Annotated in this window: 37 protein-coding genes and 1 pseudogene (2 of these 38 only partly in view); 13 read left to right on the forward strand and 25 right to left on the reverse strand. The window is 64.4% G+C overall.

Features of this window, described 5'->3' with window-relative positions; all coding sequences use genetic code 11:
- The 4 genes from BJN45_RS11620 to BJN45_RS11635 all read right to left on the reverse strand — a co-directional run.
- A protein-coding gene (locus tag BJN45_RS11620; protein WP_076095418.1) for an arginine/lysine/ornithine decarboxylase crosses the window boundary here: on the reverse strand, positions 1-2,086 show its 5' portion. It extends 143 nt beyond the left edge of the window; only the first 2,086 of its 2,229 coding nucleotides appear in the window; the start codon lies at positions 2,084-2,086; its stop codon lies beyond the left edge, outside the window.
- 70 nt (positions 2,087-2,156) lie between these two features.
- A complete protein-coding gene (dcd, locus tag BJN45_RS11625; RefSeq protein ID WP_076095420.1) occupies positions 2,157-2,723 on the reverse strand; it encodes a dCTP deaminase in 567 nt (188 codons plus the stop codon).
- Between the two features lie 73 nt (positions 2,724-2,796).
- Positions 2,797-3,888 carry an iron-sulfur cluster carrier protein ApbC gene (gene apbC / locus BJN45_RS11630; RefSeq protein ID WP_076095421.1) on the reverse strand — a complete coding sequence of 364 codons (1,092 nt, stop codon included), beginning with the start codon at positions 3,886-3,888 and terminating at the stop codon, positions 2,797-2,799.
- Positions 3,889-3,962: 74 nt separating this feature from the next.
- Entirely contained in the window at positions 3,963-4,646 is a 684-nt protein-coding gene (locus BJN45_RS11635) for a response regulator transcription factor (RefSeq protein ID WP_076095423.1), read from the reverse strand.
- Positions 4,647-4,815: 169 nt separating this feature from the next.
- Between BJN45_RS11635 and metG the strand changes: the two genes are divergently transcribed.
- Both metG and BJN45_RS11645 read left to right on the forward strand, forming a co-directional pair.
- Positions 4,816-6,894, forward strand: coding sequence for a methionine--tRNA ligase (metG, locus tag BJN45_RS11640; RefSeq protein WP_076095424.1), 2,079 nt, complete (start codon positions 4,816-4,818; stop codon positions 6,892-6,894).
- Positions 6,895-7,294: 400 nt separating this feature from the next.
- Positions 7,295-7,561 carry a hypothetical protein gene (locus tag BJN45_RS11645; protein ID WP_076095426.1) on the forward strand — a complete coding sequence of 89 codons (267 nt, stop codon included), beginning with the start codon at positions 7,295-7,297 and terminating at the stop codon, positions 7,559-7,561.
- Here BJN45_RS11645 and BJN45_RS11650 read toward each other — a convergent pair.
- The gene (locus tag BJN45_RS11650) at positions 7,558-7,749 is read right to left on the reverse strand and encodes a CopG family transcriptional regulator (protein ID WP_076095428.1); all 192 of its coding nucleotides are present in this window, start codon (positions 7,747-7,749) and stop codon (positions 7,558-7,560) included. The genes BJN45_RS11645 and BJN45_RS11650 overlap by 4 nt on opposite strands.
- A gap of 105 nt (positions 7,750-7,854) precedes the next feature.
- On the opposite strand from BJN45_RS11650, the gene BJN45_RS11655 reads away from it, so the two are divergent.
- Positions 7,855-9,546 (forward strand): SulP family inorganic anion transporter, encoded by a 1,692-nt coding sequence (locus BJN45_RS11655; protein WP_076095429.1) that lies wholly within the window; start codon positions 7,855-7,857, stop codon positions 9,544-9,546.
- Between the two features lie 8 nt (positions 9,547-9,554).
- Positions 9,555-9,896 carry a zinc ribbon domain-containing protein YjdM gene (locus BJN45_RS11660; protein ID WP_076095431.1) on the forward strand — a complete coding sequence of 114 codons (342 nt, stop codon included), beginning with the start codon at positions 9,555-9,557 and terminating at the stop codon, positions 9,894-9,896.
- On the opposite strand, the gene BJN45_RS11665 is transcribed toward BJN45_RS11660, so the two are convergent.
- The 6 genes from BJN45_RS11665 to BJN45_RS11690 are packed head-to-tail and all read right to left on the reverse strand — an operon-like array spanning position 9,897 to position 19,033.
- On the reverse strand, positions 9,897-10,091 hold the full coding sequence (locus BJN45_RS11665; RefSeq protein WP_076095433.1) for a hypothetical protein: 195 nt from the start codon (positions 10,089-10,091) through the stop codon (positions 9,897-9,899).
- Between the two features lie 10 nt (positions 10,092-10,101).
- Positions 10,102-11,553: a complex I subunit 4 family protein gene (locus tag BJN45_RS11670; RefSeq protein WP_076095434.1), complete on the reverse strand. Its 1,452-nt coding sequence runs from the start codon at positions 11,551-11,553 to the stop codon at positions 10,102-10,104.
- Positions 11,550-13,043: a complex I subunit 4 family protein gene (locus BJN45_RS11675; protein WP_076095437.1), complete on the reverse strand. Its 1,494-nt coding sequence runs from the start codon at positions 13,041-13,043 to the stop codon at positions 11,550-11,552. Before BJN45_RS11675 ends, BJN45_RS11670 begins: the two co-directional genes overlap by 4 nt.
- Positions 13,043-14,566, reverse strand: a complete 1,524-nt coding sequence (locus BJN45_RS11680; RefSeq protein WP_083651251.1) for a proton-conducting transporter membrane subunit — start codon at positions 14,564-14,566, stop codon at positions 13,043-13,045. The genes BJN45_RS11675 and BJN45_RS11680 overlap by 1 nt, the downstream gene beginning before the upstream one ends.
- Positions 14,563-17,580: a DUF2309 domain-containing protein gene (locus BJN45_RS11685; protein WP_076095438.1), complete on the reverse strand. Its 3,018-nt coding sequence runs from the start codon at positions 17,578-17,580 to the stop codon at positions 14,563-14,565. The genes BJN45_RS11680 and BJN45_RS11685 overlap by 4 nt, the downstream gene beginning before the upstream one ends.
- A 1-nt stretch (position 17,581) precedes the next feature.
- A complete protein-coding gene (locus BJN45_RS11690; RefSeq protein WP_076095441.1) occupies positions 17,582-19,033 on the reverse strand; it encodes a complex I subunit 4 family protein in 1,452 nt (483 codons plus the stop codon).
- A 173-nt stretch (positions 19,034-19,206) separates the two neighbouring features.
- Between BJN45_RS11690 and BJN45_RS11695 the strand changes: the two genes are divergently transcribed.
- Positions 19,207-19,791 carry a response regulator gene (locus tag BJN45_RS11695; protein WP_076095442.1) on the forward strand — a complete coding sequence of 195 codons (585 nt, stop codon included), beginning with the start codon at positions 19,207-19,209 and terminating at the stop codon, positions 19,789-19,791.
- A 104-nt stretch (positions 19,792-19,895) separates the two neighbouring features.
- On the forward strand, positions 19,896-21,413 hold the full coding sequence (locus BJN45_RS11700) for a methyl-accepting chemotaxis protein (RefSeq protein WP_076095444.1): 1,518 nt from the start codon (positions 19,896-19,898) through the stop codon (positions 21,411-21,413).
- Positions 21,414-21,448: 35 nt separating this feature from the next.
- Here BJN45_RS11700 and dnaE read toward each other — a convergent pair whose 3' ends face one another.
- Together dnaE and BJN45_RS11710 are read right to left on the reverse strand one after the other, a co-directional pair.
- Positions 21,449-24,892, reverse strand: coding sequence for a DNA polymerase III subunit alpha (gene dnaE / locus BJN45_RS11705; protein ID WP_170873083.1), 3,444 nt, complete (start codon positions 24,890-24,892; stop codon positions 21,449-21,451).
- 25 nt (positions 24,893-24,917) lie between these two features.
- Positions 24,918-26,072: a benzoate/H(+) symporter BenE family transporter gene (locus tag BJN45_RS11710; protein ID WP_076095448.1), complete on the reverse strand. Its 1,155-nt coding sequence runs from the start codon at positions 26,070-26,072 to the stop codon at positions 24,918-24,920.
- A 115-nt stretch (positions 26,073-26,187) separates the two neighbouring features.
- On the opposite strand from BJN45_RS11710, the gene BJN45_RS11715 reads away from it, so the two are divergent.
- Entirely contained in the window at positions 26,188-26,979 is a 792-nt protein-coding gene (locus BJN45_RS11715) for an enoyl-CoA hydratase (RefSeq protein WP_076095450.1), read from the forward strand.
- Here BJN45_RS11715 and BJN45_RS11720 read toward each other — a convergent pair whose 3' ends face one another.
- The gene (locus BJN45_RS11720; protein WP_076095452.1) at positions 26,980-29,538 is read right to left on the reverse strand and encodes a putative bifunctional diguanylate cyclase/phosphodiesterase; all 2,559 of its coding nucleotides are present in this window, start codon (positions 29,536-29,538) and stop codon (positions 26,980-26,982) included. It abuts the gene before it with no gap.
- Positions 29,539-29,654: 116 nt separating this feature from the next.
- On the opposite strand from BJN45_RS11720, the gene BJN45_RS11725 reads away from it, so the two are divergent.
- Both BJN45_RS11725 and BJN45_RS11730 read left to right on the forward strand, forming a co-directional pair.
- Positions 29,655-30,797, forward strand: coding sequence for an exo-alpha-sialidase (locus BJN45_RS11725; RefSeq protein WP_076095454.1), 1,143 nt, complete (start codon positions 29,655-29,657; stop codon positions 30,795-30,797).
- Positions 30,794-31,342: a hypothetical protein gene (locus BJN45_RS11730; protein ID WP_076095456.1), complete on the forward strand. Its 549-nt coding sequence runs from the start codon at positions 30,794-30,796 to the stop codon at positions 31,340-31,342. The genes BJN45_RS11725 and BJN45_RS11730 overlap by 4 nt, the downstream gene beginning before the upstream one ends.
- Here the strand turns inward: BJN45_RS11730 and BJN45_RS11735 are convergent.
- Entirely contained in the window at positions 31,320-32,123 is an 804-nt protein-coding gene (locus tag BJN45_RS11735) for a response regulator (protein WP_170873084.1), read from the reverse strand. The genes BJN45_RS11730 and BJN45_RS11735 overlap by 23 nt on opposite strands.
- 161 nt (positions 32,124-32,284) lie before the next feature.
- Between BJN45_RS11735 and BJN45_RS11740 the strand changes: the two genes are divergently transcribed.
- Entirely contained in the window at positions 32,285-33,232 is a 948-nt protein-coding gene (locus tag BJN45_RS11740; RefSeq protein ID WP_076095458.1) for a LysR family transcriptional regulator, read from the forward strand.
- A gap of 7 nt (positions 33,233-33,239) precedes the next feature.
- On the opposite strand, the gene BJN45_RS11745 is transcribed toward BJN45_RS11740, so the two are convergent.
- The 5 genes from BJN45_RS11745 to BJN45_RS11765 all read right to left on the reverse strand — a co-directional run bounded on the left by BJN45_RS11745 (position 33,240) and on the right by BJN45_RS11765 (position 42,547).
- Entirely contained in the window at positions 33,240-35,627 is a 2,388-nt protein-coding gene (locus BJN45_RS11745; protein ID WP_076095459.1) for an ATP-binding protein, read from the reverse strand.
- 6 nt (positions 35,628-35,633) lie between these two features.
- Positions 35,634-36,968, reverse strand: a complete 1,335-nt coding sequence (locus tag BJN45_RS11750) for an ABC transporter substrate-binding protein (RefSeq protein WP_170873085.1) — start codon at positions 36,966-36,968, stop codon at positions 35,634-35,636.
- 1 nt (position 36,969) lies between these two features.
- On the reverse strand, positions 36,970-39,651 hold the full coding sequence (locus BJN45_RS11755; RefSeq protein ID WP_076095463.1) for a PD-(D/E)XK nuclease family protein: 2,682 nt from the start codon (positions 39,649-39,651) through the stop codon (positions 36,970-36,972).
- Positions 39,651-41,834, reverse strand: a complete 2,184-nt coding sequence (locus BJN45_RS11760) for a patatin-like phospholipase family protein (protein ID WP_076095465.1) — start codon at positions 41,832-41,834, stop codon at positions 39,651-39,653. The genes BJN45_RS11755 and BJN45_RS11760 overlap by 1 nt, the downstream gene beginning before the upstream one ends.
- Before the next feature lie 62 nt (positions 41,835-41,896).
- Positions 41,897-42,547 carry an OmpA family protein gene (locus BJN45_RS11765; RefSeq protein WP_076095467.1) on the reverse strand — a complete coding sequence of 217 codons (651 nt, stop codon included), beginning with the start codon at positions 42,545-42,547 and terminating at the stop codon, positions 41,897-41,899.
- 164 nt (positions 42,548-42,711) lie between these two features.
- On the opposite strand from BJN45_RS11765, the gene BJN45_RS11770 reads away from it, so the two are divergent.
- Genes BJN45_RS11770 through BJN45_RS11780 form a run of 3 tightly spaced genes read left to right on the forward strand, consistent with a single transcriptional unit; the run spans position 42,712 to position 50,112 of the window.
- Positions 42,712-44,778: a site-specific recombinase gene (locus tag BJN45_RS11770; RefSeq protein WP_083651254.1), complete on the forward strand. Its 2,067-nt coding sequence runs from the start codon at positions 42,712-42,714 to the stop codon at positions 44,776-44,778.
- Positions 44,778-46,454, forward strand: a complete 1,677-nt coding sequence (locus BJN45_RS11775; protein ID WP_076095469.1) for an autotransporter assembly complex protein TamA — start codon at positions 44,778-44,780, stop codon at positions 46,452-46,454. Before BJN45_RS11770 ends, BJN45_RS11775 begins: the two co-directional genes overlap by 1 nt.
- 1 nt (position 46,455) lies before the next feature.
- Complete coding sequence (locus tag BJN45_RS11780) at positions 46,456-50,112, forward strand: translocation/assembly module TamB domain-containing protein (RefSeq protein ID WP_076095471.1); 3,657 nt, start codon at positions 46,456-46,458, stop codon at positions 50,110-50,112.
- Here the strand turns inward: BJN45_RS11780 and BJN45_RS11785 are convergent.
- The 5 genes and pseudogenes from BJN45_RS11785 to BJN45_RS11805 all read right to left on the reverse strand — a co-directional run.
- Positions 50,063-51,280 carry a cation:proton antiporter gene (locus tag BJN45_RS11785; protein WP_076095473.1) on the reverse strand — a complete coding sequence of 406 codons (1,218 nt, stop codon included), beginning with the start codon at positions 51,278-51,280 and terminating at the stop codon, positions 50,063-50,065. The genes BJN45_RS11780 and BJN45_RS11785 overlap by 50 nt on opposite strands.
- On the reverse strand, positions 51,277-54,369 hold the full coding sequence (locus tag BJN45_RS11790; RefSeq protein ID WP_076095475.1) for an efflux RND transporter permease subunit: 3,093 nt from the start codon (positions 54,367-54,369) through the stop codon (positions 51,277-51,279). Before BJN45_RS11790 ends, BJN45_RS11785 begins: the two co-directional genes overlap by 4 nt.
- Positions 54,366-55,502: an efflux RND transporter periplasmic adaptor subunit gene (locus tag BJN45_RS11795; RefSeq protein WP_076095478.1), complete on the reverse strand. Its 1,137-nt coding sequence runs from the start codon at positions 55,500-55,502 to the stop codon at positions 54,366-54,368. Before BJN45_RS11795 ends, BJN45_RS11790 begins: the two co-directional genes overlap by 4 nt.
- Before the next feature lie 71 nt (positions 55,503-55,573).
- Positions 55,574-57,187 (reverse strand): annotated as a pseudogene (locus BJN45_RS11800) (acyl CoA:acetate/3-ketoacid CoA transferase); the annotation flags it as partial.
- Between the two features lie 84 nt (positions 57,188-57,271).
- On the reverse strand, positions 57,272-57,671 hold the 3' portion of the coding sequence (locus tag BJN45_RS11805; protein WP_083651294.1) for a CBS domain-containing protein. It continues 185 nt past the right edge of the window; only the last 400 of its 585 coding nucleotides appear in the window; its start codon lies beyond the right edge, outside the window; the stop codon is at positions 57,272-57,274.

A 57,671-nucleotide genomic window follows, 5' to 3' on the forward strand; every position in this document is an offset into this window, starting at 1 on the left:
GAATCAGCAGCGGAATACCCGGCGGATACGGGGTCAGCAGCACCGCGGTGACCCGGCCTTCCAGCGCATCGACCGAGACGCGCTCGATCTCGCGGTGCGCCATGCGGGCAAAAGCATCGGCTGGACGCATCGCCGGCACCATGTTCGACAGGTACATCTCGGTGGTCAGGCGGGCCACGTCGTTTTTCTTGTACACCCCATGAATCTGCGTACACAGGTCGCGCAGGCCCATGCGCTCGTAACGCGGATTTTTCTGCACGAATTCGGGCAGCACCTTCCACAGCGGATGATTCTTGGCGTAATCGTCCTTGAACTGCTGCAGCGCGGTGACCAGCGTGTTCCAGCGGCCCTTGGTGATGCCGATGGTGAACATGATGAAGAAGCTGTACAGGCCGCACTTCTCGACGATGACGCCGTGCTCGGCCAGGTACTTGGTGACGATGGCGGCGGGGATGCCGATGTCGTCGGAAAAATCGCCGTCGACGTCGAGGCCCGGGGTAATGATCGTCGCCTTGATCGGGTCGAGCATGTTGAAACCATCGGCGAGATTGCCGAAACCGTGCCAGCGCTCGCCCGGCTTGAGCATCCATGCCTCGCGCTCCTCGATGCCTTCTTCCGACAGGTCATCCGGGCCCCAGACCTTGAACCACCAGTCGGCGCCCCACTCCTGCTCGACCTTACGCATGGCGCGGCGGAAATCCAGCGCTTCGCCGATCGATTCCTCGACCAGCGCGGTGCCGCCCGGCTCTTCCATCATCGCCGCGGCGACGTCGCAGGAGGCGATGATGGAATACTGCGGCGAAGTCGAGGTATGCATCAGGTAGGCCTCGTTGAAGATGTCGCGGTCGAGCTTCTGGTTCTCGGCATCCTGGACCAGAATCTGCGACGCCTGGCTCAAGCCGGCCAGCAGCTTGTGCGTCGATTGCGTCGAAAACACCATCGATTCTTTGCAGCGCGGGCGGTCGGCGCCGATTGCATGGTAGTCACCGTAGAAATCGTGGAAAGCAGCGTGCGGCAGCCAGGCTTCGTCGAAATGCAGCGTGTCGATCTTGCCATCGAGTTCGGCCTTGATGTCCTCGACGTTGTAGAGCACGCCGTCGTAGGTCGACTGGGTGATGGTCAGCACGCGCGGCTTGGCGCTCTTGTCGGCGATGAAGGGGTTGGCGGCGATCTTGGCCTGGATGCTCTCCCAGGAAAACTCGCTCTTCGGGATCGGCCCGATGATGCCGAAATTGTTGCGGGTCGGCATCAGGAACACCGGGATCGCGCCGGTCATCATGATCGCGTGCAGGATGGACTTGTGGCAGTTGCGGTCGACGACGACGATGTCGCCCGGGGCGACGGTCGAATGCCAGACGATTTTGTTCGACGTCGAGGTACCGTTGGTGACGAAATACAGGTGGTCGGAATTGAAGATTCGTGCAGCGTTGCGTTCCGAGGCGGCGACCGGGCCGGTGTGATCGAGCAACTGGCCGAGCTCTTCCACCGCATTGCACACGTCGGCGCGCAGCATGTTCTCGCCGAAGAACTGGTGGAACATCTGGCCGACCGGCGACTTCAGGAAGGCGACGCCACCCGAGTGGCCGGGGCAGTGCCAGGAGTAGGAACCGTCGGCGGCGTAATGGACCAGCGCCCGGAAGAACGGCGGCGGCAGCGAATCGAGGTAGGCGTTGGCTTCGCGCTTGATGTTGCGGGCGATGAATTCCGGCGTGTCCTCGTGCATGTGGATGAAGCCGTGCAGCTCGCGCAGGATGTCGTTGGGAATGTGACGACTGGTACGCGTTTCACCATGCAGGAAGATCGGGATTTCGGCATTCTTGTGGCGAATCTCGCCAACGAAGGCGCGCAGTTCGGCCAGCGTCTCTTCCGGTTCAAGCGCCAGCTCCTCGTCGTCGATCGACAGGATGAAGGCGGATGCCCGCGACTGTTGCTGGGCGAACGAGGTCAGGTCGCCGTAGCTGGTGACGCCCAGCACTTCCAGTCCCTCTTTTTGCATGGCGTCGGCCAAGGCGCGAATCCCCAGACCCGAAGCATTTTCGGAGCGGAAGTCTTCGTCGATGATGATGACCGGAAAATGGAAGCGCATGGTGTATCCCCAAAAGCGGCGACCCGCCGCAGCGGGTCGAAGAATAAGCTGTTTACGTTACAGGCAGTGGTCAGATCTTGGGCAGGGTGACGCCTTCCTGCCCCTGGTACTTGCCGCCACGATCCTTGTACGAGGTTTCGCAGACCTCGTCGGACTCGAAAAACAGGACCTGCGCACAACCCTCGCCGGCGTAGATCTTGGCCGGCAACGGCGTCGTGTTGGAAAACTCGAGGGTCACGTGACCTTCCCATTCCGGCTCGAACGGGGTCACATTGACGATGATGCCGCAGCGGGCGTAGGTCGATTTGCCGAGGCAGACGGTCAGCACCGAGCGCGGAATGCGGAAATATTCCATGGTCCGGGCCAGCGCGAACGAGTTTGGCGGAATGATGCAGACGTCGGATTCGATCTCGACGAAGGACTTGGGATCGAAATTCTTCGGGTCGACCACAGTCGAGTTGATGTTGGTGAACACCTTGAATTCGCGGGCGCAGCGGATGTCGTAGCCGTAACTGGAAGTACCGTAGGAAACGATCTTCTGGCCGTTGGCCTCGCGCACCAGCTCCGGCGAGAACGGCTCGATCATGCCGTGCTCCTGGGCCATGCGGCGTATCCACTTGTCTGATTTGATGGTCATTTTTCCCTGCTGCGGTCGACAAAAACAAAGGCGGGATTTTACCCGCCTTTGTTGCCCTGCATGTCGACAAAAATCAGGTGTTCTGCACGACGATGTTCGGGAACTTCGACGTCATGTCCTTGGCCTTGTCGGCAATCTTGATCGCAACCCGGCGGGCGATCGTACGGTAGATTTCTGCCGCCTTCGAATCCGGCACCCCAACCACGGTCGGCTTGCCGCCGTCGGCCATCTGGCGGATGGCCATTTCCAGCGGCAGGCTGCCGAGGAATTCGACATCGTAGTCCTTGCACATCTGCTCGCCGCCACCTTCGCCGAAGATATGCTCGGCGTGGCCGCAGTTCGAACAGACGTGGATGCTCATGTTCTCGACGATGCCGAGGATGGGGATGTTCACCTTCTCGAACATCTTCAGGCCCTTGCGCGCGTCGATCAGCGCGATATCCTGCGGCGTCGTGACAACGACAGCCCCGGTCACCGGCACCTTCTGCGCCAGCGACAACTGCGTATCGCCAGTACCCGGCGGCATGTCGACGATCAGGTAATCGACATCGCGCCAGTTGGTCTGCGTCAGCATCTGGTCGAGCGCCTGGGTGACCATCGGGCCGCGCCAGACCATCGGCGTCTCGACATCGATCATGAAACCGATCGACATCGCCTGCAGGCCGTAGGCTTCGAGCGGCTCCATGCTCTTGCCGTCGGCCGATTCCGGCTGCTTGCCGGCCAGACCCAGCATCTGCGGCTGCGACGGACCGTAGATGTCGGCATCCAGCAAGCCAACCGTAGCCCCTTCCTGGGCCAGCGCCAGCGCCAGATTGACGGCAGTCGTGCTCTTACCGACGCCACCCTTGCCGGAAGCGACGGCGATGATGTTCTTGACCCCCGGCAACAGCTTGACACCCATCTGCACCGAATGCGCAATGATCTTGCTGTAGACGTTGGCCGACACGTTGCCGACGCCCGGCACAGTCCGGACAGCCGCGATCACCAGCTTGCGCAGGGTATCGATCTGGCTTTTCGCCGGGTAACCGAGTTCGATGTCGAAGGAGACGTCGTCGCCATCGATCCTGATGTTGCGCACCGTCTTGCCGGCAACGAAGCTTTTGCCGGTATTGGGGTCGACCGTTTCGGCCAGGACATTCTTGACTTGCTGTTCAGTAAGACTCATGAGGGCTCCGGATGGGCTAGGGGCACGAAATACCCGACTGATTTTGTACAGTATATCCCAAGCCGGCGGAAGAATCAGCCCGAAACCGTATCCAGACGGTAGCCCTGACCGTACACCGAGGTCAGCATCAGGCCACTCTCGCCGGCCAGACCAAGCTTCTTGCGCAGACGGCTGGCGTGGGTATCGACGGTACGCGTATCAACATCGGATTCGCGCGCCCACACGGAAGCCAGCAACTCCTCGCGCGCCAGCACCCGACCGACATTCTTCAGGAAAACCACGGCCAGATCGAATTCGCGCTGCGTCAGGTCGATCTCCTGGCCAGCCAGGCGGATGCGCCGCCCTTCGAGATCCAGTTCGATATTGCCGAAACGCGCGACCTCCGGCATCCGCGACTTGCGCCGACGCAGCAAGGCATCGACGCGGGCGAGGAATTCCATGTAGCGCACCGGCTTCGGCACGTAGTCGTCAGCGCCCATGCGCAGGATATCTGAGGCAAACTCTTCCTCGGTGCGCGCCGTGCACACGACGACCGGCACATCCCAGCCCTGAGTCTCGCGGATCTTGGCGACCAGCACATCGCCGCCGAGGTCCGGCAACACCCAGTCGACGACGTAAAAATCGAAGCTGCGCGTGTTCAACGCCTCAAGAAATGACTTCCCGTCGGCGAATACTTCAACCTGATAGCCTTCGCTTTTCAGCAGGGCTTTCAGCACTTCGGCCTGGCTGCGGCTGTCTTCGATAACGGCAAAATTCATAGATCCTCCTGGAAGTGTGAATTCTGCCCACCCCGGCCTTCCAGATCAACCGACAAAGGCCCGTTTTTACCACTCTCTGACAAACGTTCACCTTTCACAACACTGTCGCGCCCGGATGCTTTTTCGTTCACCGCGGTAGAATTGCGTTTTTGCTTACCGAACACTGCCCATGTCGCGCAAGATCCTCGTCACTTCCGCCCTGCCCTACGCCAACGGCGCCATCCACCTCGGTCATCTGGTCGAATACATCCAGACCGACATCTGGGTGCGTTTCCAGAAGATGTCCGGCAACGAGTGCTGGTACGTCTGCGCCGACGACACGCACGGCACGCCGATCATGTTGCGCGCCGAGAAGGAAGGCATCACGCCGGAACAATTGATCGCCCGGGTGCACGGCGAACACGCCCGCGACTTCGGCGGCTTTGGCGTCGGTTTCGACAATTACTACAGCACCCATTCGCCGGAAACCCGCGAATGCGCCAACGACATCTACCTCAAGCTCAAGGCCGCCGGGCTGATCGAGGTCCGCACCATCGAGCAGTTCTATGACCCGGTCAAGGCCATGTTCCTGCCCGACCGCTTCATCAAGGGCGAATGCCCGAAGTGCCACGCCAAGGACCAATACGGCGACAACTGCGAGGTCTGCGGCGCCGCCTACGCACCGACCGACCTGATCGAACCGTTTTCGGCGGTCTCCGGCGCCCGGCCGGAAATGCGCAATTCCGACCACTATTTCTTCAAACTCTCCGACCCGCGCTGCGAAGCCTTCCTGCGCGAGTACACGAGCAGCGGCGTGCTGCAGAACGAAGCCGCCAACAAGATGCAGGAATGGCTGGGCGCACCGGGCGAAAACAAGCTGACCGACTGGGACATCTCGCGCGACGCCCCCTACTTCGGTTTCGAGATCCCGGATGCGCCGGGCAAGTATTTCTACGTCTGGCTCGACGCGCCGATCGGCTACATGGGTTCGTTCAGGAACCTGTGCGCGCAGAAGGGCCTCGATTTCGACGAATTCTTCAAAACAGACTCGACGACCGAGCTGTACCACTTCATCGGCAAGGACATCCTCTACTTCCACGCGCTGTTCTGGCCGGCCGAACTGCAGCACGCCGGCTACCGCACGCCGACGAAGATCTTCGCCCACGGCTTTCTCACGGTCGACGGCGCCAAGATGTCGAAATCGCGCGGCACCTTCATTACCGCCGAAAGCTTCCTGAACAGCGGCCTGAATCCGGAATGGCTGCGCTATTACTTCGCCGCCAAGCTGTCGAACACGATGGAAGACATCGATCTCAACTTCGAGGACTTCTGCGCCCGCGTCAACAGCGACCTGGTCGGCAAGTACGTCAATATCGCCAGCCGCTCGGCCGGCTTCATCGCCAAGCGCTTCGCCGGGCAACTGGCCCCGGCCGACGAAAACCTGCCGGCCATCCAGGCCATCATGGCAGCCGCGCCGCGCATCGCCGAACTCTACGAGGCGCGCGAATTCAGCAAGGCAGTGCGCGAGATCATGGCCCTGACCGACGCCGCCAACCAGTATGTCGACAGCGTCAAGCCGTGGGAACTGGCCAAGCAGGCCGACCGTGAAAGCGAACTGCACGCTGCCTGCAGCAACGCACTCAACCTGTTCCGCCTGCTCACCGCGCTACTCAAGCCGATCCTGCCGGTGCTTGCCGGCAAGGTCGAAAGCTTCCTCAACATCGCCCCACTGACCTGGACCGACACTGGCTGCCTGCTCGCCGGCGGCCACGCCATCAAGACCTACGAGCACCTGATGACCCGCGTCGATCCGAAACTGATCGAGAAGCTGATCGACGCCAACAAGGCATCGCTGGCACCGGAATCTGCGGTCGACGCCGTGAAAACGGCAAAAACCGCGGTCGCCGCCGCAGAGCCGGCCACCGATGCGGCGCTGTGCACGATCGACGACTTCATGAAGGTCGATCTGCGCATCGCCAGGATCGTCAATGCCGAGCACGTCGATGGTGCCGACAAGCTGGTACGCCTGACGCTGGATATCGGCGATGAAAAGACGCGCAACGTCTTCGCCGGTATCAAGGCGGCCTACGACCCGGCACAGTTGATTGGCCGCTTGACCGTGATGGTCGCCAATCTGGCCCCGCGCAAGATGAAATTCGGCCTCTCCGAAGGCATGGTGCTGGCGGCCTCGGACGTCGATGGCAAGACTCCGGGCATCTTCCTGCTGACCCCCGATGCCGGGGCCGAACCGGGCATGCGGGTGAAATAATCCCCGCCAGAAAAACGGGTCGCCAGCGCGGCCCGTTTTTTGTTGCAGCGCAACAAATCCCGCCTACAGTTAAAGCGTTACTTTAAGTTAACAGGTCAATACCCACCGCCGCCTCAGGCTTTTTCATCTATCCACAAAAGCTGTGGATAAGTCTGTTGGTTAATCCATGAATAAAGCGCTAAGTGACCGCCGCACAAGGAATTTTCCTACCCTGCGCAAAACTTGCGCAGAACAGTAAGCCATTGATTACAAAAGACTTGGAAAAAACCAACAGGAATTTATCAAATTCATCAGCGCGAAATGCGACAAGCAGGCAGCGACGGAAAAACTGTGCATAACTCAAACAGAAGAAGCCCGTCTGTCAAGTCCTTTAAACGATTTTTTTCGGCATAATGAAGACATGCCCCGTCCCGCCACTCATCCCGTTGCCCGCCTCAGCCCAAAGCTCGCGCTCTACTTGTGCGCCGACCTCTTCGGCTTTCTCTGCCTGGCCCTCGGCGTCGCCTGGTTCGCCGGCGGCCCCGGCGTGATTTTTGACCATTTTCCCCGGTCGACCGCAGAAGCGGCCGCCAGTGCTACCGGCGGCATCGTCGTCATCGGCTGGGCGATCAGCCGCATCCTGCGCGAACTGGCCAGGCTCGCGCCACCGCCAGCCAGCGACGATTAATCCGCCTTGGCGGATGCCTTCAGCCAGTCCGGCAACTCGCGCTCGCCGGCATTATCGATGACGTACTGACGGATCAGCTTGCGGACAACCTGCGATGGTGTCAGGTCCTGTGCTGCGCAGATTTCCTCGAAAATTTCCTTCTTTCGCGGATCGATCAGCAGGGTCAGGCGGGCAGTGCGTTTCTCCATGATGCTCTCTTGTTGTATTCATCTGCGACGATATTAACATGTGATTAACATTGACGATTAATCCAGCACCCATATAATGCAGCACTCTTCCCCCGAGCGCGCGTCATGAAAATCGCCTTCCGCCCCAAGCTGCTGGACTGCCTGCCCGGCTACGATCGCGCGCAATTCGGCAAGGACCTGGCCGCGGGCATCACCGTCGGCGTCCTCGCGCTGCCCCTGGCGATGGCCTTCGCCATCGCGTCGGGTGTTTCGCCGACGGCCGGCATCTGGACCGCCATCGTCGCCGGTTTCATCACCGCCCTGCTCGGTGGCTCGCGCGTCCAGATCGGCGGACCGACCGGGGCCTTCATTCCCATCGTCTACGGCATCGTCGTCGCCCACGGCTACGGCAACCTGCTCGGCGCCACCATGCTCGCCGGCGTCATGCTGCTGGCCATGGGGCTGGCACGGATGGGGCAGTTGATCCGCTTCATTCCGGTCACTGTCGTCATCGGTTTCACCAACGGCATCGCCGTGGTCATCTTCATGGCCCAGATCAAGGATTTCTTCGGCCTGCAGATTGCCAGCCTGCCGGCCGAGTTTTTTGCCCGGATCAAGATCCTCGCGGCGCACGCCCATACGGTTGACCTGCCGACGCTGGCGCTGTCCGTGGCCTGCTTCATTTTCCTGCTGTCGTACAACCGCCTGGCCCAGCATGTCGCACTGATGCGCCGGGCGCCGGGCCCGCTCGCCGTGCTCGTCGTCGGCACGCTCGCCGCCTGGGCGCTGGACCTGCCGGTGGAGACCATCGGCAGCCGGTTCAACGGCATCCCGCAGGAGCTGCCGGCATTCGGCCTGCCCGATGTGTCGATCCACGATTTCGGCAAGCTGATCTCGCCGGCGATCACCATCGCCCTGCTCGGCGCCATCGAATCACTGCTCTCGGCGCGCGTTGCCGACAGCCAGATCGACGACCGTCACGATCCCAACCAGGAACTGGTGGCACAGGGCCTGTCCAATATCGCCGCCCCGCTGTTCGGCGGTTTTGCCGCCACCGGCGCCATCGCCCGCACCTCGACCAACGTCAAATCCGGTGGCCGCACACCGATTGCCGGCATGATCCATTCGGTCACCCTGCTCGGCATCGTCCTGATCGCCGCGCCGCTGGCTGCCTACGTGCCGCTGGCAACGCTGTCCGCCATCGTCATGGTGGTTGCCATCAACATGGGCGAATGGCATGAGTTCAAGGAACTGCGTCGCTATTCGTGGAACTACCGGATCATCCTGCTCGCCACCTTCTTCGTCACCGTGCTGTTCGACCTGACCATTGCCGTCGAACTGGGCATGGTGCTGGCCAGCCTGTTCTTCATCTACCGCATGTCGGAGCTGACCCGGATTGAGCGCCTGGCGCTCGACGACGAAGCCCAGGACCCGCACATGCTGTACCCGGACGGCACGCTACGCGTTGCCGCCTGGCAGTTGTTCGGCTCGCTATTTTTCGGTGCGGTCAACAAGCTGGAGGAGTTGCTCGACCCGCGCGCCGGCCATCCGGAAGTCGTCATTCTCGACATGAACCGCCTGGTCCAGCTCGACACCACCGGCCTCGAAGGCCTGGAAAACCTGCACGACAAGCTGGCCAAGCGCGGCTGCACGCTGATCCTGTGCGGACTGAACTCGCAACCCGGCTCGCTGCTGTATCGCGCCGGCTTCATCGACGAAATCGGCGACGACAACGTTTGCCCCGACATCGCGCTGGCCCTGCAGCGCGCCCACACACTGCTGCCCAATCTGATGGGCGGCCAACAAGACGAATATTGAGAACCGACATGAGCGCACTCCCCAACTGCCCGCAATGCAACTCTGCCTTCACCTATGAAGACGGCCCGCTCTACATCTGCCCGGAATGCGCCCATGAATGGAGCAAGGAAGGCCCGGCCGCCGTTCAGGAAGAACAGAAGGTCTGGCGCGACGCCAACGGCAACGAACTCAAGGACGGCGACAGCGTTACCGTGATCAAGGACCTGAAGATCAAGGGTTCGTCGTCGGTGGTCAAGGTCGGCACCAAGGTCAAAAACATCCGCCTGATCGACGGTGATCACGACATCGACTGCAAGATCGACGGCATCGGCGCCATGCAGCTGAAGTCGGAATTCGTCAAGAAGGCCTGATCAGTCCCGCCGCCCGGGTTTGCCGGGCGAAAAATAGAGGCAGACCGACCCGGACGACTCGATGACATCGCGCATCGGCTCGCGCGCGCTCTTGAAACCGAGTTCGCGGCAGCCGTAAGGAAAATTCACGTCGAAGGTGATGTAGTAGTGCCGGCATTGCCGGCACCGGGGGATGTTCGACTGATCCTTGTTCATCGCACCAGCTTCAGGACAAAAACGCAGCCGCCCAGGCTTCAGCCGCCGGCCGCACGATATCGAGCCAGGGCGCCGGGTAAATGCCGATCCCGGCAATCAGCGCGATGAGCACGACCAGCACGACCCATTCGCGCGGCCGCAGATCTTCGGCCTGGGCCACGGCCGACCGCGTCACCGGACCAAAAAACGCCTTGCGGTACAGGGCCAGGAAGGCACCGGCGGCAATCGCCAGCCCGAACAGCGCGGCCATGCCGGCGCCGGTATAGCGCTCCAGGATCGACAGGATGAGCAGGAACTCGGCGGGAAAACTGCTGGTTCCCGGCATGCCGACCCCGGCCAGGCCACAGATCAGTACCCCGGAAGCCAGCATCGGCATCGTTCTGGCGGCCCCGCCGAGGGCGTGGATATCGGTCGAACCGGTGCGCTGGCGCAGGAATTCGAGCAGCAGCATGGCGCCGCCGGTGGCCACGGTAAAGCTGAGCAGCAAGGATACCGCGCCCTGCACGCCCTGCTCCGACAGCGTGGACAGGCCAAGCACCGCCAGCCCGACGTGACAGATGCTGGCATAGGCCAGCCCGACCCGCAGGTTGCTGTGGGCGAGCACGCCAACCGCGCCATAGATCAGCGTCAGCGTGCCCAGCCCGGCGAGTAGCCAGTGCCAGTCCTGCGCCGCGTCCGGCGCCAGCGGAATGGCAAAACGGACCAGCCCGTAGACACCGACCTTCAGGCCGATCAGCACTGCCGTCAGCGAGCCCGGCGCGGCCAGCGCAAACTGCGGCAGCCAGGTATGCAGTGGCACCAGCGGCACCTTCAAAGCGAAACCGATCAGCATCAACACCAGGACGATGCGCTGCACGCCGTCATCCGCCGGCCGGTCGAGCAAGATCGTCAGGTCGAAACTGCCGGCAACGCCCCCGAGCATGACAAAAGCAAGCAGCAGCGGAAAACCGCCGGCGAGCATGATCAGCACATAGCGGGCGGCGACCTTCGGCGCATCGGCGACGACACCCCAGCGGGCGAGCAGGAAATACACCGGCACCAAACTGATTTCCCAGAAGACAAAGAACAGGACCAGATCAATGGCGCAGAAAATCCCCAGCGTCGCTGTCTGCAACAGCAGCAACAGGCTGTAGAACAGGCGCTGCGCCTCGCCCACGGCGTTCCACGACGCCACCAGCGCGCCCAGGAACAGCAGCCCGGTGGCCGGCAAAAACAGCACCGACAGGCCGTCGACCGCAAGCAGCCAGTGCACGCCGATGTCCGGCAACCACGGCAGACGATCCAGCAACTGGAAACGCGGCCCGGCCGGATCGTAAAGCACCAGCAGCCAGGTCGCCAGCAGCAGGACACCGAACATCGTGACGGCGGCAACCATGCGTGCCCGCCGGGCCGGCAGCAGCCACAGCAGCGCCCCACCCAGCAGCGGCAACAGTACCAGCAGGGACAGCAGCGGCAGCTTCATCGGACGAAGCTCCCGGCCAGCGCCTGACTGGCGGCATCGGTCAGCACCAGCCACGGTTCGGTGAAGAAGCCGATGGCCAGCAGCGCCGTCACGGCAATGCCGCAAACCAGGTATTCCATCGGCTGCGTGCGGTCGACATCGTAGCTCCCCGATTTTTCCTGCGACAGGAAGGCTTTCTGGAAACCCCACAGCAGAAAGCCGGCCGCGGCGACGTTACCGAGCGCGGTGGCGACCGTCGACAGCGCGCCGAAGCGGGCAATCGAGGCCTCAAGCACCAGGTGCGCGGCATCGAAGCCCGGTGTTCCGGGCATGCCGACGATGGCCAGGCCGAAAGTCAGAAAGGCGATGGCGAGAAAGGGAATCCGTTCGAACAGGCCGGACAGCTCGCCCAGTTCGGTGGTACCGGTGCGGCGGAAGACGAAGCCGACGACAAACCACATGCCGGTCACCGCCAGCCCGAAATTGGCGGCCAGCAGCATCGCCCCCTGGATGCCGGCGCCGTGCAGGCTGAACAGGCCGATCACCAGCAGGCTGGTGTGGCTGACCACGGCAAAGGCCAGCAGACGGCGCAGGTTGGTCTGCAGGAAAGCCAGCGCGGCGGTGAAGAAGACCCCGGCCATGGCAAAGCCGACGACATAGGGCTGCCAGTCGAGCACGGCATCGGGCGTCAACGGCAGGACGAAACGCGCCATGCCGTAGATGCCGACCTTGACCCCGACCATCAGCGCCGGCGCCACCGCGATCAGGCCGTGCTGCGCCATGTTCGGCAGCCAGCCATGCAGCGGGAACAAGGGCGTGCGCACGGCCAGGCCGTAGAACAGCAGGTAAAAGGCGGCGGTCTGGAATTTGCCGGCCGGCAGCGTGCCGGTCAGATCGAAAAGGTCGAAACTCCAGCGCCCGCCATTCGCTTCCGCGTAGCCCCAGCCGAGCACGAAACAGCCGGCGACGAACAGTGCCAGACCGAAGCCCTGGTACTGAACGAAGCGCGCCAGCGCCTGGGTTTCCGCCCGCGACGACGCCCAGCGGCGGAGCAGGTAAACCACGGCCCACAGTTCCAGCGCCGAGAAAAACGCAAACCAGGCGATGTTGACCGTCAGCAGCATCCCGACCAGTCCGGCCTCGGCCAGCAGCAGTACGGCAAACAGGCGCCCCGGCGAGATCATGCCGCGGCTCATGCCGTACAGCGTCATCAGCAGCGTCAACAGCGCGGTGACCAGCAAAAACAGGATGCTGATGCCGTCGACCGCAACATGGTAGCCGAGCAGGTCGATGCGCTCGGCCAGCTGGAAGCCGGCCAGCAGGGGATCAATGCGACTGGCGGCAAAGCCGGCCAGCAGCAATTCGGCCAGCGCGAACAACTTGCCGGCGAGTACCGCCGCACTCCGTTCGCCGAGCGCAAAGACCACCGCCGCCCCAAGCAGCGGCAGCAGCTGCAGCAATGCGAGCAGTGGCAGCGCCGCCTGCTGGTTCCAGAAAATTTCGGCCGGCATCACAGGATCACCACGAAAGTCGCCATCACCGCCATCATCAGGTAGCGCGGCTGCTCGAGCAATTCCTCCAGCGTCTGCAACCAGCGCCCGGCTTCCCGCAGCAGGCGTTCGGCAACGCCGCCACGGCCGCGCAGCAGCAGGCGGTTCTCGATCCGCTGCAGCAAATCGGAAACCCCGGCGAGCAAGCGGCCGGCCAGACCATCGGCCTGCACCAGCGGACGGTCCGGCTGCACCGCATGACCGCGACCGGGCTCGCCGATCGCCCGGTCGATGAAGCTTTCCTCCAGCGCCCGCACATCGCGGGCAATCGCCTCGGTCGGTGCGGCAAGCAGCGCCAGCCCCAGCTTGTCCAGCCAGAAACGCTGCAGGGCGGCGGTGTACAACCACTGGTTGGCGGCCAGCCAGCGCGGCGGCGGCGCCGGCCGGTCGCGCGTCAGCACCAGCCAGGAGGGCGCCAGCAGGAACTGCCAGGTACGCCATGCGGCGTGCAGGCACAGGTGTATCGTCGCCAGCGTCGTCCAGCCCAGGCCGATGGCGACGAACATCAGGCCAACCTGGAAGACGGTGGCGAAAATCAGCGCCGATTTCACGTCAGTCTGAACCAGCCCGCACAACCAGGTGTAGGCTGCGGTCAGCGCACCGATCAGCAACAGCCCGGCCATCACGTCCGGCAAATGCCGCAGCAGCGGCTCCAGGCGCAGCAGCAGGAAAACTCCGGCGTGCACCAGCACGGCGCCATAGAAGATTGCCGACGACGGCGTCGGCCCTTCGAGCGCCCGGGCGATCCACGGCGTGAACGGCAACTGCGCCGACTTGGCCAGCGCGGCGACGACGAAACCGAGCACCAGCACACGCAGGTCGACCAGCGGCAACTGCGCATCGAACAACGCCGGCCATTCGAAACTGCCGACCCAGAAACCGGCCAGACCGAGTGAAAAGAGCAGGCCGGCGTCACCCGCCCGGTTGGTGACAAAGGCAAACAGCGCGTTGCCAGTCGCTCGCGGCCGCTGCCAAGCATAGCCGATAAGCAGGAAGGAGGCGACACCGCACATCTCCCAGCCAAGGAAGAGCAGCAGCCCGTTGCCGGCCAGCAGTACGCCCTGGATTCCGGCCAGGAACAGGCTGAGGACGATGAAGAAACGGTGGAATCCGGCTTCGCGGTGCAGGTAGGCCGCCGAAAAACGCACCACCAGCCAGCCGATCAGTGCGGTCAGCGTCGCCACCGGCAAGGACAGCGCATCGAGCAGGAAGGAAATGTTGCCCTGCCAGTGGGCGGCGGCAAACCACGTGACGAACACCCGGTGTCCCGGCCAGCCATGCCACCACACCGAAAGATCGATCAGCAGCAGGAGCAGCAGCGAAGCCAGCGCCGCCAGTTCGGCCAGGCGTTCGGTCAGCGGTTCGGCAGCATCGCCGCTGCCCCGTCCAAGCAGGACACGGCCCCCGGTAACCAACGCCGCCAGCAACGGCAACAGTGGCACCAGCCAGACCCATTCGGTGACATCACGCAGCAGGATGATCACGATACTGCTCCCAGCAAGATGGCCGGCGCCAGTGCTCCGGCTTCGCCGGCGAACCAGTCGGACGAACGCGCCACCTGCGGCAGCACACCGCGACCGGCCCACGGCAACCAGCCGCGACGCGGGCAATAACGACTGATTTCTGCGGTCGACGGGTGCTGCGAGGCAAAATTGATCCAGCCGTTACCAACCAGCTCCTGCAAGGCGGGCTGCCGTTCGAGGATTGCCGACAGCACGTCGGGCGCCTGTTCGACAACGACCAGCAGGCGCATCGGCTCGTGAATCTCGACCATCTGCCAGGGCAGGCCGGTACGCAGATCGGACTCGGCGCCTTCCATGACGCCGAACAAGCCGGTCAGGTTATGGGTGACTTTCGAACCGCAACCGAAGCGCTCGTTGTCCACCGTCGAAAAATAGTACTCAAGCGCGATGCCGGCGCCGACCGGGCCTGCTGCGAGCAAGATGCTTTCGACGATTTCACCGCTGGCGTCGGCCGCCGGATCGTAGGAAATCAGGAATACCCGCCGGTCGAGAAACAGGCCGCGACTCATCGTCCGCCGACCGATGAAGGCGGCGGCATTGGTCGCATGCCCCAGTTCCGGACGTGCCTGCGCCAGATCGGCGACGCGCCCGGCGACATGGCGCCGCGCCTGCCAGGGCGTCGGCCTGGACGGCGCCGAGGCCAGCCGGCGACAGCGCTCGACGGCATGCAGACGGCAGGCTTCGGCAAGCCGGCCAAGCAGCCGGTCAAGATCGGACTGGAAAGCTGCCGGCACCTGCGCGAGGTCGTACCATTCGACGCTGTCGTCACCGGTATGGTGCTCGGCAGCGACGAAATGACAGCTTTCGGGAATGACGATGCCGCGCCCGGCCAGCGCCGTGCGCACCTCAAGCCGATTGGCCATGGCGGCGAGGACGCGGGCGTTCGGCCCACCGTGGCGGCCGGAGCAGGCGCCGCAGTCGTAAGCCGACAGGTGCGGATTGTTGCGACTGCCGGAACCGTGACCAAGGATCAGCACCAGCGGCGCAAAGCCATCGGTCAGACCGATGCTGCGCAACAGGGATGCGACCCGGTCGACCTGCTCGCCATCACTGAAACCGGCACGGATCCCGTTCTCGACGTCAGCGCCGGTCAGCGCCAGCGTGCTCGCCACCCGCCCGTCGAATTGCTCGCGCCAGCGTCGGCCGGCACGGGCCAGCCAGGCCGGCGCCAGCGTCGCCGCGGTCAGCGTCGCCAACGCCGGCAACGCAGCCGCAGCCGTCAGCAAAGGCCCGCCCAGCACTTCCCGGCGCGTCCCCTGGTACAGGCGCTCACGCCAGCGCAAGCGGGTTTCGCGCCGCCGCATGTGTTGCGCCTGCGCCGATTCGCTGCCGGCCGCCGGCAATTCGCGCACCAGGTTGGTCGGCGTCACGACCACCGGACACAGCGCCACCGGCGCCGCCTCATCGATTCCCTGCCAGTACATCGGCACGCCGAAGAAGCCGGCCGCCCCGAAAGTCTCGATATCCGGCGCGATTTCCTCGAGATGGCGACGCGTGCCCTCCTCGCGATCGTCCATGCACATGACAACCTGTGCCGATGGTGCCGGCCATTGTTGCCGTCGCTGGGCGTTGCAGCTCAGCGCAACGAACAGTTGTTCGCGGTAATGCCCTTCGTAAGCCGCCAGCCAGATCTGGCTGCGCTGCAGCGATGTCAGTTCGGCTGCCGCCAGCAGGTGGGCAAGGGTATCGCCATCGAGTGCCGCCAGCGCTGCCTCCCCCCAGCCCAGTTGCGTGACCAGGCGCGCCAGGCGCCAGGCCTGCGTCAGCGCATCGTCGGCCTGCGCCTGCGCGGCCAGCTTCGGCGCCAGCACCGCCCAGCCACGGACTTCGTGCCCGTCGAGCGTCGCCGCGCAAAGACCGGCTGCCGCCGCCTGCAGATCCTCGGGCAGGCCGCCGCTGTGCAGGCTGTCGCGGACCAGGAACTCGGCCGGGTTGGCCTGGTAATAGGCGCGCAGTTCGTCGAAACCAAGCGGCGCTCCGGTCAAACGCCGGATCAGTTCGCTGCACAGGTGACGCTCGAGGAACGCCCGCACCGCCAGATAATCGAGCATGTCGACCGGCACGCCGTCAGCCACCGCCGGATGGCGGTCACGCCACAAGAACATGCCGGACCAGCCGGGCAATTCCAGCGCCAGAGACTCGAGGTAGGCCGGCCACAGCGATTCGTCAGGCAGCAGCGTGCGCAGTTCCGTTTCGAGCACGACGACCGGATCGTCGGCCAGGTGGTGGATTTCGTCGCGCACGCCGGGCAGTTCGTCGAGTTCCCAGGCCAGGTCGAGCCCGGCGCAGGCTTTCCACGCCGCATAGAAACCACGCCCCTGGACCGGATTGCGCCAGGCCGCCATGCCGAGATCGAGGTGGGCAGCGAGGTGGCGTTGCAGGATGCTGCGCACGGTTTCCAGCACGTCCTCGCCCGACAGGTGTGCCAGCACATTGCGCAGCGTGCGCCCGGCGCCGACTTCCTGGCACAGCGCACCCCAGCGCTGGTGGGCAAGCTGCTGCCAGTCATCGGGCGCATTTTCCTTCGTTGTTGCGGTCAACTGGCAACAGCGGGCAAAAATGCCCAAGTCGGTACCGGTCCCCTCGCCCGCCAGCCATCGGCGCCGTGCCGTTACCGGGACTTCATCGCCGGCCAGCAGCGCCGCCAGCAGCACATCCCGGCGCACCACGCCACCGGCGATTTCATCGTCGAGACCAGTCAGGCCGACATCGTCGAACGCGGCCAGCACGTCGGCGCGCTCGATCCGGCCGGCGGCCCATTCTTCGAGAAACCGCGACGCCGGCCACCATGGGCGAGCGCCGGTCAGCCGCTGCGCCGCCGCCAGGGCCTCGGCGAATGGCAGATGCTGGAAACCGTGCAGCGTGTTGTGATGGACGAAATCGCGGATCGGCGCCTGCGCCGGCAGCACGTGCGTCAGGTGCTCGATCCACTGAAGCAGGCGCTGGCGCAGCGGCAGGTTTTCGCTGGCCTGCATCTCAGCCTCCCGCAAACAGCGCGGCGATGCGCGCCGTACTGCCGCCGACCAGCGTCAGCAGCGGCGCCGGCCAGATACCGAGCAACAGGATGCCGGCGGCGAGCAGTCCGGCCGCCGTCGTTTCGGTACGGGTCATGTCGCGAATTTCGCAGCCGGCCGGCGCCGGCCGGTACAAATGACCAATGACGCGCAAGCCGTAGGCGGCGCCGACCAGCATCGCAACCCCCAGGCAGATGACCCACAGCCCCCAGCGCTGCAGCGCGCCGATCAGCACATGCAGTTCGGCGATGAAGCCGGCGCTGGCCGGCAAGCCGATGGCGGCCAGCAAACCGAAGGCAATGAAGAAGGCAAAGCGTGGTGCGCGTCCGAGCAAACCGCCGTAATCGGCCAGATCACGGCTGTGCGTGCGCTGGTAGAGCAGACCGACAACAAGGAACAACAGTGCGGCAGCCAGACCATGGGCGACCATCTGCAATACCGCCCCATTCAATCCAGCCGGATTCAGTGCCGCGATCCCGAGCAGGACAACGCCCATGTGCGAGATCGACGAATAGGCGACCATCGCCTTCAGATCCTGCTGCCGCCAGGCGAGCAGGGCGCCATAGAGCAGGCTGAGCAAGGCCAGCACGGCGAGCCAGTCCTGCACGGCAAGGAAGGCGCCGGGCAGCGTCTCGGCCGCCCGGATCAGCCCGTAGGCGCCCATTTTCAGCAATACGCCGGAAAGCAGGATGGACACCGGACTGGGCGCCTCGACATGGGCCAGCGGCAACCAGCCATGCAGCGGAACGACCGGCATCTTCACGGCAAAACCGATGAACAGCCCGGCAAAGATCAGCAATTGCATGTTCAACGGCAGGCCGCGTCCGCCCTCGGCCATGTCGGGCATAGCGAAGCTGTGCCCGGGCGCCGCATCGTAGAGGAACAGCAGCGCAACCAGCATGAACACCGAACCACCCAGCGTGTACAGGAAGAAATTGAGTGCCGCACGCTGCCTGTTCTCGCCGCCGAGACGGTCAATCATGAAGAACAGCGGCAGCAGCGTGGCTTCCCAGAACACATAGAACAACGACCAGTCGCGGGCGGTGAATACGCCGAACATCGCCGACTGCAGCAGCATCAGCAGGACGAAATACAGCCTCGCCCCCTTGTCCATCTGCCGCGACACGAGGACCGCAACCAGCGTCAATATTGCGGTCAACACCACCATCGCCAACGAAATGCCGTCGATGCCAAGCGCGAAATGGGAACCCAGCCGGGCGTTCCAGGCCCGGCTTTCGAACATCTGCACGGCCTCGCCGGCCGGCACGAAGCGGGCGACGAGCAGGGCGCTGAGAAGCACTGAAGCCAACGCGCAGAACAGCGCCAGGCGCCACAGCAACTGCATGCGCCGGACCGGAAACACGGCGAGCAGGAGCGCACCGAAGACCGGCATGAAGACCAGCAGTTTCAGCACCCCTTCCTCCTCCTCATCGCCCCGGCTTGCTTGTTGTTTTCATGCGCGGATTATGCCAGTCCGGCCGGGCGGATTGGCATATTCGGGAAATTGGCCGGCACCCTTTGCATTCTTTGCCCAAATGAGAATTCGTTCGGTTACAATTTGGCAGTTTTGCAATTTCAAAGACGACTATGGCAGACAGCGAATTTCTCAGCACCCGACAAGCCGCCCAGCGCCTTGGCGTTTCCCTGGGCACCGTGCAGAACATGGTCGAGAGCGGTGTTCTCGATGCCTGGAAGACAGCCGGCGGACACCGGCGCATTCCCGCCAGTTCGGTGGACAGCCTGCTCGCCAAGCGACGCAAGCAGATCGCCCGGCCCGGCGATGCCACCGGCCAGCTCGACATCCTGATTGCCGAAGACGATCCGACCCTGCAGAAGCTCTACCAGATGACTTTCGACAGCTGGAAACTACCGCTCAGTCTGCGCATCGTCGGCGACGGTTTCGAAGGCCTGCTCCAGGTCGGCCAGCAAATGCCGGACATCCTGATCGCCGACCTGATGATGCCAGGCATGGACGGTTTCGAAATGATCCGCCGCCTGCGTGCCATGCCGGAACTCACCAGCATGGACATCATCGTCGTCAGCGCCATCGATGCCGATGAAATCCGCCAGCGCGACATGCCGGGCGACGTCACGGTTTTCGGGAAACCCATCCCATTCCACGAAATCAAGGGCTTCGTGCTCGGGCGCCTGGCTTCCCGCCAGCGCACCTGAAGCAAGACCCGCAAGAGACCATCTTCAAGATGGCGAGGGCTTTCCTGCAGGCGTAACAGACAACAGATTCCTTTCCGAAAATAAAAACCAGACAGGAGACAAAGATGGGGTGGTTCGGAAACAATGCGTCGCTCGACAAGGTCGATCGCGACATTTCTGCCATTGCCGATGGCAATGCTGACCTGGCCCATACCGTGGGCACCTCGGGCAATGATGCCGCCGGCCGTATTTCGGCCAACCTCAACCGCTTTTTTTCGCGCATCCGCGGGCTGATCACCCATTCGCGCAGCAGCAGCGTCAGCATTGCCGCCGATGCCGCCCGGATGAACCACCTGGTACAACTGACCGGTGATGCGGTGCGCCGCCAGGAGGCGCTGGCCGCCGACATCTTCGAGTCGAGCAATCGGGTCAATCAGGCAGTCAGCGAAGTTGCGGTGAATTCGGACGCCATCCAGGCGTCGACGCAGAACAACCTGGATCTGGCACAACGTTCGCTGTCGCAGATGGAAGCGGTAGCCAGCACGATGCGTTCGACCAACGAACACATCGAGCATTTCTCGACGACGGTCGGCGAACTGCACACCAGTTCGATGAAGATCAACGAGATCGTCTCGCTGATCAACGACATTTCCGACCAGACCAACCTGCTCGCACTCAACGCCGCCATCGAGGCCGCGCGCGCTGGCGAGGCGGGGCGCGGCTTTGCCGTGGTTGCCGACGAAGTGCGCAAACTGGCGGAAAAGGTCAAGACTGCCACGCTGGTCATCGGCCAGAACACCCAGTCGATGATCAACCTCGTTTCCGATACCTCGGCCAAGACCCAGACCATCGTCGGCGAAGTCACGCGGGCCAACGAATACGTCGAAACCTCGGCCAGCGACCTCGGCACCATGGTCAGCGACTTCAAGCGCACGACCGAGCAACTGTCGACGATCGCCAGCGCCATCTACAACCTGCGCGAAAGCAACCAGTCGATCCACCATGAGGTCGAGGAGATCCGCAATCACTCGGTCGATATTTCGGGGCGCATGAAACAGTGCCAGGATTCGGCAAAGACCCTGCGCGAATCGACCGAAGACCTGCAATGCACGCTGGCCGACTTCCGCACCGGCAACAGCATGTTCGACACGCTGCACGACCGCTGCGCCGGTTTCCGCGACAACGTTGCCGATATCCTGCAAAAACTCGCCGACCGTGGCATCAACGTCTTTGACCAGGCCTACAAGGACATTCCCGGCTCCAATCCGAAGCGTTTCACGACCGCCTACGACGGCCAGTGCGACAAGGAACTGACCGCGCTCTACGACCGCCTGCTGACCGAGGTGCCCGGACTGGTCTATTCGCTGGCGGTGGACACCAATGGCTATGCACCGGCGCACAATGGCGTGTTTTCCAACCCGCCCAGCGGCGATCCGGCAGTCGACCTGACCAAGTGCCGACACAAGCGCATCTTCAACGATCCGGTCGGCATCAAGCTGGCCAAGAACCAGAAGTCCTCGCTGTTCCAGACCTACGTCCGCGACACCGGCGAAATCCTCAACGACCTGTCGATGCCCATCCTGATCAACGGCCGCCACTGGGGTTGCGTCCGGATCGGCTTCAAGACCGAACTGGTCGCCTGAAAACCTCCCGCCGCGGCGATATGCCCGGCGGGAACTCAATAGACGATTTCGACATTCTCCGGTTGCAGCCAGCCGTTCAACGCCTCGAGCAGGGCATCGTCGAGACGGACACGCAGCGCCGGACCGACTTGCAGTTCGCATTCGGCCGTCGTGTTGCGATAACGGATGCGCACCGCCGCCGGGCCCGGGGCAAAAGGCTGCAGCAATGAGCGCAGACGGCGGGCATCCGAACTGCCATTCATCTTCAGCAACAGGCATTTGGCCGAACTCCCGCGCGCCTCGCCGAGCGTCATCAGCTTGTCGGCAACGACACGATTGCCGCCGGAAAAGTCGTCGTAGCTGACCTTGCCTTCGATGACCAGCACCTCGTCGGTGACGATCTTGGCGCGCTCGGCCTCGAACAGCTCGTTGAACACCGAGACTTCGACCATCGCCGTACCATCGTCGATCTGCACGAACAGCATTTTTCCCCGACGGGTCATCTGCGTACGCACGCCAACGACAATGCCGGCGAGCTTGGTCAGCTCCTTGGCCGGTTCGAGGCGATTCAGCGGTCGACGGATGAAACGGGACAATTCCTTCTTGCAGGTATTGTACGGATGGCCGGAAAAGAAGAAGCCCAGCGCCGTCTTTTCCTCCATCAAACGGGTCTTTTCATCCCACGGCTTGACGACAAGATATTGCGGCGCATGGTCTTCGGCCACATCGCCGATGTCGAACAGGCTGGTCTGCATCGCATTGCGTTCCGCCTGCTCGGCAAACTCCATGGCAATGCCGACCGACGCCAGCAGCTTGGCACGATCCGCATCGATGCTGTCGAACGCGCCAGCGCGGATCAGCGCCTCGGTGGTGCGCCGGTTAACCATGCGCTTGTCGCAGCGCCGGCAGAAATCGAACAGGTCCTTGAACGGCCCGCCATCGGTCCGCGCCTGCAGGATGACATTAACCGCCTGTTCGCCAGTCCCCTTGACCGCGCCCAGGCCGTAGCGGATGGTCTGCCGGTCGACCGGCTCGAAACGGTAGGCCGAAGCGTTGACGTCCGGCCCGAGCACTTTCACCTTGTTGGCGATGGTGTCTTCGTAGAAAATCTTCACCGAGTCGGTGTTGTCCATGTCGGAAGACATGGTCGCCGCCATGAAGGCCGCACAGTGGTGCGCCTTGAGCCAGGCGGTGTGATAGGTGACGACGGCGTAGGCGGCGGTGTGCGACTTGTTGAAGCCGTATTCCGCGAACTTGGTCATCAGGTCGAACAACTGCTCGGCGAGCGCCGGGTCGTAGCCCTTTTCCTTGGCACCGGCGGCAATCGTCTCGCGGTGCTTGGCCATTTCCTCGGGCTTTTTCTTGCCCATCGCGCGGCGCAGCATGTCGGCGCCACCCAGCGTGTAGCCGCCGATGATCTGCGAGATCTGCATCACCTGTTCCTGGTACACGATGACGCCGTAGGTCGGCGACAGGCAGGCGGTCAGGTCGGGGTGGAAATAATCGATCTTCTGCTGGCCCTTTTTGCGCAGGATGAAGTCATCGACCATCCCGGAACCGAGCGGGCCGGGACGATAGAGCGCGAGCACAGCGATGATGTCTTCGAAACGGTCGGGCGCCAGCTTTTTCAGCAGCTTTTTCATGCCCTCCGATTCAACCTGGAAGATCGCCGTCGTGTTGGCGTCCTTGAGTATCTGGTAGGCGGCGGGATCGGTGAAGCCGAGCGACATCAGGTCGAGCTTCTCGCCGGTCATGCGGCGGATGTACTCGACCGCCAGTTCGATAATGGTCAGGTTGCGCAGGCCAAGGAAGTCGAACTTCACCAGCCCGGCCTTTTCCACATCATCCTTGTCGAATTGCGAAACCGGCGAGGCATCGCTGCCGGTCGCCTGATAGATCGGACAGAAATCGGTGATCTTGCCCGGCGCGATCAACACGCCACCGGCGTGCATGCCGACGTTTCTGGTCAAATCCTCGAGTCGACCGGCCAGATCGAACAATTCGCGGATGGTTTCGCCATCGCCGTCGCCCTGCATCATTTCCTTGAGCTGCGGCTCCTGCTCCAGTGCCTCGGCCAGCGATACCGGCTTGTTCTGGACGATGGGAATGAGCTTGGAAATCCGGTCGCACATCGAATAGGGCAGACCAAACACGCGACCGACGTCGCGGATCACCGCCTTCGACGACATCGTACCGAAGGTGGCGATCTGGCTGACCGCATCAGCGCCGTAGTGCTCGCGCACGTACTCGATGACGCGCCAGCGGTTGTCCTGGCAGAAGTCGATATCGAAGTCGGGCATCGATACCCGTTCCGGATTCAGGAAGCGCTCGAACAGCAGCGCGTATTCCAGCGGATCGAGGTCGGTGATGCGCAGGCTGTAGGCGACCAGCGAACCGGCACCGGAACCCCGGCCCGGCCCGACCGGCACACCGTTGTTCTTGGCCCAGTTGATGAAGTCGGCAACGATCAGGAAGTAGCCGGGAAAGCCCATCTGGACGATGGTGTTGCACTCGAAAACCAGCCGCTCGTCGTATTCCGGCCGGCGCTGCAGGCGCACTTCGGGATCGGGATAAAGTTCGACCAGGCGGACTTCCAGCCCCTTGCGCGCTTCATCGACGAGGTATTCGTCGATGGTCATCCCCGGCGGAATCGGAAAATCGGGCAGGAAATTCTTGCCCAGCGTCATCTCGATGTTGCAGCGACGGGCAATTTCCAGCGTGTTTTCCAGCGCCTCCGGCAGATCGGCAAACAGCTCGACCATTTCGGCCTGGGTCTTGAAATACTGTTCTTCCGTATAGATTTTCGGCCGCCGCGTATCGCCCAGTACATAGCCTTCGGCGATGCAGACCCGCGCTTCGTGGGCGCGGAAGTCGTCGCGGTTCATGAACTGGACCGGGTGCGTCGCGACCAGCGGAATACCGGTTTCACCGGCCAGGTCGGCAGTCTGCTGGACGATCGCTTCCTGCTGCTGTTGCCCGTAGCGCTGCACCTCGAGATAGAACGCACCGGGAAACAGCGCCTCCCAGGCCCGCGCCCGCTCGGCGGCAAGGTCGAAATTACCGTTCAGCAGGGCTTCGCCGACATCGCCAAGATGCGCGCCGGACAGTGCGATCAGGCCATCGCAACCGATCTCGGCAAACCATTCACGGCGAATTTCGGCACGATCCCGCCGTCCTTCGATCAGATAGGCTTTGGTCAGCAACTCGCACAACTGCTGGTAACCACGGCGATTGCGCACCAGCAGCAGCAGGCGGTAGGCATCTTCCGGGGCTTCCGCATTGGCAATCCAGACATCCGCGCCGGCAACCGGCTTGACGCCCTTGCCGCGGGCACCGGTGTAAAACTTGACCAGACCGAACAGGTTGCCGAGATCGGTCAGCGCCAGCGCCGGCATGGCATCGCCGGCGGCACGCTTGACGGCATCACCGACGCGGACGATGCCGTCGGTGACAGAGTATTCGGAGTGGAGGCGAAGATGGACGTAGCGCGGCGAATTCATCGCCGGGATTTTAACCCGCCAGCGCTCATCGCGGCGGCCGGAGCTTGAGAACGAGCAGGCCGAGGAGCAATCCCCAGAAGGCGCTGCCGATCCCGAACAGCGACATGCCGGAAGCCGTGCCCAGGAAGGTCACCAGTGCCGCTTCCCGCTCACGCTCCTCGGCCAGCGCCGCGGCGAGGCTGTTGCCGATGGTGCCGAGTAGCGCTAGGCCGGCGATGGCGGCGACCAGTTCGGCCGGCAGGGCGGCAAAAAGTCCGGCAACCGTCGCCCCGAAGAGGCCGGTCAGCAAGTAGAAACAACCGGCCCACACGGCCGCCCGGTAGCGTTGCGCCGGGTCCGGATCGGCTGCCGGGCTCATGCAGATGGCGGCAGTGATCGCTGCCAGGTTGAAGGCGAAACCACCGAATGGTGCCAGCACCAGTCCGGTCACACCAGTCCAGGTGATCAGCGGCGACGCCGGCGTCTGGTAGCCATTGGCGCGCAGCACGGCGAGGCCCGGCACGTTCTGGCTGGCCATGGTGACGATGAACAGTGGCAGACCGATACCGATCAGCACGGTCGGCGAAAACACCGGGCTCGTCCACAGCGGAACGGCAAAACTCAGGCTCACCGCGTCGCTGCGAATCAGGCCGCTGCTGGCGGCAACGATCAGGCCGACCAGGAAAGCCAGCGGCACGGCATAGCGCGGCGCCCAGCGCCGGCCGGCAAGATAGACGGCAAACATCAGGCCGACCAGCAACAGTTGCGTAGTCAGGGAGGTGAACAGGGCCAGCCCGAAACGGGCCAGCACGCCGGCCAGCAGGGCGCCGGCCAGCGCTTTCGGGACATGACGCATGATCGCTTCGAACAGGCCGAAGACACCGCAGACGACAATCAGCGCCGAAGCGAACAGAAAGGCACCGATCGCCTCGGCCATCGGCACCCCGGCCAGACCGACCGCCAGCAACGCCGCCCCCGGCGTGGACCAGGCCGTCAGCACCGGCGCGCGAAAGCGCAGCGACAGCCCGACCGATGTCGCGAACATGCCGATGCCCAGCGCCCACAACCAGGAACTGATGTGCTCCGCCGAACCACCGGCGGCACTGGCCGCCTGAAAAACGATGGCGGCCGAACTGGTGTAACCAACGAGGACGGCAATGAAACCGGCGGTCAGATGGGACAGGGAAAACAGGCGACGCATGACGGTGGCTTCGAAAAATTAGTCGCAAATCATATCAGCTTGGCTGCTGACTGGAGCCGTCCCGGCTTCTCAGGTACATTCGCGGATCAATCAGTAAAACCAAAAGGAGACCACGATGAACAGCCCGAACGAACCCTGCCTGCTGCGCGCCGACCGCGCTGACGGCCTGACCACGCTGACCCTGAACCGCCCGGGACAGTTCAATTCCCTGTCGCGCGAGATGTTGACCGCAATACAGCAGGAACTCGATGCCATCGCCGCCGATCCGGCGGTACGCGTGGTCGTCATCGGCGGCGCCGGCAAGGCCTTCTGCGCCGGCCATGACCTCAAGGAAATGCGCGCCAATCACGACAAGGCCTTCATGCAGGCACTGTTCAAGCAGTGCGGCGAGCTGATGCTGACGATCACCCGCATGCCGCAACCGGTGATCGCCCGCGTCCACGGCATCGCCACTGCCGCCGGCTGCCAGCTGGTGTCGATGTGCGATCTGGCGGTCGCCGCCGACGTCGCCAAATTCGCCGTTTCCGGCATCAACGTCGGCCTCTTCTGCTCGACGCCAGCTGTCGGCCTGGCACGCAATCTCGGCCGCAAAAATGCCCTGGAAATGCTGTTGACCGGAGAATTCATCGACGCCATGGAGGCCCGCGCCAAAGGCCTGGTCAATCGCGTCGTCCCCGCCGATGCTCTGGATGCCGAGATTGAACGCCTGGCACAGTCCATCCTGGCCAAGAGCGCCGTTGCCGTGCGTATCGGCAAGGGCATGTTCTACAAGCAGCTGGAAATGGGGCTGGCCGAAGCCTACGACTATGCCGGCGAAGTCATGGCCTGCAACATGATGAGCGAGGATGCCGGCGAAGGCATCGACGCTTTCATGCAGAAACGCAAACCGGACTACAAGGGCTGCTGATCAGGCCGGCGGCTGCCAGTCCCGCGGGATGATCTGCGGGGCTGGGCGGCCGATGTAATAGCCCTGCGCCCGGTGGATTTCCATCCGCTCGAGTTCGCGCAGGACCTCCGGCGATTCCACGTATTCGGCGACCACGGCAATGCCCATCTCGCGGGCCAGCGAGCGGATGCTGGTGACGAAAGTCCGGTCCTTGTCGCTGTTCAGCATGTTGGCGATGAAATCGCCCTCGATCTTCAGATAATCGATCGGGAAGCGGCGCAGATAGTGGAACGACGAGAAGCCCGAACCGAAGTCGTCGATCGCCAGCTTGAAGCCGTCGGCCTTGAGGTCGATCAGGAAACGTTCGAGCAGCGCCAGATTCTTCACCGTATCGCGCTCGGTGATCTCGAAAACGATACGATCAGGCGGCACATCGCTGGCGGCAATGATGCGCCGCAGATCGCGGGCAAATTCGCTGAAGACCAGTGCCCGCGGCGACAGGTTGACGAATATCTCGCCATCGTGCCCCTGTGCCGACAAGGCCTTGAGCGCCCGTTCCAGCACCAGCATGTCGAGACGATGGATGACACCGATCTTCTCGGCAATCTCGACAAACTCGTCGGCGCGGATCATCTGCCCTTCCAGGTCGATACGCGACAGGACTTCATAGGCCACGATCTGGCGCGTCGCCACATCCAGCACCGGCTGGAAGTAGGGAATCACGCGCTGGTTTTCGATGGCCTCGATGACCATCAGGCTCTTCTGGGAAATATCCCGGAAAATCTCGACGACGTCATCCTGCGACGGCACCGCCACCTGGTCCTTGCCCGCCACCTTGGCCCGGTACATCATGTTGTCGGCGAACATCAGCAGGTCCTTGGTGCTGTCCGCATGATCCGGATAGACGGCCAGGCCGATCGACGCCGTGCCGTGCAGGCGCACGCCTTCCGGGGTGACGATTTCCAGTTGCTCGATGGCAGCGCGAATGCGCTGGGCGACCACGACCACCGTTTCCTGCGTGGCCTCGGGCAGCAGCGCGACAAACTCGTCACCGCCGTAACGGGCCAGGATGTCGCCATCGCGCAGGGCACCCTGCACCTGCCGGGCAAAGCGCTGCAGATAGGTATCGCCCACGGCGTGGCCGTGGTTGTCGTTGACCAGCTTGAAGTTGTCCAGGTCGATCAGCAGCAGGCCGAAACTATAGCCGTGGCGCTGCGCCCGACCCACCTCGTACGACGACAGCTCCCAGAACACCCGCTGGTTGAACAGGTCGGTCAGCGGATCGCGGGTGGCATAGTATTCCAGGTCACGCGTGTACTTGTAGATCGCCTTCACCGAACCGACGACATTGAGCAGCGTGGACAACACGCTTTCAACCACCAGATAGCGGGTTTCATCCTCGAGCACACCGGCATGCACGCCGATGCCCACAATACCGCCGATCTTCGGCTTGTCCACGAAGAAGGACTTGACCCGTACCGCCACCTCGTCGTCGCTCAGTTCAATCAGCAGGCCATCGGTATTGGCAATGTGGTGGTGAATGGCGAAAGCCCCGGTATCGGAGAAATTCGCTGTGCGCAGCAATTCCTCCCGGATATGGAATTCCATCCGTTTCTTGGTTTCCCCCGTTACCGGGCCGAACCAGAAGACTTCCAGATCGAACATCTCGTCATCGATCTTGAAGATGGAGAACAGCATGTGCGCCGGCAGGATGCCATTGATGTCAATCAGCAGGCGGCAGACGTACTCACGCCAGTCTCGTACGACATCGGCCGTGATGACGAATTTTTCCAGCAACCCGATTTCGAAAGTCAGGATTTCCTTGTCGACGGCGATGCCTCGAACCTTGTCCAGCAAGGCACGCAGGGCATCATCGATGCGGTTCAGTTCGACAAAACCGAAATCGCGTTCGGCCACCACCAGAGCCTTCAGATCGGACACCGCGCCAACCTGCTCGAACTCCTCCTGCAAGCTGGCCACCGCGTTTTCGATCCGGCGACCGACCCACCATACTGCGGCGCCGGCCAGGATACCGGCAAGCGGTAGCAGCAGGGCGAAGGCCAGCAACAATTCGCGCCGCGCATCGGCCAGCAGGCCGGCGTATTCCTGCCGTACCTCAATGGCCCCCAGGGCCACCCCGGGCGTGGCGTTGACATGACATTTCAGGCAACGTTCATCGGCCAGCAAGGGATAAACATGGCGAGACTCCTCGCTGGTATCGATACGTACAGACTCACCAGTGGCCAGCGACTGGCGCAGGACATCGTCAAGCTCCGGCTGGGCGATGACGCCATAGACATCGACCACCAGCGGACCGCGATAGATCTGCACCTGCATGCTGCTGCCAGTGCCCGAGCTAGCCATGCTGCGGAGGAAATCGTCTGCCTGGCTGCGGCTCCAGCCCTGGCTCATCAACTGGTACATCGCGGCAAAGGTGATCCGGGTCGCGGCATCCGATGCGCGCGCCGCGTTGGTCCGCACGATGTTGTCGAAAACCCTATCCAGCGACCAGTAAGCGCCGCCAAAGAACAAGGCGGCAACAACGGCCGAGGTTGCCAGAATGAAACTGTTTATGCGCATAGCACTCTCCCGGGGGGAGAGATTATCACCAAACCTGCAAAAAACGGCCCGGCCACTGCCAAAAACCACATACCTGGCAAGCCTATTCAAAGCCGGCAGACGGTTACAATTCCGCCATGCAAGAATCTCTCGCAATCATTCGCACCCTGTCGCCAGCCAGTCGTCGCTGGCTGGCCACTGCCGCCTTTTCCGTGGCGCTGGGCGCCGCCTTCTGGCAGGCACCGCAGTCACCAGCTGCCGCCTTCATTGCGCCACCGCCCCCCATCGACAGCCAGTTACCGCCCCTGCAGCAGAGCGAAATGCTGCCCGGCGTCGCCCGCATGGCCGCCGCCCCCAGCCTGGCCCAGCTCGCCGATGGCCGCATTGCTGCCAGTTGGGTATCCGGCGCCGAAAACGTGCGTGAACAGGAAGTCATCTGGTTCAGCACCCGTGACGATCACGGCTGGAGCGAACCCTATCCGGTCAGCACGCGCGAGGAGACGGCCGGCAGCATCTTTGCGCACATCCGGCAGATCGATACGCCGGTGCTGTTCCAGCATGGCGATTTGCTCCACCTCTGGTACACCGCGACCAGCATCGGGGGCCACGCCGGCCAGACGATCATTCACACGCATTCCACCGATGGCGGCCAGCGCTGGCAAAAACCGGTGCGCCTCCAGACCACGCCGTTCGGCAACAACGGCATGCTGCTGGGCACCCCGCCGCTGCCGCTCGCCGACGGCGGTATCGGCCTGCCTGCCAGCCAGCGCCTGTTCTCGCACCATGGAGAATGGCTACGCCTCGATGCACAGGGCCGGGTGCTCGACAAGGCACGCCTGCCTCTGGCGTCGGCAGCCCTGCAACCGGCCGTTTTCGCCCTCGATGCCAACCGGGCACTGGCCATCCTGCGCGACGGCCGGCAATTGCGCGCGGCCGCCACCGACAACGGCGGCCAGGCCTGGCACGCCGTCGACTTTCCCGAAATGCCCAACCCCGACACCCCCATTGCCTTGCAGCGCCTGCCCAGCGGCCGCCTGCTGCTGGCCGGCAACACCGGCGAAGGCCGAGGCACCCTGGCTTTGTGGCTTGGCGATGCCAGTGCGACGCAATGGCGCCAGGCTCACCTCGTCGAATCTGCCGGCGATGCCGCTGCCGACTTTTCCGAGCCGTCGCTATTGCTCGCCCGGGACGGCCGCATCCATCTGGCCTACGCCTGGCGGCGGCAAGGCATCCGTCACCTGAGTTTCAGCGAAGCCTGGCTGGATGGAGAAATGCGATGAGTCCGCTGGCTGCTTACGGTCTACTCGCCCACGGCCTGATTTTTGGCGCCCTGGCCAGCCTGCTGCCATTGGGCATCCTGCGCCCGCATGCCGCACTGGCGGCAACGACCGTCGCCCTGCTCGCCGGCATCGCACCGGTGATGCATGCGACCTTCGGCACGCCATCGGTGACCTTGCTGATGCTGGCCATCCTGCACCTGCCGGCCAAACCGATGGCCCCACTCACCTACCCGGGCGCCCTCGGCCTGCTGGCCTTTGCTGGACTGTTCTACCCGGCAGCGCTGGGCTGGGGCTCCTTCGACCCCTACGCCCTCGGCTACCAACCCTGGGCGCTGCTGGCCGCATTGATCCCGGTCGGATTCGCGCTCTGGCTACGCCGGATGAATACCTGGTTGCTTATCCTGGCAGTCGATCTCGCAGCCTACGCCAGCGGCATTTTCGCCAACCTCTGGGATGTGCTGTTCGACCCGCTGCTGGTTTTCGTGGCGTTCTGCATCGTGCTGCAACACCACGTGGTGCGCTTCATCGCCGCAAGGCGTCGCTGATCAGACGGCGGATGCTCGAAGCCTCGAAGGGCTTGTCGCAGATGGCCGAAACACCAGCACGCTCGACGGCAGCGAGGCGCCCCATGTTCTGCTCGCTGGTCACCATCAGCACCGGCACTTCGGCCTGCCAGCTTTGCGTGCGAATGTACTCGGTCAATTCGCGGCCATCCATTTCCGGCATGTTGTAGTCGGTGATCACCAGGTCGAACATGCTTTCCTGCAGCACGCCAACCGCCTGCTTGCCATCGACACACTCGGTAATGCGCTCGATCCCCAGCTCCTCGAGCAAGCGCCGCAAATGGTGCCGGGAAGCGATGCTGTCATCGACCACCAGCACGCGCAGGCCCTCGATATCGGCGACGTCGATATCCTCCGGCGGGTTCAGGTAATCGGCCGCCGCGTACAAGGCTCGCGACAATTGCTGCTCGGTAAAAGGCTTGGCAACGATGGAACAGGCGCCCGACTGGCGCACCGGTTCCAGCACCTGCGGCCGCGTTTCGCTGGAGACGAGAATGAAGGGAATGCTTTCCAGGTCGGGGTCGGCACGCATGGCGGTGACCAGATCGGTTCCTGCCATGTCCGGCAGATACATGCTGCTGATCACGACCAGCCCCTCACCGCCTCCGCCCCGCAGCGAGTCGAGCGCAGCCGCCCCGGCAGTGACCACCGCGATACGGCGAACGCCTTGATTCTCGAGCATGCGCGTAACAACATGCGCCTGCATCTGGGAAGGTTCAACGAGCAGGATGCCGAGGTCAGTCAGCGAGGTGGTCAGGGCCATGCGAGGTCACTCCGGGTACCGGGAATGACCTTACTATAGCAGCCGGACGCTGACTTGAAGTTGGCAGCTGAGCCAGGCAATGCATGCAGTCACTGCAGCCGCCTGAAATGTCAGCGACGTCAGCTTTCGTTATCTGGATGAACTCAGCCAATCAAACACCCATGAAAATATCGCTTGAACTTCTGCTGGTCCTAGACGCCATCGATCGCCACGGCAGCTTCACCGCTGCCGCTGCCGCACTGCACCGGGTGCCGTCGGCGCTGTCGCATGCGGTGGCCAAGCTGGAGAGCGATCTCGACATTCCGCTGTTCATCCGTGAAGGCCGACGAGCGTTCCTCAACGAGGCCGGTCGCACGCTGCTCGAGGACGGCCGCCACCTGCTGCGCGCCGCCGATGAGCTGGAACGGCGCGTGCAAAGGATTGCCACCGGCTGGGAAGCGGAATTGCGCATCGGCGTGGACGCCATCATTCCAGCCGAGCGCCTGTTCCCGCTGATCCGCAATTTCTACGACGCCGGCCACCACACACAGATCCGCCTGAGCAACGAAGTGCTTGGCGGCACCTGGGATGCGCTGGCGACCGACCGCGCCGACCTGGTCATCGGCGCACCGGGTGATGCGCCAGCGCGCGGCGGCATCGGCAGTCGCGCGCTGTGCCAGATCGGGATGCGCCTCGTCGTTGCTGCCGGCCATCCGCTTGCCAGCTGGCCGGGCCCGGTGCCCGCCGCCGAGCTGGCGCGGCATCGCGCCATCGTCATCGCCGACACCTCCCAGGAACTGGCGGCCAGGACCATCGGCCTGATCGATGGACAGGATGCCCTGCGTGTTCCCGACATGCGCGCCAAGGCCGCCGCCCAGCTGGCTGGCCTGGGTATTGGCCACCTGCCCGACTGGCTGGCCGGCCCCGAACTCGCTGCCGGTCGACTGATCGAGCTGCAGACCGCCGATCCGCGGCCGCCAATCCAGACCAACATCGCCTGGCGCAATCGCCAGATCGGCAAGGCCTTGCAATGGTTTCTCGACGAACTGGCCAAAAATCAGGCAATCGAGGCGTTGACCGCAGGATTGCGCTTGCCGCCTGGTCGGTCCGCTCAACCCCCCGGCCAATAACCGTCGCTCAGGCGGCCGGTGCCGCACTCAGGCATTTGAGCACCATTTCCAGCAAGCCGTCAGGATCCAGCGGCTTGGCCAGGTGTGCATTCATGCCGGCGGCCAGGCAGGCGTTGCGGTCTTCCTCGAAAACATTCGCCGTCATCGCCACAATCGGCGTGGCACGGTTCAGTGATTCTGCACGGATGGCTCGGGTGGCATCGATACCGTTCAGATTCGGCATCTGCATATCCATCAGGATCAGTGCGTAGGGCTTGCTCCGGGCCATTGTCACGGCCTGGGCACCGTCCTCTGCCAGGTCGACGATCAAGCCGGCATCGGTCAACAGGGCGCAGGCCACCTCGCGGCTGATTGGCTCGTCCTCGACCAGCAGGATGTCGCTGCCGGCAAATTCCCGACTCAGCCGGAGCTCGACCGATTCGAGAGGCACGGCCGCCAAGATTGACGCCGTGCTCGCCGGTGCTTTGCGCAGTTGCGCGGTAAACCAGAAAACGCTGCCGGCACCTGGCGTACTGGCAACACCGACATTTCCGCCCATCATCGTCGCCAGTTGCTTGCAGATCGCCAGCCCCAGGCCGGTTCCGCCGTACTTGCGGGTCATCGAGCCATCGGCCTGCTCAAACGCCGTGAAAATGCGCCGTTGATCATCGGCACCGATGCCAATCCCCTGATCCTCAACCTCGAAGCGCACCAGCAGGCCGCCCTCCCCCGCGGAATCGCCCAGCGCACTGACCCGGATTTCAATGATGCCGGCTTCGCTGAACTTGACTGCATTGGAGACCAGATTGATCAGTATCTGTCCCAGTCGCAACGGATCGCCGACGAAGCTGGTTGCGGCAAGATGCGCCGGCAGGTCAAAGCGCAGCTGCAACCCTTTTTCCCGCGCCTTGTCACCGAACAGGATCTCGAGATTGTCCAGCACCCCGTCAATCCGGAACGGGATATGTTCGAGACACAGGCGATCGGCTTCGATCTTGGACAGGTCGAGGATGTCGTTGAGAACAGCCAGCAAGCGATCGGCGGATCCCTGTGCCTTGGCCAGCAATTCGCGTGGCCGTTCGTCAGTCGTGTTCTTCCGTGCCAGGGCGATCATGCCCATGATGCCGTTCATCGGTGTACGCAATTCGTGGCTCATGTTGGCGAGGAAGCTGCTTTTTGCACGATTGGCCGCCTCCGCCATCTCCTTGGCGACGAGCAATTCCCGCGTCCGCGCCTCGACCTTCTGTTCAAGCTGCGCCTGATACTCGCTGAGCGCCGCCTCGGACTGGGAGCGAATGGCGATTTCGTCCTGCAGGCTGGCATTCGCTTCTGCCAGTTGCTGCGTTCGCTCGCTTACCCGCTGCTCGAGAGTTGCCTGCAACCCTCGCAGACTGTCGGTCATCTGGTTGAAGGACTCCGCCAGTTCGCCGATTTCGTCCCTGACACCGACCTCGGCGCGCTCGTCCAGATGGCCGCCGGCAATGCGTCGGGTCGTGCCGATCAGGCCAAGAATGGGCTTCAGGATCTGCCGGCTGAGGCCGGCGGCGAGGAGTCCGGACACGACCAGCAGGATGACGAAGGTCAGGAGCATCGCACCGATCGACAGCGGAATCTGCCGCTGAATGGAGTGTCGCGTCTCCTCGCTGACCGCCAGGGCTGCCGCATGCAGTTGCATCGAAATCTCCGACAACTGCTGCTCGCTCCGCTCGGTCATCGCCTGATAGCGCAGATAGCTCTCGAAACTGGTCATGTAATCGCTGGCATCCTGCAGCAGACGATAGAGCTGCCGCTGCACCTCGGGATCAAGTGTCCGGTCCGGCGCGGGGGTCCGCATTCTGGCCAGCGCCTCGCGGATGTCGGCAAGCTGCCCGGATCCGGCACGATCGCCACGCAAGCGCAGCTCCTGCCCGCGCCACTGCAGACTCAGTATCTCGCTGAGCATGCTGTCGAAGCGCGCGCGATCATGCGCTGCCACGCGCTGGATGCGCGCGTCCGCCAGCGCCGCCATGATGTTGCGTCCCTGTTGCAGCACCCGACTCTCCAGCGCTGAACGCTGCTCGATTTCAACCACGTATTTCTGGAAATGCAGGCGGTAATCATCAAGCCGTGGCAGCAGACTGGCCAGCCGCTCACTGTTTTCCGGCGATTGCACGAGGCGATGCCGGATACGCTCGATATCGGTAAAGGTCTGGTTTTCGTCCTGGCGCGAACGACCCTTGACGAAGCGGTCGGTCGAATCCCTGAGTCGCAGGATGTCATTGACAATGCCGGCGACACCTTCCTGCAGACCGATCTGACCGGCAATCGCATAGGCCGTGTAGATGCCGACCAGCGCGTTGATGGCGACCAGGATCACCAGGCCGGCAAAGCTGAGGTGGATCTTCTGGCGAAAGCCGAGTTTGTCCGGTGACTTCACGAGCGCTCAGTTCGGGCGCCGAGCCGCGGAAAACCGCGATTCCGCATCATCGGCCAACTGGCCAAGGATCTGCGGATAAGTCCCGGGAAAAGCCAGGAAGTCGGCAATGGCATTCAGGCCAAGCTCGGCAACGGCGGGCGGCACCGCGAGGTCGAGCGCGAAGGTGAAGATCGGGCTGCGCTCAACCTCCTCGCGCACCCGCCGCTGAATGTCGCTGTAGGCGCTCAGCGGCACCTGCCGGTTCGGGGCCAGGGCACCGGAACCGCGAGCCAGCGCCACCTGGGCATCGACACCTGCCAGATGGATCATCGCTTCCCCTGCGCCAACATGGTTGGCTGCGCGCCGCGGCATGACCAGGCCGTCGATCGGCCCCATGGCCACGACCGGCAGTGCGGGATCGATGACCGGGAAGGGAAAGAAGTCGAAATCCCTGCCGGCTTCCCAGCGATGCGCATCGTTGGTGAAATACCCGATATTCCAGGTGCCCATCAGTGTCATCGCCGCTTCGCCGCGGAACAGCATTTCATTGGCACCGAGATCCCAGGCCAGGTTGTTGGGATGCGGCTGGCTGTTGAAATAGCCCTTGTCGATCAGTTGCTTCCAGCGCGCAAACACCGCCGTCACGCGCGGATCGTCGAAACGGGCCTGGCCGCTCAGCAGGCGTTCGCGGAATTCGAAGGGGGCCGTACGCAACAGCAGGTAGTCGAACCAGAACTGGGCCGGCCACTTGTCGCTGGCGCCGAGCGCAATCGGCGTCACTCCGGCGGCCTTCAGCGCGGCGCAAACGGCAAGGAATTCGTCCCAGGTCTTCGGCGGCTGCAAGCCGTGGACCTCGAACAGCCGCTTGTTGTAGAAAAAGCCGATGAAATGCTGGGTCAGCGGCACGAAGTACTTGCGCCCCTGGTATTCGCTGGCAGCCTTGATCACCGCGGGTGAAAAATGGGCATCCAGCCCGCCGCGCGCCCAGATCTCGTCGATTGGCTCCAGCTGCTCGATGATCGACGCTGTCCGCGCACCGGCCCAGTAGGAATAGAGATCCGGCGGATTACCTGTCTTCAGGGTGTCCTGGATGCTGGTCTTGAACGCCTCGTGATCGAGCGATACGGCTTTCAACTCGTAGTCCCGGTTTTGTGCATTGAACGCCCGGGCCATTTCCCCGACCCCGCCACTCAGCGAATCGCTGAAGTAATGCAGGAATGAAATTGCCGCTCGCGGCGCCGGGGCTGCGGGCTCGGCTGGCCCGCGATCACAGCCGGCCAGCAGCAGAAAAGCGGCGAAGCCGACGAGCCGGAAGATGCGATGGCGCATTGCGATGGGCGGCAAGAACAAGGATGCAGTCATGTTATCCCGAGTCACCCGTTCCAGCCAGACGCACCGGGCCTTCGCGCAGCAGGCGCCGCCGTTCCGGCAGGCGCAGCAGCGGCAGCACATCGCAATATTTCAGCTCGGCTTCATCACTGAAACTGACTGCGGCAACGCCGTCCTTCACTTCCCGGGCCACCGCGTGCAGGCGTTCGCGCCAGTGGGTGATGACGGCGACCCAGTCAGGAAACTCGGCCGGCGGGAAGATTTTCTGCCGCTCCTCGCCCAAGCCCTGAACGCCGGGCAAAATATCGCGCGATTCGGCAACCCCGGCGAAAGCCGGCTTGTCGATCAGCACCTTGGCGAACACCACAGCAGCGACCTCGTCATTGACCAGCGCAGCGTAGATCGGCAACTGCGGTTCGGTGATGCGGGCGGCGGCCCAGTTCCGGATATCGATGCTGGCGCCGGTCTTGTAATCGATGATGACCTGCCGGCCGTCGGCCAGCCGATCGATGCGGTCGACCACCATTTTCACGCGAATTCCCTCGATCTCGACTTCCGCCGGCTGTTCACAGGCGATGACGGCAAACGGCTGCGGCCGGTCGGCCTCGACGGCCAGCCAGCGCTCGAGCAGCCGGCACAGGCGCGCGCCCTCCAGCGCACGGAATCGGGCCGGCAGGCGCGTCCGGGTTTCCTCCTCGAAAACTGCCAGCGCCTGACTGACGGCATCGGCAATGGCCTGCGCCAGTCCGGCTCCGGCCAATGCGGCAAGCTGTTCGGCATCGCCAACGCTGCGCCAGAAAGCCTCCAGCGCCCCGTGCACCAGCGTGCCGCGTGCCGCCGGATCGAGACCTTCGACCGGCGTATCGAGCGCCTCGGCGCCCAGCCGGAAACGGTAGAACGCCCAGGCCGGGCAGATCGCCTGCGCGCGCAGCAACCAGCTCCCCCCGGAAACCTTTTCGCCGTCGCCGACCGGCGGTGCCAGCGCATCGTCGATCTGGACGCAAGCATTGCCGGCGGCCAGCCGGCTGGCCGGCGTTTCCACCCGCCCGGCCGGGTCGACCGCAGCCGGCAGCCCGGCCAGCAGCGGACTCGGCCGCAATACCCGGTTGCCCTCGGCACAGGCCCAGGAAAGCTCGACCTGCGGCGCCGCCCGCAGCAATCGCGCATGCACCCGGCGGGCGAAGTCGAGTTCGACCTCGGCGCAAGCATGGGCGCTGCCGGCGGCGCGCTGAAGTTCCGCCGGCAACAGCGGATTGGGGCGCGGCGGCGGTGGCCAGCGGTCGTCGTTCATGCCCATGACCCACAGCGCATCGAACTGCAGACCGGCACTTTCGAGCACACCGAGCACCTGGATCGCCGGCAGACCACGGGTTTCCGGCTGGAACACCCGCTGCCGGCAGAGATCGCGCAGGCGCGACAGCGCGGCCCCCTGAGGCAACGCGCCGAGCAAGGCATCGAAGCGGCCGAAGCTGTCGAGCACCTCGACAAACGCCCGGCGCGCCTGGAATTCATCGCTGGAAAGCGAGCGCTCTCCGGGCCAGCCGAATGCCGCCAGCGCCGCCTTGAAACGCTGCCCCCAGTCACCGGGACGCTGGCTGCGCGAGGCGCCGGCGAGTACCTCAAGACCACCGGTCAGGGCGGCAATGGTTTGCGGGCAGGGGATCTGCGCCCGCTCGGCCAGCCGTGGCAGCGCCCCCGGCGTCGTGAAATACGGCAACTCGCGGCGCATCGCAGCATCGAGCCGGGCACGGGCGTCGGCCTCGCTGTCGGCAGCGCCCCAGAAGCCGCCCAGCAACAGCACGGACAGTCGCTCCTGTTCGAGCTTGCTGCGGCCGTTGCCGAGCGCCAGCAAGGCCAGCGCGCTGCGTACCAGGGGCTGCTCGGCGAGCGGTCGGCCGAGCGAAAAGTTGAAGCAGCGCGGCGCTTCGGCCGCATCGGGGCGCAAGGCGGCGGGATGCAGGACATCATCGAGCAGGTAGGCCAGCCGGTCGCGGACGGCAGCCAGATCGGGCGCGACGATACCGAGTCTGGCCGCCGGATTGGCCGCCAGCTGCCGGGCCGCCCAGGCGACCACGGCGTGGCATTCGGCGTTGACGTCGGCACAGGCGAAAACCTGCGCATTACTGCGGTCGACCGCAAAAAAAGTTGATTTTTCGACGATGACACCGCGCCCGGTCAGCACTTCAAGCAGATCGCGTTCCAATGGTGTCAGGCGATCGAAGCCGGCGATGACAACGCGTTCCGGCAAGGCGAAATGGCCCTCGCCGATCAGCCTGACCAATTGACGCTGCAAGCCGGCAGCGTCAATCCAGCCAGCCGCCCGGCAGCGTTTCAGGAAGCTTTCCTGCCAGCCGGCAAACAATTGCGCCTCGTCGGCCGTGCCACCTGCCGCCATGCCGAAGCTGCGGCACAGCGCCTGCGCTTCCATCGCCGACGCCGCCAGTCCGGGCAGATCGAACAGTGGTGCCGCTTCGGCCGCGCCGCTGGCCAGCGAATCGGCAATCACCTGCTCCCAGAGCAGGCGTTCGGCATCGCTGTCGAGCGCCAGCGGCAGATCCTCGATGCCGGACAGCAAGGCCTCATCGGCCAGCCCGCCCAACCACTGGCCCATGGTCAACGCCCGACAGGTCTGCCAGACCGTCTGTCCGGCCGGCACCTCGGCCCGCAGGGTTTGCGCCAGACGGCTGGTGGCACACAGGAAAAGCGTCTCGGACATCACGGCGTGCCGATGAACAGGAAGATATTCGAGACGCCGCTGCGGGAGCGCCCAATACCGAGATAGGCCGGTCCGAGCGGTGTCTCGCCGCCAACGTAGATGGCGGTCGAGTCGATCCACTCATCGCGTCCGGACTCGCTGAAACGCCGGCCCAGCCGCGCGGCTTCCAGCGCCAGACCGACGCGCATGTCGCCGCGCAGCCCCAGCGGCAGACGACCGACGATTTGCTCGGTGCGCAGGCCGACATAGCGGACGTCATCACCGAGCAATTGATTCGGACTGAACGCCGTCATGTTGAGAAAGCCGCCGAGACGGCCGGCATCGAACGCTGGCAACTCGCCGCGCGGCGAGCCGGTATAGCCGAAGCGGGCATTGAATACGGTATCGGCGACCGAGAAGGCGCCGCGCAGATCGACGTCGAGACGTGCGTAGTCGAGCTTGGGCGAATTGAAATAGGCGACCTTCGCCGCCCAGCCACGCGTCGGGAAATACATCCGGTCAAAGCGGTCGAAATCGAGCAGCGCCTGCCAGCCACCGAAACTCGTGTCGGCGCCCGGCAACGACGGCGCACCGATATCCAGACGATAGTGTCGCTTGCGCTGCAGCCAGCCCAGGCGCAGGGCGCCAAAGACGTGCGTGTTCTGCCCCAGCCAGACACCGGCCCGCCCCTCGGAGGCCTTGTACTGAGCCACCCGGCGATCGTTCTGGAAAATGTTGATGCGTTCCTGCTCGACGCCCAGCAGCCCCTCGACAAAATAACGCTGGCGCTCGTCGAGCGGCTGGTAGTAGTTCACGCCAAGCCGGTTGTGCGTGCCGAGTTCGGCGTGGTACAGCAACTCGCCGCCGAGCGCGTTGAGCCAGGTCTTGTGGTAGGCGGCACGCAGCCCGAAGGAAGAGCCGTCGCTGTCATCAGCCTGCAGGCTGATGCCGAAACGCAGGTAATCGGGACCCCAGGGCTTCTCCACCGGCATGATGCGCAGGATGTTGCGCCCTTCATTGCTGAGCAGGGAATAATCGACGCTTTCGTAATGGCCGTCGCCATAGATGCGCAGCAGGTCGCGATTGATCCTGCCCGGCCGTATCGTCTGACCCGGCTCGATATCGATGAAACGCTCCAGCGCTCGCGGATTGACCCGCTTCAGGCCGGCAATCCGCACCTCGTCGATCCGCAGCGAGGAAGGCGGGCTTTGCGACTCGATGGCCTGCCACCAGGCCGCATGTTCGGCTGGCGTGACGCCCAGGGCCGCCAGTTGCCCGGCCACCGCCATGGCCGCCCGGCGCCCGCTTTCGGCAGCCTCGGCGTGACGCTGGAAATCGCCGGCACGGATATCGCCAAGATCCGGCTGGATATAAATGTCTCGCGGCCCCAGCGTGGCGCGCGAACGCACCACGTTCTGCTCGGTCAGGATGCCGATCATCTGGGCCGAGACCGACAGCAGCGAGCCGACCTCTTCCGCCTTGAGCAGCGGCGAACCGACATTCACCGCGATCACCACATCGGCCTGGCAACGTTCACGCACCTCGGCCACCGGCAGGTTATCGACCAACCCGCCATCAACCAGCTTGCGCCCAGCGTGCTCGACCGGTGCCAGCAAGCCCGGCACCGACATGCTGGCACGCATCGCCGTACTCAGTATTCCCTCGCGAAAAACCACGCGTTCGCCACTACCGATATCGGTGGCAACGATGGACAGCGGCAACGGCAAGGTCTCGATGGGCCGCTCGATCTGGTTTGCGGCAACCAGCTGATTGAGGAACAGCTTGATCTTCTGTCCGGAGACGACACCGCCCTGATAGCGCACGCCATCCTCACCGACACCACTTTCCGAACCGGGCAGATAGCGCTGCGATATCACCCGGTTGCGATGACTCATCTCCGCATACTCGGGGTTGTCGATGAACATGTCGCTCCAGTCGACCGCCGCCAGACGCTCGCGCATCACCGCCGGCGACAGGCCGGCCGCCCAGGCACCGGCGACCAGGGCCCCCATGCTCGTGCCGGCGATGCAATCGACCCGTACATTGCTTTGCTGCAGGACTTCCAGCACCCCGATATGTGCCGCCCCGCGTGCACCGCCACCGCCCAGTACCAGGCCGATCCTGGGCTGGGGCTGGGCGACTGCCTGCGCCGTACCAAGCAGCAACAGTGCAGCAGCCAGCAATGGACGAAAACGGCATGTCATCTCAGGTTCCAAACGTGAAAAAGCCCTGCCGGGGCAGGGCTTTTCATTAACACGACAGCAGCTTACTTGGTGCCGATGACTTCGATGTCAACGCGACGATCCGGCTGCAGGCAGTCGATCAGGGCCTTGGTCTTGGCGTTGCCCTTGCAGGTGTCGCCGGTGACCGGCTGGGTTTCGCCCTTGCCTTCGGTGTAGACGCGGTTGGCTTCGATGCCCTTGGCAACCAGGTATTCCTTGACCGCGGCAGCGCGCTTCTCGGACAGCTTCTGGTTGTAGGCGTTGCCACCGATACGGTCGGTGTGGCCAACGGCCAGGATCACTTCGAGCTTGATCGCGGCAGCCTTGGAGACCAGTTCGTCGAGCTTGGCCTTGCCTTCCGGACGCAGGACAGCCTTGTTGAAGTCGAACAGGGCGTCGGCAGCGACGGTGATCTTCTCACCGGTCGGCTTCGGGCCGCCTACGGCAGCAGCCGATGCCGGTGCAGCCTTGCCTTCGCAAGCAGCCTTCGGCAGCAGGTCCTTGTCGCACTCGCAACCGGCCTTGTCGGCGGCAGCGCCGGCCGGGGTCCAGTAACCGGTGCGCCAGCACAGGCCGAAGCCGCTCTTGGCAACGACGTCGCGCTGGTCGATGACATAAACACGTTCCTGGGCAACGGCAGCGAAGCCGATACCTGCGAGCAGGGCGATAGCAACAGATTTCTTGACGAGGTTCATGGTTTTTTCGATTCCTGATGAAAAAGGGTTGTTATTGGTGTGTTGCACATTCTATTACGAATCGTCACAGAGCCAGCAAGCGACACCACCGGATATTTCGTTTTAACGGGATATCATGGCATTACTGCAACTAGACGGCTGCCACGACTGCCGCGTGACCCCCATTGAAAACAGCACTCGTTCGATTGATCCGCCGCTTCGGCAGACAACAGGCCAGCAGCGAGCAGCGCCTGCATCAGGCGCTTGACGGTTTTCTCAACCCCGATTCCTGCGAACTGGAACTGCTGCGCCGCCTGATCGCCGCGTTGCGTCCGGCCGATGCCGGCGACGAAGCCTGCAACCAGCGTTATGCGCTGATGCTCGAACGCCTGGAACAGGATGCCGAACTGCGCGCCGGCTTCCGCCATCACGTCATCCACTTCATCGGCAGTCGTCGCCTGCTCACCTTCTTCACCGACAGCGGCATCTTGCCCGGCACCGGTTTTTTTTCCGAATGGTGGCGCATCCTCGGCAACCGCATCCTGCCCGAAGTCCCTGACGAGCGGCGGATGAAGGATTGCCTGCACCTGATTTTCGACCAGCGCGACGACTGGCGCTGGCTGGAAGCCGTTCCCGCCGAACTGTCGCATCGCTTCTGGGAAATTCTGGCGCCGCCCGAAACCTTCCGCGAAATGGATCGCCGCGGCGTTCAGGAGCAGATGCTCGACGCCGTGCTATTGCTGGCCCACCGGGTCAGCGGCCTCGGTGTCGAAGGTGAGCTGATGCGCGCCTCGCCCAATCTCGACGACGATTCGCCACGCTTCATCGCCCTGTCGGCCGAAGCACTTGAGTTCGTCGGCAGCTTTCGCGCCGGTCTTGACGGCGACGAGACGCGCTTCGACAAGGGCGACCAGTTGCTGGTCATCGTCGCCCAGTGCCAGGACACGCTGAACCGGATCCGCAAGCGAGCACTCACCATCGGCACCAGCCTTCATCTTTCCTACCTTCTGACGCGCAGCGAACAGAGCCTGAGACGCATCACCGAGTTGGTCTCCATCCTCACCGCCGGCTTGCGGTCGACCCCGCACGACGTGGCGATTCGCGACTGGTCGACCTTCTCGCGCGCAGTATTCCTCGCTGAAAACCGCCGCCACAGCCTGTCGCATTACCTGCAGCAACTGTCGGGCGTGCTCGCCGTCCGGGTCACCGAAAACGCCGCACGCTCCGGCGAACACTACATTTGTGAAACGCGCGCCGACTATGGCCGGATGTGGCGTTCGGCCGCCGGCGCCGGCGTGCTGATCGGCCTCATGGCGCTGCTCAAGATCAAGGCCGCGGCACTGCAGGCGCCGCTGTTTGTCGAAGCCTTCATGTTCAGCATGATCTACGGCCTCGGCTTCGTCGCCATTTTCCTGCTCGGTTTCACCGTCGCCACCAAACAGCCTGCGATGACTGCACAGACGCTGGCCGGCCTGCTCGGCGACCTGAAGCCGACGCGCAGCGCCGACCTCGACCGCATCGCCGATGTCGCCGCGGCGGTCAGCCGCAGCCAACTGGCGGCCATCGGTGGCAATGTCATGGTCGCACTGCCGGTCGCCATCCTCGTCGGCTTCGTGCTCTCGCTGCTGTTCGGCCAGCCACTGATCGGCATGGAAAAAGCCGTACACCTGATGGCCGACCTCGATCCGCTGTCCTGGGCAATCCCTCATGCCGCCATCGCCGGCTTCTACCTGTTCATCTCCGGCCTGATCAGCGGCTATTTCGACAACCGTGCCGCCTACGCCAGCATCGGCCCGCGCATCGCCCGCCTGCGCTGGCTGCAGCGCCTGGCCGGCAAAAATCGCGCGAAGCGCATCGGCAGCCATATCGAAGACCGGCTGGGCGGCATCATGGGGAATTTCCTGTTCGGCTGCATGCTCGGCTCGACCGGCATGATCGGCACACTGCTCGGCCTGCCGCTGGATATCCGGCACATCGCCTTCTCCTCGGCCAATCTCGGCTACGCGCTGACCGGCTTCGAGTTCGCCATCGCCTGGCAGGCCATGCTGTGGGGCGCGCTCGGCGTCGCCCTGATCGGCCTGACCAATCTCGGCGTCAGTTTCGCCCTCGCCCTGCGCACGGCCATGGGCGCCCGACGCATCGAGTTCGCTCACTGGGGGCCCTTGCTGGCCGCACTGTGGCGACGCTTCCGTCAGCACCCGCGCAGTTTCCTGCTTCCCCCCCGCCCATCCGCGGAGAACGGAAGCGCCTGATGCGCCCGAGCGCCTGCCTGGTCGCGCTGCTGTCTGCCGGCATGGCCATGCCGGCGACGGCGCAGTTGCGCATCGATGCGCCAGCGGCAATCGTCGCCCGGATCGCCCCGCACTTGCCCGCCAACGCCAGCCAGCAGCGCGTTGAAGCGCTGGCCGGGCAGATCCTGGCGACCGAGGGCTATTTCTCGCCCGCCTTCGCTTTTGCCGAGGATGAAGCCGGGCTGCAACTGAAAATCGACAGCGGCCCGCGCACCTTGATCGGCAACGTCGATGTTGCGGTCGACGGCCCGGTAAACGAAAAAACCCGCGCTGACCTGATCGCCGGCTGGCGACTGCCGGTCGGCCAGCCGTTCCGCCAGGACGACTGGAACGCCGCCAAGCAACAGGTGCTGGCCGAACTGCTGGCGGTCGAGCATGCAGCGGCCCGGCTGGTCGACAGCCAGGCCGAGATCGACACCGAAACCAGCCGGGCGGCCCTGCACGCCCGTTACGACGGCGGGCCGCGCTACCGTTTCGGGGCGCTGCAGGTCGACGGTCTGCATCGCTACACGCCGGCGCTGATCGCGCGCTACAACCGCAGCGTCCGCCCCGGTGACCCTTACCGCTCAGAAAGCCTGCAAACTTTGATCAGCAACCTGCAGGCGACGCCTTATTTCGCCAACGTTCGCGCCGAACTCGATACGGCGGCCGCAGAAATGGCCGATGACGGCAGCGCCGTTGCGCCGGTCCGCCTGCGCGTGCGCGAACGCCCGGGACACCGTGCCGGCTTCGGTGCCGGTTTCAGTTCCAACACCGGCGCCCGGGTCGAGGCCAACTACAACACGCCGGATTTTTTCGGTCAGGCCTGGGAATTCGACACCGGTCTGCGCCTCGAGCAGAAACGCCAGACCCTTTACGCCGACATCCTGCTGCCACCGGATGGCGGACAACGTCGGCACAGCATCGGCGTCGTTTCGGAAACCAGCGATATCGAAAAGCTGAAGACCGAGCGCCACGCTCTCGGCATCCAGAGCGTGCAGCAGCGCGGCAGCGTCGAGCAGCGGCTGTCGCTGAACTGGCAGCGCGAACGGCGAACGCCCGAAGGCAGCGAAATAGTGACCAGCCGGGCCCTGGTGCCCAATGTGATGTGGACCTGGCGTCAGGTGGACAATCTGCTCGACCCGCGCGCCGGCACCGTCCTCCAGTTGAGCGTCGGCGGCGGTGCAACGGCCGCCCTGTCCGACCAGAATTTCCTGCGCCTGCACGGTCGCGTGCAGCATTACCTGCCGGTCGGCGAGCGCGACACGCTGGCGCTGCGCGCCGAACTCGGCCGCACTTTTGCCGATTCGCGCCTGCGCATTCCGCAGGATTACCTGTTCCGCACCGGCGGCACCGGTTCGGTCCGTGGCTACGCCTACCAGAGTCTGGGCATCAAGGAGGGCGAAGCCACCGTCGGCGGCCGTTACCTCGCTGTCGGCAGCGTCGAATACACGCACTGGCTGAACGACACCTGGGGCGTCGCCACCTTCATCGATGCCGGCGATGCCGTCGACGAACTGCGCGATGCGCGGCTCGCCGTCGGCTACGGCTTAGGCGTCCGCTGGCGCAGCCCGGCCGGACCGATTGGCGCCGACCTGGCCTACGGCGAGCGTGAACGCCAACTTCACCTGCATTTTTCCCTGGCCATTCCCTTCTGACATGCGCCGCCTCACTATTTTCCTAGCCATCTTCATCACTCTGACCGGCGGCCTGCTGTTCTGGCTGCTCGACAGCAGCAGCGGCCTGCAAACCCTCGCCCGCGTGGCCGGCAGCGCCAGCGGCGGCCGTTTGCAGATCACCGCCGCCGACGGTCGTCTGGCCGGACCGCTCAGCATCGGCGAACTGCGCTGGCAGGATGAAGGCATGCAGGTCGGCGTGCAGGCGATCCGTCTCGACTGGTCGCCGCGCGCCCTGTTCGACGGCCGGCTGCACATCGCCGAACTGACGCTGGGCGAGCTGCGCATCGATGTCGCCGCCAGCGACGAAGCTGCAGTCGTCCCCACCGACCTGCAACTGCCGTTTGCGGTCGACATCGAAAAACTGGAAATTTCCGCGCTGCACTACGGCGAGCAGCAAATCGCCAGCGCGCTGAGCGGGCGTTTTGCCAGCGACGGCCGGCAGCACCGGCTGACCGATTTTCGCGGCCACAGCGCCGACGTCGCCGTGCATGGCCAGGCCAGCCTCGACGGCGCCACCCCCTTCCCGCTCGCCGCCAGTTTCGAGTTGCAGGGACAGCTCGACGACCGACCGCTGGCCGTTGCCACCCAGGCCAACGGGCCACTTGAACGCATCGGCATCGACATCACCGCCCGGGCCGGCATCGAAGGCAGCGCGCAACTGCTGTTGACGCCTTTTGCCCCAACACCCTTCGCCGACGCGCAAATCCACCTGCGCAACATCGACCCGGCCGCCTGGCAGGCCGGCCTGCCAAGTGCCCTGATCGATGTTGACGCTGACGTCACCCCGGCCGGCGCCGGTGTGAGTGCCCGCTTTCAACTCGCCAACCGCCAGCCCGGCCCGATCGACAGACAGGCCCTGCCGTTCACCCATTTCACCGGCACCGTCGACTGGCATGACGGCCAGCTGGCGCTGCCGACGCTGCATGCCGCGCTGGCCGGCAACGGCACGCTTGCCGGCCAGGGGCGCTGGCAGGGCGACAGCGCCACCGGCAAGCTGCTGCTCGAACTGACCGCTGAGAAACTCGACGCCATCCGCCTGCACTCGCAACTGCGGCCGACGCAACTGGCCGGCACGATCAACGCCAGCATCGCCCGCGACCACCAGCAACTGGCCGTCGACCTCAAGGACCGGCGCTTTGCCATCCGCGGCGAAGCCAGCCATGCAAATGCTGCGGTCGACCTGCAAAAACTGGAAATTTCCGCCAGCGACGCCAGCCTGCAGGCCAGCGGCAAGCTGCAACTGGACGAACTGAAGTTCACCCTGGACGCAAAACTTCAGCGCTTCGACCCGAGCCGTTTCGCCCAGGTCCCGGCGGCCCGGATCAACGCGACGATTCAGGCCAGCGGCCAGTTGCAGGACAAACCGCAGGTCGACGCCAGCTTCGAACTGAACGACAGCCTGTTCGCCAAACAGCCGATGAGCGGTCAGGGACAACTGAAACTCGCCTGGCCGACCATCCCGTCCATCGCCATCCGGCTCGCACTCGGCGACAACCATCTCGACGCCAGCGGCGCTTTTGGCAAGCCGGGCGACCGGCTGCTGCTCGTCATCGACGCACCGAAACTGGAACCCTTCGGCGGCGAAGGCGGCATTGCCGGGCGCATCGAACTGGCCGGCAGCCTCGCCCAGCCGCAACTGGTCGCCGACCTGCAGGCCGCCACGCTGGGCATTCCCGGCGCTTTCCGCTTGCGTGGCCTGAAACTCGCCGCACAACTGGCCGAAGCCGCCGAGGCGCCGCTGCATCTCGACCTTGCCCTCGACCACCTGGAATCGGCTGCGCACATCCGCCTGGCCAGCAAACTCAAGCTGAGCGCCAGCGGCAATCGGCGCCAGCACCGGCTGCAACTGGACGGACTGCTGGCCGAGAACGAGCGGCTGCACGCAGTCGCCGAAGGCGGTCTCGACGCCAGCGGCTTCAACACCGGGGGCTGGCAGGGCAAACTGAGCGAATGGCAGATCGTCGCCCCGGCACCGGCGCGTAACCTCCGGCTGCTGACCCCGGCGCCGGTACGCCTGAGCAGTACCGGCTGGCAGATCGGCCCGCTGCAACTGGCCGGCGACCCGCTGGACTGGAAAGCCACCATCGACGCCAGCAGCCAGGACAACCGCCTGAGTCTGAACCTGCGCGCCGAAGGCTCCCGCGTCGGCCGGGTCAGCGGCCAGTTGACCGCAGCCATGGCCGGCCCCTGGCAACTGGCCGGCAACCAGGCCTGGCAGGGTCGCGCCGACGCGGCCATTGCCGACATCGGCTGGCTGGGCGAGCTGATCGGCGAAGGTTGGCACAGCGCCGGCCAGGTCGACGCTCAGTTGCAACTGACCGGCACACCGGACCAGCCGCTGCTCGACGGCACATTGCGCGGCCGCCAGTTGAGCCTGCGCATCGCCGACCAGGGCATGGCGCTGACCGACGGCGAGCTTGCCGCCGACATCAGCAACAACCTGCTCAGCGTCCGCCGCCTGGCCTTCACCAGCCAGCGCCAGCCGATGCCGCGCCCGCTGCGACTGGCGCTGGGGACCGCCGCAGCGCGCCTGGAGCAGCCGGGCAAACTGGAAATATCGGGCGAAATGCGCGTCGACCGCGATCAACCGGCCGGCCTGGCCGCCCTCGACATCCGCCTCGACCGCGTCGGTATCTGGCAACGCCCGGACCAGTGGGTCAGCCTGTCCGGCCAGGGCAAGCTGAACTGGCAGCAGGACGCACTCGGCATCAACGGCCAGCTCGCGATCGATGCCGCTTTCTGGCAGTTGGCGGACAGCGGCGCACCGCGGCTGTCCGACGACGTCGTCATCCGCCGCCCCGGCGAAGCCAAAACGACGCCTCTGCGGCCGAAGCTGGAACTCGACGTCAATGCCGACTTCGGTCGCCATTTCCTTTTCGAAGGCGCCGGCCTGAGTACCCGCCTGGCCGGCCAGATCCGCCTCAGCGCCAGCGGCCGCGACCTGCCGCGCGCCAGCGGCACGATCCGCACCCGCGATGGCCGCTTCGAAGCCTACGGTCAGCAACTGCAGATCGAACGCGGCATCCTCACCTTCCAGGGCCTGCCCGACAATCCGGTGCTCGACGTCCGCGCCGTACGCAAGGGACTGGCTGTCGAACCCGGCGTCCAGCTGTCCGGCACGGCGCAAAAACCGGTGATCCGCCTGATCTCCGACCCCGACCTGCCGGATGCCGAAAAGTTGTCCTGGCTGATTCTCGGCCACGGTCAGGAGAGCATGGGCGCCGGCGACGCCAGCGTGCTGCTGTCGGCCGCCGGCGGCCTGCTCGGCAACGATGCGGGCAACGTCGTGCAGCAGTTGAAGCAGACCTTCGGCATCGACGAGTTCGGTGTCCGCCAGGGCAGTTTGGACGGTAGCGGCAGCCGCCAGCCGAGCAGCCGCGTCGCCGGCAGCAGCATCGATACGACGGCGGTTACCGGCAACCAGATCCTCAGCATCGGCAAGCGCCTGTCGTCGAACGCGACGCTCAGTTACGAACAGTCGCTGGGCACCGCCGAAAGCATCGTCAAGCTGTCGATCGCGCTGACCCGTGAGATTTCACTGATCGGCCGCGCCGGCAGCGACAACGCCCTCGATCTTTTCTATACGATCACCTGGGGTCTTCCACCGCGTCGGGAACGACAGCGCGCAGTGCCTTGACCGGCAGTTCGAAGCGCCGCTGGGCAATCAGGATCAGCGCTGCCGAGACCAGCACGACAATGAGCACGGTACCGCCAACCCAGTCCGGCACCGGCACGACCATGCGTGCGGTCAGGTAGAGCAGCACGGTGATCAGACCGCGCGGCGCCAGCCACAGCAGTGGCGAGCCGAGTTCGCCGCCGAACACCCGGAGCAACGCCGAGCGCGACGTATAAATGATGAACAGCACGACCCCAGCCCCCAGCCAGGCCTTCGGCATCAGCAGGGTGGCAACGTCGGTCCAGTAGCCGAGCAGGATGAAAAAGAAGCCGCGCACGGCGAAGGTCAACTCAAAAGCGATGGCCTTGAACTCGTTCAGCGTCGTCTCGTAGTTGTCGCTCATCCAGTGGCTGAAGCGCGGAATGCGGGTGATCAGCGTCGGATTGTTGATGGTCAGGCCGAACAACAGCACCATGATCAGCGGCGACAGATGCAGCAGCTTGCCCGCCGCATAGAGTCCGAGCAAGCCGGCCAGCAACGGCAGGAAACGGATCGGCCCCTGGCTGTGCATCAGCACCATGGCTAGGCCGATGGCGCAGATCACCGACAGCACCAGCGAAACCAGCCCGCCGCCAAGCAGGCCTTCGACTACCCCGAGGAAGGAGCCGTCGGAATGGACCAGGGCGAAGAAGACGATGACGCCGAGAATGTCCGACAACGCGCTTTCGTAAACAACGAATTCACGCCCGTGCGCCGGCAGGAACTGGCTGTTCGGAATGGCCACGGCGCTGCTGATGACGGCCACCGGCACGGCGATGACCAGCGCCTTGAACAGCCCGAAGGCGAAGTACATGCTGATCAGTGGCACCAGCAGGACCAGGCAGACAAGAAAACCGAGCAGCGCCATCCACATCGCCGAGCGGGCGGCGTGAATGCGGTCACGCGACAGCGAAATGTCCAGCGATCCTTCGAGCACGATCAGCACCAGGCCGATGGTGCCGATGATCGGGACCATCATGTCCAGCCCGGCCAGCGTCCAGCCGAAGGCGTGCAGGGCCGGTTTGGCCAGCATGCCGGCAGCAATCAGGAAGATCACCGGCGGCATGCGCAACTGCCGGCCAGTCCGTTCGATGGCGAACGCCGCCAGCAGGATCACCGAAGCCAGCAGGATCGATACGTAAACATTCACTCTGCTACCCCACCGTCGGTCGCTGCGTGCTTCGGCGAATGCCGCTTCAACCACTCGACGGCATCGTCTACGTAAGTGAACACCACCGGGATCACCAGCAGGCTGAGGAAGGTCGAGGTGATCAGGCCGCCGATGACGACGATCGCCATCGGCGCGCGGAAGCTCGGATCGGCGCCGATGCCCAGCGCGATCGGCAACATGCCGGCGCCCATTGCCACGGTGGTCATGATGATCGGTCGCGCCCGCTTGCGGCAGGCATCGAGCAGTGCGTGCCAGCGATCGAGCCCCGGGTTGCCGTCGACGCCGCGACGGGCGAGGATGACGTAGTCGATGAGCAGGATCGAGTTCTTGGTGGCAATGCCCATCAGCATGATCAGGCCGATCATCGACGGCATCGACAAGGCCTGCTGCGTGATGAACAGCGCCAGGAAGGCACCGGGCACCGACAGCACCAGCGCTGCCAGGATGGTCACCGGCTGGACGAAGTCCTTGAACAGCAGCACCAGCACGATGTAGATGCACAGCACGCCGGTGGCCATCGCCAGGCCGAAGCTGGCGAACAGCTCGCCCATCGCTTCGGCGTCGCCGACGGTGGTCTGGATGATGCCCGGCGGCAGGTTCTGCAGGCTCGGTTTGGCCAGCACGATCTTCTCGATCTCGCCGAGTGCCTGACCGTTCAGTTCGATCTCGAAATTGATGTTGCGCAGACGGTCGTAGCGGTCGATCTCGGCCGGGCCGCCAGCGATGGCGATATCGGCGACATTGGCCAGTTGCACCGGCCCGTGCTTGCCGGGCACGGTCAACTGGCGCAGCAGGTCGAGGTCGGTGCGCGCCGACTTCGGCAGCTTGACGACGATCGGCACCTGCCGTTGCTGCAGGTTGAGCTTGGCCAGCCCCTGATCGTAATCGCCGGCGGTGGCGATGCGCAGCGTATCGGCAATGGCCGCCGAGGTGATGCCGAGATCGGCCATGCGGGCAAAATCGGGGCGGATCACCAGTTCCGGGCGGACCAGGCTGGCCGTCGAAGTGACGTTGCCGATGCCGGGAATGGCGCGCAGGTCGCGCTCGACCAGTCGCGCATGCGCGGACAGCAGCGGGCCGTCCTCGCTGGCCAGCACGAGCACGTATTTCTCGTTGGCCGACCCGAGGCCGACCTTGATCTGGGCGCCCGGTATTGCGGTCAACGCCTCGCGCAGGTCATTTTCGATGTCCTGCTTGCTGATTCCGGAACGCTCGCCGCGCGGCGTCAGGTTCAGCGTCAGCGTCGCCTTGCGCACCTCGGCCGCACCGGCCGGCGCGAACGGGTCACTGCCGGAAGCACCGCCGCCCAGCGCCGTGTACACCAGCTTGACGTGGCTGTTGGCCTGGACAAGGCGGCGGGCGTGCTCGGCCGTCGCCAGCGTTTCCTCGAACGGCGTGCCGGGCGGCAGCGCGATATGCACCTGGGTCTGCGACAGGTCGTCCGGCGGCAGGAAGCCGGTCGGCAGCAGCGGCACCAGCATGAAGGAACCGACGAAGAACACCGCCGCAGCGAGCAGCGTGATCACCCGGTGGCGCAGGCACCACGCGGCCCAGCCTTCGTACAGCGTCAGCCAGCGCGGCTGGGCGTGGTCGGCAACCGGTTTCAGCAGGTAGGCGGCCATCATTGGCGTCAGCATGCGGGCGACGACCAGCGAGAAGAACACGGCAATGGCTGCGGTCCACCCGAACTGGACGAAGAATTTGCCGGCGACGCCGCTCATGAACGCCGTCGGCAGGAATACCGCGATCAGCGTGAAGGTCGTCGCGATCACCGCCAGGCCGATTTCGTCGGCCGCTTCCATCGCCGCCTGCAGGGGCGGCTTGCCCATGCGCAGGTGGCGCATGATGTTTTCGATTTCGACGATGGCGTCGTCGACCAGGATGCCGACCACCAGCGACATCGACAACAGCGTCACGACATTGAGCGTGAAGCCCATCAATACCATCGCGGCGAAGGTCGGGATGATCGACAGCGGCAGCGCGGTGGCGGCGACGAAGGTGGCGCGGCCGTCGCGCAGGAAGAGCCAGACGACGATGACGGCGAGGATGGCGCCCTCGATCAGCAGCCACATCGAACCTTCGTAATTCTCGATCACCGGATCGACGAAATTGAAGGCCTCGGTGATCTCGATATCGGGATTTTCGGCCCGCAGGCGCGCCAGCACGACAGCCACGGCGTCGGCCACTTCGACCTCGCCGGCGCCGCGACTGCGGGTGATTTCGAAACCGACCACCGGCTTGCCGTTGAGCAGCGCCGCCGTGCGCCGCTCGCCGACGGTGTCGGTGACGCTGGCGATCTGGTCGAGACGGATACGGCGGCCGTCGGAGAGCACGATATCCATCGCCGCCAGTTCGCTCGCCAACTGCACGGTGCCGATCGTGCGCACCGACTGTTCGAGCCCGCCGACATCGGCGCGACCGCCCGAGGCTTCCTGCTGGATCTGGCGCAACTGGCGGGAAATGTCCGCTGCCGTGGCGTTGACCGCAAGCATCCGGGCCGGGTCGAGTTCGACCCGCACTTCGCGCATGACGCCGCCGACGCGGGCCACCGCACCAACACCGCGGGCGCTGAGAATGGCCTTGGTGACGGTATTGTCGACGAACCAGGACAGGGCTTCCTCGTCCATCCGGCTGCTCGCCACGGTATAGGTCAGGATCGGCGCACCGGCGAGGTTCGCCTTCGAGATCACCGGGTCGCGCAGGTCGCCGGGCAGATCGGAGCGGATGCGCGACACTGCGTCGCGCACGTCGTCGACGGCTTCCTGCGTCGGCTTTTCCAGGCGGAATTCGACGGTCACCGTCGCCGTGCCGTCCTGCACCTTGGTATAGATGTGCTTGATCCCCTGCAGCGTCGCCACCGAATTCTCGATCTTGCGCGCCACCTCGGTTTCCATCTGCGCCGGCGCCGCCCCGGGCAGGCTGGCGGTCACCGTCACCATCGGCAGGTCGACGTCCATGAACTGCTGCACCTTCATCACCTTGAAGGCGACGACACCGGCCAGCGTCAGCAGGATGAAGAGCAGGATGGCCGGAATCGGGTTGCGGATCGACCAGGCGGAAACGTTCATTTGGCTGCGCCCGCCGCAGTTTCGCCAACCGCCACGCGGACCAGATCGCCGTCGGCGAGGAAGCCGGCGCCGCTGCCGACGACGCGGGCATCGGCAGCCAACCCGTCGACGATCTCGATCAGCTCGCCGACACGGCGCCCGATGCCGACCTTGCGCTGGCTGACGCGATCATCGGCGGCCAGCTGGTAGACGTAGGCAAAGCCTTCGCGCAGCACCACCGCCGACTGCGGCACGGCCAGCGCCGGGCTGCGCCCGAGTTCGAATTCGCCGCGCGCGAACATGCCGGCGCGGACAGCACCTTCTGCGGTCGACGCCGGCAAATCGACATAAACCAGGCCATTGCGCGTTGCCGGGTCGACACTCGGCGCGACGCTGCGCACCTTGCCCTCGACCGTCCCGCCAGCCGGCGCGATCAGCCGCGCCGTCGCCCCCGGCTGCAGCCGGCCGAGATCGGCCGACGGCACCTCGGCACGCCATTCCAGGCGACCGCCGCGAATCAGCCGGAACAGTTCCTCGCCACCCGCCGTCAGCGAACCGACCGTCGCCGTCCGGGCCGAAATCACCCCGTCATCGGGCGCCAGCACCTGCGTCCGGTCAAGCCGCAACTGCGCCGACTGCAGACGCGCCCGTGCCGCCGCCAGCCGCGCACCGGTCGACTGCTCGGCGGTCTGGTACTGGGTATTCATCTGTTTGCTGTAAAAGCCCTGCGCCTGCAGTTCCTTCGCCCGCTGCGCATTGGCCTGCGCCTCGCTGGTCGCGGCGGTCAGCTCGGCCACCGCTGCCTGCGCTTCGGCCAGTTCGCTGCGCGCCGTTGCCGCATCGAGAAGCGCCAGCAACTGCCCCTTGCGCACGCGGTCACCGACCTGCGCCCGCAGTTCGACGATGCGCACGTTCGCCAGTTCGGCGCCGATCACCGCTTCCTGCCAGGCAACGACGTTGCCGTTGGCGGTCAGCGTCTGCGGCCAGTCGATGGTCTGCGGCGCCACCAGGCTGACCGTCAGGGCCGGGCGGGCGTTTGCCTGGGCGGACTCCGATGGCGCTTCGCGACACCCCGCCAAAGCGACGAAAATCAGCACACAGGCACTGCCGCGCAGCGCGCGGGCGGAAACGGCAAACGGAAACAAAGCATTCATGCGAGACCTGCATCGGCGTCAAAACCTGCCGATGATACCGCGTTGCAGCAATTGCCAGCAGACTATGCCGCCAGGATGTCCGGTCGCAGGTGCATCGGTGCGTCAGCGAAAATGCGTGCATCCATCAGGCGCGGCGCGGTCGGCATCAGCGGCAGGAAATCCATGCGGTCGAGGATGTCGTGCTGCAGGTCCACCCCCGGCGCGATTTCGCTGAGCACCAGGCCAGCCGCCGTCAGCTCGAAAACGCAGCGCTCGGTGATGTACAGCACCGGCGTGCCGCGCTTGACCGCCTGCGGCCCGGAGAAGGTGCGATGCTCGACTTCATTGACGAACTTGCCGGCCGAGCCGTCCTGCAAAATCCGTAGTTTTCCGCCGTCGACCGCAACATCGAGCTTGCCGGCGGTGAAGGTGCCGACGAAGACAACCTTGCGCGCCGATTGCGAAATGTTGATGAAACCGCCGGCGCCGGCCAGTCGCGGACCGAACTTGGAGACGTTGAGATTACCCTCGCAGTCGGCCTGGGCCAGCCCGAGAAAGGCGATGTCCAGCCCGCCGCCATCGTAGAAGTCGAACTGGCTGGGCTGGTCGATGATCGCCTGGGTATTGGTCGCGGCGCCGAAATTCAACCCACCGGCCGGCACGCCGCCGATCACGCCGGGTTCGGCGGTCAGCGTCATCAGGTCGACGATGCCCTCCTCGGCGGCGACATCGGCGACACCTTCCGGCATGCCGATGCCGAGATTGACGATGGCCCCCGGCGTCAGCTCCATCGCCGCGCGGCGGGCGATGATCTTGCGCTCGCTCATCGCCATCGGCTTCAGCGCCGACATCGGCACCTTGATCTCGCCGGCAAAGGCCGGGCTGTACTGCTCGATGAAGGTCTGCATGTGGTATTCCGGCTTCTCGGCGACCACCACGTAGTCGACGAGGATGCCGGGAATCTTCACCTGGCGCGGGTTCAAGGTACCGCGTTCGGCGATGCGCTCGACCTGGGCGATGACAATGCCGCCCGAATTCCTGGCCGCCATCGCGATCGCCAGCGCTTCCAGCGTCAGCGCTTCCTTTTCCATCGTGATGTTGCCGTCCGGATCGGCCGTCGTGCCGCGAATGATGCCGACGTCGATCGGGAAGGCCTTGTAGAACAGGTATTCCTCGCCATCGATTTCCATCAACCGGACGAGGTCGACCGTAGTTTTTTCATTCAGTTTGCCGCCACCGAAACGCGGATCGACGAAAGTCCCCAGGCCGATGCGCGAGATCGTCCCCGGCTTGCCGGCGGCGATGTCGCGAAACAGATGGCTGATCACCCCTTGCGGCAGGTTGTAGGCGGCGATGCGGTTGGCGACCGCCAGTTCCTGCAGGCGCGGCACCAGCCCCCAGTGCCCGCCGATGACGCGCTCGACCAGGCCGTCGTGGCCAAAATGATTGAGCCCGCGTTCCTTGCCATCGCCCTGCCCGGCGGCGTAGACCAGCGTCAGGCCACTCGGGCTGCCCTGGCCGTGGATATCGCTCTCGCGTGCCTCGACGAACCGCTGCTCCAGCGCCACGGCGATGTTCTCGGGAAAACCGATGCCGACGAACCCGCCGGTGGCCACCGTCGCGCCCTCGCCAATATGGGCGACCGCTGCGCGCGCCGAGACGACCTTGCCGGCCGGCAATTTGCTGGAAAGAGTAGCGCTGGACATCGATTCCTCCGGGGACAGGCGAAAAGCACCCATGTTCAGGCAGAGCGCGGCAGCGCGCCACGCTCGTTTACCCTGATCGCCAGCTTAGTTGACCAGCGCCGCCTCGATTTCGGCAAAGGTCCGCGGCAGGTCGAAACCGAGCACCGGCACGCCGAGCGCGCGGCCGATCTGGGTCGCCGAGAACAGGCCACGCACGCGCGGCAAGCCGGTCGCCGGATCGGTGTCCTCGACCAGGATATGCTGGCGGCCGAGCTTTTTCAGCGCATCCAGGATATCGGCGACGCGCACCTTCAGCACATCTTCCAGCGACAGCGTATCGATGTTGCCGATCGGCGTCATCAGGTCGGCCACGGTCAGTTCGTCGCGCTTGCCGCCGCGTCCCTGAACGATCTGCAAGGGCTTCTCGCCGAGAATGTCGCGGGCGGTGATCAGGCCGGCCAGTGCATCGTCCTTGCCAACCACCATCAGCAGGCGCACGCCGCGC

It is taken from the genome of Azonexus hydrophilus (genome assembly GCF_001956855.1).
GTDB lineage: Bacteria > Pseudomonadota > Gammaproteobacteria > Burkholderiales > Rhodocyclaceae > Azonexus > Azonexus hydrophilus_A.

What these genes read in the sequence shown, in the direction of transcription:
- BJN45_RS11765 (WP_076095467.1), bottom strand. Translation starts at nt 42,547, where the DNA reads ATGAACCTCGTCAAGAAATCTGTTGCTATCGCCCTGCTCGCAGGTATC.
- BJN45_RS11685 (WP_076095438.1), bottom strand. Translation starts at nt 17,580, where the DNA reads ATGCAGGCCAGCGAAAACCTGCCGCTGCGCCAGCGCCTGCTTCAGTGG.
- dcd (WP_076095420.1), bottom strand. Translation starts at nt 2,723, where the DNA reads ATGACCATCAAATCAGACAAGTGGATACGCCGCATGGCCCAGGAGCAC.
- BJN45_RS11780 (WP_076095471.1), top strand. Translation starts at nt 46,456, where the DNA reads ATGCGCCGCCTCACTATTTTCCTAGCCATCTTCATCACTCTGACCGGC.
- BJN45_RS11660 (WP_076095431.1), top strand. Translation starts at nt 9,555, where the DNA reads ATGAGCGCACTCCCCAACTGCCCGCAATGCAACTCTGCCTTCACCTAT.
- metG (WP_076095424.1), top strand. Translation starts at nt 4,816, where the DNA reads ATGTCGCGCAAGATCCTCGTCACTTCCGCCCTGCCCTACGCCAACGGC.
- apbC (WP_076095421.1), bottom strand. Translation starts at nt 3,888, where the DNA reads ATGAGTCTTACTGAACAGCAAGTCAAGAATGTCCTGGCCGAAACGGTC.
- BJN45_RS11730 (WP_076095456.1), top strand. Translation starts at nt 30,794, where the DNA reads ATGAGTCCGCTGGCTGCTTACGGTCTACTCGCCCACGGCCTGATTTTT.
- BJN45_RS11665 (WP_076095433.1), bottom strand. Translation starts at nt 10,091, where the DNA reads ATGAACAAGGATCAGTCGAACATCCCCCGGTGCCGGCAATGCCGGCAC.
- BJN45_RS11725 (WP_076095454.1), top strand. Translation starts at nt 29,655, where the DNA reads ATGCAAGAATCTCTCGCAATCATTCGCACCCTGTCGCCAGCCAGTCGT.
- BJN45_RS11760 (WP_076095465.1), bottom strand. Translation starts at nt 41,834, where the DNA reads ATGACATGCCGTTTTCGTCCATTGCTGGCTGCTGCACTGTTGCTGCTT.
- BJN45_RS11635 (WP_076095423.1), bottom strand. Translation starts at nt 4,646, where the DNA reads ATGAATTTTGCCGTTATCGAAGACAGCCGCAGCCAGGCCGAAGTGCTG.
- BJN45_RS11755 (WP_076095463.1), bottom strand. Translation starts at nt 39,651, where the DNA reads ATGTCCGAGACGCTTTTCCTGTGTGCCACCAGCCGTCTGGCGCAAACC.
- BJN45_RS11670 (WP_076095434.1), bottom strand. Translation starts at nt 11,553, where the DNA reads ATGAAGCTGCCGCTGCTGTCCCTGCTGGTACTGTTGCCGCTGCTGGGT.
- BJN45_RS11655 (WP_076095429.1), top strand. Translation starts at nt 7,855, where the DNA reads ATGAAAATCGCCTTCCGCCCCAAGCTGCTGGACTGCCTGCCCGGCTAC.
- BJN45_RS11695 (WP_076095442.1), top strand. Translation starts at nt 19,207, where the DNA reads ATGGCAGACAGCGAATTTCTCAGCACCCGACAAGCCGCCCAGCGCCTT.
- BJN45_RS11675 (WP_076095437.1), bottom strand. Translation starts at nt 13,043, where the DNA reads ATGCCGGCCGAAATTTTCTGGAACCAGCAGGCGGCGCTGCCACTGCTC.
- BJN45_RS11795 (WP_076095478.1), bottom strand. Translation starts at nt 55,502, where the DNA reads ATGAATGCTTTGTTTCCGTTTGCCGTTTCCGCCCGCGCGCTGCGCGGC.
- BJN45_RS11710 (WP_076095448.1), bottom strand. Translation starts at nt 26,072, where the DNA reads ATGCGTCGCCTGTTTTCCCTGTCCCATCTGACCGCCGGTTTCATTGCC.
- BJN45_RS11775 (WP_076095469.1), top strand. Translation starts at nt 44,778, where the DNA reads ATGCGCCCGAGCGCCTGCCTGGTCGCGCTGCTGTCTGCCGGCATGGCC.
- BJN45_RS11790 (WP_076095475.1), bottom strand. Translation starts at nt 54,369, where the DNA reads ATGAACGTTTCCGCCTGGTCGATCCGCAACCCGATTCCGGCCATCCTG.
- BJN45_RS11715 (WP_076095450.1), top strand. Translation starts at nt 26,188, where the DNA reads ATGAACAGCCCGAACGAACCCTGCCTGCTGCGCGCCGACCGCGCTGAC.
- BJN45_RS11720 (WP_076095452.1), bottom strand. Translation starts at nt 29,538, where the DNA reads ATGCGCATAAACAGTTTCATTCTGGCAACCTCGGCCGTTGTTGCCGCC.
- BJN45_RS11700 (WP_076095444.1), top strand. Translation starts at nt 19,896, where the DNA reads ATGGGGTGGTTCGGAAACAATGCGTCGCTCGACAAGGTCGATCGCGAC.
- BJN45_RS11740 (WP_076095458.1), top strand. Translation starts at nt 32,285, where the DNA reads ATGAAAATATCGCTTGAACTTCTGCTGGTCCTAGACGCCATCGATCGC.
- BJN45_RS11650 (WP_076095428.1), bottom strand. Translation starts at nt 7,749, where the DNA reads ATGGAGAAACGCACTGCCCGCCTGACCCTGCTGATCGATCCGCGAAAG.
- BJN45_RS11735 (WP_170873084.1), bottom strand. Translation starts at nt 32,123, where the DNA reads ATGGCCCTGACCACCTCGCTGACTGACCTCGGCATCCTGCTCGTTGAA.
- BJN45_RS11750 (WP_170873085.1), bottom strand. Translation starts at nt 36,968, where the DNA reads ATGACTGCATCCTTGTTCTTGCCGCCCATCGCAATGCGCCATCGCATC.
- BJN45_RS11645 (WP_076095426.1), top strand. Translation starts at nt 7,295, where the DNA reads ATGCCCCGTCCCGCCACTCATCCCGTTGCCCGCCTCAGCCCAAAGCTC.
- dnaE (WP_170873083.1), bottom strand. Translation starts at nt 24,892, where the DNA reads ATGAATTCGCCGCGCTACGTCCATCTTCGCCTCCACTCCGAATACTCT.